Raw genomic sequence first — 55,997 nt, 5'->3', positions numbered from 1 at the left:
ATTATGCGGCGTTGTGCGACCATCGATGAATCTACCTCCATTTAAGTTTAGGAATTAGTGAACTTTAGTTTCCTGTAATTGGTTGCGCCTTCTTATCATAATATCTTGTTGAATTTTTCATGAGGCGAGCGCCCGCCTCAAGCATACGCGATGAAAATTTCTCGTTGCTTGATCGCTTTTTTTCAAGAGAGGAGAGATAGTGTAACGAATCTTCTGTAAAAATTGATCAGGCCCTGCCTCCAACCTAGATTTGCAGAAAGGTGGAACAGGGCATGAATCTTTTATCGTTTATCGAAGATTATCTTTCCGATAATGAGAGTGGTATGAAAAACGGCTCTGTTGAAAACCTCCTAAGAAGATCAATCACTGCCGCTTTCACCTCCTTCATGAGGTTATGAAGAATGAGTTTGATCCTGATTTCCTTGATTTGATACCTATATTTTCGTGCTTTTAGATCGCCTCCTAATCTTCTTTTCATGACTGAATATGTTGTTTCGGCTCTGTTGAAACCCTATGAGAAGAACGATCCCTGGCGCTTTCGCCTCCTTCATGAGGTTGTATAGAATGAGTTTGATCTTGATCTCCTTGTTTTGATACCAATATTTTCGTGCCTTCAGTTCTTCCCCTAATCTTCTTTTAATGACTGAAAACGTTGTTTCGACTTTGTTTCTTTCATGATATCGATCATAATCAAAGTTCGTATACATTTTGTGTCTATATTTCCCCGAATAGATCTTCCCTTTCCATGTTCTCACTGGTATCAGTGAATCCGCGCCGATATTTTCTCTGATCTGGCAATGAAGGTTCTCAGAGTCATAGCCTTTATCCATAACATAGCACTCCGCCCTTCTGGTTCTATGAGCCTGTCTGAGCAATGTTTCAGCGTGTTTAATGTCATGTACTGGTTTCAATGAGATTTTACCAAACAGGATCACCTGTTTGTGCGTATCAACTGCGATCGAAGGTTTCAGGAAGTTCTTTCGCATCTTTCCTGTCCGCCAGGAGTAATAGTGGCTGGCATATGAACTGGTGAACCCCGAGGAGTCAACAGCAGTTGTTGGAATGATGTCTCCCCAGGAATAAAACCGTTTCAGCGTTTTGTTTAGGATTCTCGTGAAGAAAAGAGAGGGAATTCGAGCCATAAACTTATGAATTGTTGAGTAATGAGGAACCTGACTCAGATGGAGGATTTCTTTGATTTTATCCATCAAATCGATGAGAGCAACGTTATCACGATAATCGGTATGAAGAGCTTCACGGAAGAGAAGAATAGCCATCAGTTGGTGCTGAGTATACGTTTTTCGGGAATATTTGCAGGAATAAAGAGGTAAATGAGAGGAGCGGAGTACAGAACAAATGATATTGACAAGGTTGATATACCGGTTCGTAGACATGATCGCTGTTCCTTGGTGTTCGTTTGGTCACTTACACAAGGAGCAGCGATTTTTATAGATCTTTAGGTGAGAGAAGAATCACTCTATGAAAGGGTTTACCATGAAAAACATTTCATGCGCTATGCCTGAGGCGTGCTCTCGACTCATGCCCGATTCAACAGAGCCAAAAAACCAGAAGGCCGAACTACAGAGGCTTGCAGAGGCATGAGATCTGGAGGGGACTATTTTTCATAGGTTCTAAGCCACACATCGGCTGACCCCAGTGTGGCCCCTAGTGTCGAGTCAATGACGAAAGGTCGCAACTATGATATAGAATAAACAATAGAATTCTTCCTCAGTGACACGATATATCGTGACCCTTACGTTGGATGAACGTGCTTATCTCTCCTCGATTGCCTCCAAAGGTAAGCATTCATCTCAAACCGTTTTAAACGCTCTGATTCTCCTTGGTTGCGATGAAGGTGACTATCAGCCCTATCGTTGTACAAACGAATCCCTTTCTCGTGTTCTCAACATCAGCATGCGGAAGATCGATCGAGTAAAGAAGCGTTTTGTCTTCGACGGCCTTGATGATGCGTTGACAAAGAGAAAACCCGATCGAATTTATTCCAAAAAGATCGACGGTGATCTCGAGGCAAAGTTGATTGCATTAAGTTGCAATGAACCCCCCGAAGGCCATGTTCGTTGGACTCTGCGGTTATTGGCTGACAAAGCAGTTGAACTTGAGTACATTGATGCCATTTCACACAAATCTGTTCGTCAGGTTTTAAAAAAACGAACTGAAACCCTGGAGAAATGAGAGTTGGATCATACCTCCAGGACAAAATAGTACCTTTATTGCCCACATGGAACAGGTTCTGGATGTGTATAAACGTCCCTGGGATCCACGACATCCTATCATCTGCATGGACGAATCCCCAAAGCAACTCATCGGGGAAACAAGAGAACCTATTCCCTGTTCGCCCGGGAAAACGGCCAAATATGATTTTGAATACCGTCGTTGTGGTACGTGTAATATCTTTCTTGCATGTGAACCCCTTGCCGGGAAACGGATGGTAAAGATCACCGAACGGAGGACAAAACAGGATTGGGCGCGATTTCTCCAGGAAATTGCTGAAGAATATAGTGATGCGGATAAAATCACGCTGGTGATGGATAATCTGAACACCCATGCACCGGGATCATTTTATGAGACATATCCCCCTGAAGAGGCAAAAGAACTCTGGGATCGGTTTGAATTTGTTTATACACCAAAACATGGAAGTTGGTTAAATATAGCAGAGATTGAATTGCGCGTACTTTATGGACAATGTCTGAACCGAAGAATCAAGGATATCAATCGTCTCCGAACTGAGGTAAAAGCATGGGAAGAATACAGGAATAACAAAATAGCGCGTGTGATGTGGAGGTTTACAAAAGATGATGCCCGAATTAAGTTGGTGAGACTGTATCCGACATTTGAGGAATGACTGGACACTAGCGTCTGTTCATCGGCATCCTGTATTCCTGGGACTGATTCACTTGGCATGTGCTGTCATGATCTGGAGAATATTGGGATGACCTCTGGTATAGATCCCCCTCAAAGGGTATTTGAGAGACGACCAAGTGGTCACCTGTCGCGTTCAAAACAATCTCTTTCGATGATTTCATCTTCCAGTATACTCCTTTTCGCTTCCCTTCCTATAATCTGCCCAATTTCATTGGGACTTAGACCAGTTCCGGGCCTCTTAAACGTGATCATATCTTCTGTTATCAGAGTTCCCTTGGGAATTTTTCTCTTTGCTACAATGCTCCGGCGCGCATACAGCCGGGCTGGCATTTCGCTCTCAAGAGGCCTCTTCTCCATCTCCCCGGTTATCTCCTGTATGAACACCAAATTCCGGATGAATCGTTTCAGGTCCTCTGGATCCATTGCATGATAATGGTCGTTTCCGGGAAGAGATTTGTCTAGCGTGAAATGTTTTTCAATTACCCGTGCTCCCAGGCTGACGGCGGTTGTGAGCACTGACATCTGAGGATCTGGGAGGGTGTGATCTGAGTACCCTACAGGGTACTCAGGGTATAATGCCTTCAGGTGCGAGATCATACCGAGGTTGGCATCCTTGTAGGCTGTGGGGTAATTCAGGATGCAGTGCATGACCACTATCCTATTATTCCCCTCTTGCTCGATTGTTTTTATCGCCTCATCGATCTCCGAGGTAGTCGACGCTCCGGTTGAGAGAAATGCAGGTTTTTGTTTTCGGGCGATATGCCGGATAAAGGGGGTGTTTGTGATATCAGAGGACGATACTTTGAAAAGAGGCATCAGCTCGTCCAGTATATCCGCCGCCTCAGAGTCAAATGGAGTCGATAGAAAGACCACCTTCTGTTCCCTGGAAAAACGTGCAAGTTCGCGGTATTCGTCTTCTCCAAATGAATCAAATTTTTTGAAGAGTTCATACTGCGATTGCGTCCTCTCTTTTGAGGTATCCCAGTACGCAGGAGAGTATCGAGAGGCCAGTTTCTCGGCCTTATAGGTCTGGAACTTTACTGCATCAGCTCCTGCACCTGCTGCCGCGGCTATCATCTCCTTTGCCGCATCCAGAGGATCGTTCTGCTCTTTTTGCGCGATGTCATAGTAATTGACACCGATCTCAGCGATCACAAACGGTCTTGATCTCTCGTTGATGACGTACCGGTCGAACTCAATCGGTTTCATGTCTCTCCCACTCCCAATAGTTATTCAGAATAAGGTTGAGGACTCTCTCAAGATTCCCTTTAAGATCAAATTGCAGAAGTTTTTGACTCATCTCTTTCCTCAGCGGATAGTCATCGATCAGCCTAAGTATCGCCGAAGCAATGTCATCGACAGAAACAGTGTAGGCGATCCCGAGGTAGAGGGGGCCATGAGAGTTATGAACAAAGAGATGACGTGCCTCGCGTTCGTTCTGAGATATTGAGATGCATGGCGTTCCCAAGCTCGCGACTTCGTAGATTGTCCTTCCGTTGGACGTAATCATGATGTCCGCTTTACTCATCTCTTTTGCCATGAGACGGACATTTTCCTTTACATCGATCTGGAATCCGTCTTTCCGGAGACCAGATACGTACTCAAACAATTGCTCCTTTGGCCTGTACCCTTTCCCCAAGATGACCCGGGTCATGATATTTTTAAGGCCTAATTGTTCGAGCGCTTGGAGGGTTCTCCTGGTCAGGTCGTTGGGGTCGGTTCCCCCAAACGTGACCAATAAGGTGTTCGCCTCAGGCTCAGGTTCCTTCTGAGGGAAAATATAGAATTCATCTCTTAGGCACTCGTATCTGTAACCATAATAGTGGTTCTTCGCGGGGTAACTGTTCTCGTACAGGGCGTTAATCACAATGTGAGCATCTTCAGCTCCTTCTCCCAGATCCTCAAAATTTACAACGAAGTACCCATTTGAGCGTAACTTCTGCACATACTCCGGGTCGGTGTCGAGGATGTCATTGATTACAATGTCTGGGTTGATTTCATTCAAGGTCTCAAACATCTCGATATCATCGGAGAACAGTTTTATAGGATAGTAATATTCGCGCACTTTCTGGATTCCTAGCTCCCTCGACCTGTCCATGACGAAGTAGATGTTATGGTGGAAGACTAACCTGGTTGCCAACGTAAGTGCCCGGTAGATGTGACCTAGCCCGATATCATGATCACCGTCAACTCTGAAGACGATTTTCCTCCGCCGGAGTAGACTTTCAGCAGTCTCCCAATCCTGATAATCATCGATATCAACGGTTTCCTCGTCGGGGAGTTCAAATAATGAAATGTTTTTCCCGATCCTGTTGTTCTCTGTCAGGACAGCCCTTATCGAGATCGTAACCGCCCCGGTTTCTCGGTAGATCGGGTCTAGATACTGTCGATTTTTCCTTTCTTTGTAGAGGGGAGAGAATTGAGCGTCTTTTTTTATCCAGAAGAGATGGTTCTCTGCTTTGACGCTCATGATGGTGTCATAATCGCCCTCAACCATCTTTTCAATCATCTTATCGAGAGTAATTGTTTGTAGCAATGGTGAGGTCGGCTGTATTGTCAAAACGTAGTCGTACTGTATATTTTCCTTCCTTTCAACAGCGGTAACCGCGTGGTATATCACAGGATCTAGTGGGATGTGGTCTTCGGCCAATGCTGGAGGCCTCATGATTATCTTAGCCCTATATATTCTGGCTATCTCAGCGATCGCCTCGTCATCGGTGGAGACGACTACGTTGTCGATATATCGGGAGGTCATGGCCGCTTCGATGACGTATGCGATCAGGGGTTTGCCTGAGAGAAGTTTGATATTCTTTCTTGGGATTCCTTTACTGCCACATCTTGCTGGAATAATGGCAATCATCTTCATTTTTTTCGCTGAAAGCATGTGTTCTCTCTCCCACAAATATCCTAATCTTCATTAGTCATAGTCGATATATGAGGATTTCGAATAACTCCCCATTCCAAAGTACTTTATCGCCTCCGATCGATCTTTTCTCAGGATTACGTTCGCCAATTCCGCTATTAGGCACGAATGTACTTCTTTTGCCGCTCAGGGAGACCGGTTAGGCGAGATCCAGGGTTTGATCGAGTGAGGGTTTGATCGAGTGGGATGCCTTCCGTCCTCTTCTAGCGGACCTGTACTCGAACGATGCCGGGAACGGTGGTCGCCCATATTATGACGTTATCCTCATGCTCCGGCTGCTGGTGCTACAGCAGTGGTATGGGTTGTCCGATCCGTCGAATAGGGAGAAGGTGTTACCATCTTCCCCCCTTCTCAGAACGGAGCGTGCGACTTTCACCGCACTCCGCTCAAGCACCTCACAACCCGAGATTCGAGCGGCAATATGGAATAAATGAAAGTCATGTTTGATTCCATGGCGTCTGCCTTCGCAACTTCTCCCTCCTGGCACGGAAGTAATCCCTGTCCAGATAGGGGTTTGCATCAAGCTTCACCATCGAGTGTCTGCGAATTTGTGTGTCTACAAAACTGACCAGTTTTGTCGACTCTGTCTTGAAGACCCATTTCCTAGTGGCAAGTCAATGACAAAAGGTCGCAATTATCATATAGATAGCCCCCTCCAAAATCTCCCCTCTCTTTGTATCGATTAAAATCGTAAAATTGATCGTACTCAAAGGGGGCATCATATCTAGCGATAAAAATGAAATCCCCACTCATTGTCGATCGTGAAGATACAAAATGGCTTCTCCTTGATCAAGTTCATTCGATGACAACTTCGCGTCGTTCAAAACAGGAGATGGCAAAACAAGGTCCTATTTCCGTTCAGAACACTGGTTCGATTCTGCGAATCCTTCTGATTGCTTTCTTCTTCTCTTCTGAGATCACGTATGTCATTGATGAACTCAACAAACGCAAAGAACTCCGAGCCTTTGCCCATCTCGAACAGGTTCTTTTAGCTGATGATGTGTACCGTTTCATCAGCAGGATCGATGAAAGACGATTTGTCGGGTTGATCAATGCTCTTCTCCGTACACACTGCAGACCACAGAGAAGAACACACCGAACAATTATCGTCGAGATAGTGTAACGAATCTTCTGTAAAAATTGATCAGGCTCTGCCTCCAACCTAGATTTGCAGAAAGGTGAAACAGGGCATGAATTCTTTATTTTTTATCGAAAATTATCTTTCCGATAATGAGAATGGTATGAAGAACCTCCTCACGTCGTTCCTCAACGAAGTGATGCTACTGGAGGCGCTCCAGCAGGCTGGAGCCGAGCCGTATGAACGAACTGCTGTGCGGCAGGCGCACCGAAACGGATACAAGAGTTGCTCTCTGAAAACTCGCTATGGCGATCTCGTTCTCCAGAAACCTCAGTTCCGTGAATTCCCCTTCGAAACCCAGGTATTTGGACGTTATTCTCGGGTTGAGAAAGCTCTTGTGAATGCGATCTCTGAATCCTATCTTCAGGGTGTTTCAACTCGCCGGATCCAAGAAATCGTTGCTCATCTGGGGATCGATCAACTCTCTCCTTCTTCTGTTTCTCGGATGGCACACAACCTCAACGAACAGGTCCATGCATTTCTCCAGAGACCAATTGAAGAGGAAATTCCCTATCTCTTTGTCGATGCCTCCTATTTCAAAATCCGAGATGGACCCCGGTACATCACCAAAGCTCTTCTGGTGATCGCCGGCGTGCGAGTGGACGGTTATCGGGAAATCCTGGGAGCCAGAATCACCGACTGTGAGAATGAGGAGTTCTGGTTCGGTCTGTTCGAGGAACTCAAAGAACGAGGATTAACTGGTGTCAAACTGATCGTCTCAGATGGTCATGCAGGGATCCAGAGAGCAGCAGAAACTGCTTTCCTCGGTGCATCATGGCAGATGTGTTCAGTCCACTGTACTCGCGCGGTTTTGAGAAATACTCCCAGGAAACATCAGAAAGAAGTTGCCGAGAGTTTGAAGGAGGCATATGGGAACGAAGGGAGACTTCAGGAGGTCGCAGATGATCTGAACGAACGAGGATATCGGAAAGCAGCGAATACCATCGAGAGGTTTCTGCCGGGACTCATGAGTTACACAGTATTCCTGAAACAACATGCAAAACGGATTCGAACAACGAACATGATGGAAAGAATCAACAAGGAACTGAAACGCAGAACGAAAGTCGTAGGAGCATTTCCCAATGAAGGTTCACTCCTCAGACTGGCAGGATCCATCTTGATGACATCAACGAGGAGTGGGTGACCGGCAGAAGGTATTTGACGATGGAGAAGGAATGATCAAGCAAGGAGACAGGGATCAGACAAATTACAGAAGATCTGAAACACTACCATTGCCGTGCTCCCAAACGTGACATACCAGCGGTTTTCGCCCTTCGGGATTTTCATCGGTTGCGCCTGTGGCCGAACGCGGCCTCATCGGCGTTTTCATCAGGGCGTGCAGCCTCTCACTATGCTTCAGGATGAATGGGGTTATGCTCAAGTTATTATTGCGTGGCTCCTAAGACAACATAGGTCTAAGATCATAGGATTATCCATCAGCATGAATTTTCTTCTCTATCATGCTCATAGCACACCGAATAACCCTTTCTGTCGCCTGCCCATCCACAGAGTACAAATTTCTTTTAATAAACTTTTTTCTATTCTGTGCGAGCATGGAATCATCGTTCAACAACTGTGTTATTGCGCGTTTTAGGTCACTAGCATCGTAAACACCTATGGCAACTCCCTGATCGACATAATCGACAGTATCTGGATCTTCACTTAAATTAAGTATAATTAATGGTTTATTAAGAGCAATACCTTCCAATCCTGTCGTCGAAGACTTTGTAATAACTAAATCACAAGCACATAGGAGTTCGAATGTATTCGAATCTCTAGGACAGATCTTGACTTTAATAGAATAATCTTTTAAATATTCTTTTATTAAATCGGTATATTCGTCACCTTCTCCAGGATGTTGCTTGATAACAAGATTCACGTTTTCCAATCCTTCAATTGCAGAAAAAACAGTATTGAAATTACAGATATTCTCTTCCATAGATAAGCCATGACACTGAGTTGTCCATAATATGTATATAGAATTACTATCCAGACAGTACTTCGATGCTATTGCTTCTAATGGCATATCCTTCATTAAAACAGGTAATATATCATATCTTGGTTGACCTGTAACCACAACATGATCTGGTGGATAGGAACTACTCTTTGTGAGAAGATCCTTATGATATTCACCATATAATGTTGTCATATCAGGTATGGGGCAATATGGCGAACATGCCTGACCTTCAGCCGATATTTCGTATTTATTGTAAATATATCCTCTATGGAATGGATGAATCACCCCATGCTGTATTGCTAGGGTCGGAATTCGCTCAACGTTAGCAGCAACGATTAGAGGTCTTTCTCTCCAACCGTATTCATTAATTACAAGGAATAGATCAGGACACTCATGTTTGATCATTCTCCTGATAAGCGCAATATATTTTGCTTCTAGAGGAAATAATACGTGAAAATAGAAATCTAACTCATCTAGCACGTAGTTTGCGGGAAGGTCGTATTTATTACACATATCAGAGATAGTATCAAATTTGATGCTATCCCAGATATCGCTGAAGTGCTTATATGCCAAATACTCTTCTTTCCAAACGTCAATGGACCAGTACATGTTGTACGGGCAATAGTTCACATCCCAAAAGAAAATTTTCTCTAAAAATATTTTAAAACTTGAAAAAATATTAGTGGTATTAATTGGATATGTGCCAACGATCTTTACTTGCCCCTTCAATTTGCCAATAATCGAATTAAAAAAAACATCCGATTTTCTCGAGATAACACAACTGTTACCATCTAAATATCCCCATTTATTATCCTGAGTTGTCATCACAATTGTAATATTATTTTTTGGATCACTTTTGGATTTATTAATATTGTGCGCAATAAAGTTGAATATTAGTATAATTACTGTAAGCACGGAATCAAAAATCGCATCGGCATAAATACCAACTGATCTATAGAACATTGCGATGACTTTTTTATAATAACTCGATTTGAAGGAGTTTCCTTTTGACAATTTTACAACAGTGTTATAGAATAATTTATCTGCAAACCACCAGAATGCTACCCCATTGTAACTTGTCAGTTCACACATATTCTTACCAGGTACCAATTCGTGCCTTAATATGTCATGAAAGAATTCAGTAGCCTTGATCACAGTCCCACCCTTCGTAAGATCGGTCATTTTTACTAGATTCAGGATTTCCCAATCCCCAGATACACAATCCCCTCTTCGCCAGCGAACAGATTTTTCCCGTCCACGACCACCGGCGAGGCCATGAGCCCCTTCACGCTCTCCACGGAGATCCCCCTGAACACGTCATGGTCTATCATAAACACCGCACACTCCGCCCCTGAGAGTGCCTCTTCGACACTCCCAAACGAGGCAAACTCCCCCGCCTTCGTCCTGATTGAGGGGACAAACGGATCGTACACCCGCACCTCAGCCCCAAGGTTCACAAGTTCCTCGATGACCGTGATCGAGGGCGACTCCCTGGGGTCGTTGATGTTCTTCTTGTAGGCAAGGCCCATCACTACAATCTTTGCCCCATAGAGACACTTTCCTACTTTCTGGAGGCCCTTTTCGGCAAGGTTGACCATATGCATCTTCATGAACTCATTGATCTCACCGGAGGTCTCGATGAAGCGGGGGATGAAACCGTACTTTTTCGCCTTGTACGACATGTAATAGGGGTCGAGAGGGATGCAGTGGCCGCCGATGCCGGGACCGGGATAGAAGGGCATGAAGCCGTAGGGCTTGGTGGCGGCGGCGTCGATCACCTCCCAGGTGTCGATGCCCATCCGCTCGAAGATAAGGGAGAGTTCGTTCACCAGAGCGATGTTCACATTCCTGTAAATATTCTCGACCATCTTCACCGACTCTGCGGTGCGGGCATCACGGACAGGGACAATTTTTTCCACAACACTCCCATAGAGGGCAGCGGCCACCTCGGTGCACTCAGGATTGATGCCGCCGACAACGGTCGGCACCTTGTCGATGGGGTACTGCTTGTTCCCCGGATCCACCCGTTCGGGAGAGTAAGCGACGCCGAAGTCAGTGCCGGCGATGAGCCCCGTTTCTTCAAGGATCGGGACCACCACCTCGTCGGTCGTCCCCGGGTAGGTGGTGCTCTCGAGGATCACAAACTGTCCTTTGTGGAGGACGGCCTTGACGGTCGTGCAGGCACTCTTGATATAGATCAGGTCAGGGATCTTGTCCTCTGAGAGGGGAGTAGGGACACAGATGATGAGGATATCACACTGGCGGAGATCTTCAGTGTCTGCGGTTGGGAAGTAGGTCTTCCCGAGGTACTGGGAGAGATGCTCGTCGGTGACGTCCTGAATGTGGGATTTTCCCGCCTTGAGACTCTCAACGGTACCTGAAGAAATGTCAAATCCAAAGACGGCGAATTTCTTCGCGAAGGTCATCGCGAGTGGGAGGCCGACGTAGCCCTGGCCGATGATGCCGATTTTTGCACTCTGATCAGTGATTTTTGTCATTAAAATGTGGTACATAGTTCCTCCAAAATTGATGTCCCCATCATGATACCAGTTTCAGATCTCCAACACGGTGACAATCACTGCCCCTGACATAATTTACCCGGCATCGTCTAGTTATATTGAGCCATGCCTCTGGAGGGGCATTATACTTCATGTTCTGTTCAATTAAGGTATCATTATCGTTTAAATTCTTAAATAAATTGTATAATCTCTTTTCAGACAAATAGAGGCCGGATCTCTTAAGAAATACACCCGGATGTGCCCAGGTATTGACATAAGGATTTCTCAAGACATCATAAAGTGCATCAAGATAGATGTCTATGTCTCTTGGAAAAGAATGAAAGGCAAATATCGGATAATCAACCTGTTTCAGGATGTCATCATCGACATCCAGCGTCCCATCTGGGAGAACCTTCGCTTCACACCCTGAAAGAATGATCAAATCATATTTTTCCCGGGCATTATCGATATCATCCATATATGCATTAAAGTCATAACTCAAATTATGCCGGACATGCTCGGTGAACACAATCAGAGGTATACCCAGTTCTACTGCTCTCTTGCAATAATCATCTACCGAACTCTCTCCATCGGTATAACTCGTGTGGATATGCCACTCGCCAGACAACAGATATTGTGAATATTTCTTCCAGATCTTCATAAGAACGCCACAGCATTTTTATTCTGGATCCCCATGCCTCCCCAATATCGGAGGATCTTTGTTCCCCATTTAACCTGGAAATCAGGAATATCCTCATTCAAAGCGCGTTTAACAGCAGCATAAATAATATTAGCACCTGCAAATGTCGAAAGCACCATCGTGCCCTGAACTCTCGGGTTGGATTCTAACAATTTGGGGACACTTTGTTCGTCCATTTTGAACTGGAAGCCAAATGCATAATTCAATCCAGTAGCTTCACTGAGTTTCTGTGCGTATGTGATGAGTTCCTCGTGACACTCAACTGTACCTTGGAAAGTAATACCCGAACGAATGAGATCTCGCTTCCTTGGAATGATCGTATACTTCTGAGCCTCCAAGACGTCGATGGTATATTCTGCATTAGGCAGGTATTCCATCACCAATAGAGGGGGGAAATGAGATCCCAATATCTCACGGAGGATATTCATCTTCACAAACAAAGATGTCGGTTTCTCAGAATAGAACATCTTTTTAAGATCAAGGGATTCGTCAATGATACGTACTCCCCTCATCCCATTGGAAAGCGGAGGTTTGACAACAACCGGTTTATGCGGCCAGCCTAACTCACTTGCAGACTTGATCAGGGCATCAAAATTGTCTACAAGAATAGATTTCGGCGTTGGAACACCAATTTGTTCAGCCAACTTCATCAGTTTGTATTTATCGTTGGCGATAGAAATTGCTGGAGCATCGGAGACGGCAATAGATGTCCCAATATTAAGGAATGGAGATTTATTTTCAGCTAAAACAGATAACTCAAGGGTGTTCTGGGGCAATATGACATCCACATCTTCTTGTTCACAGATCAAAAGTAATTGATCCAGATAGTCCTTTTCAGAAGGTCTCGAAATGTGATAGAATTTATCGCACAGATATGTTCCAACGACCTCTTGTTTGATATCGGTTCCAATTGTCCGTATGCATCTATTGTCAAAGTTTTCATTCAGAGAGTAGAGCGTACCTTTTATTCCAGGAGCTCCTGCACCGGTAACAAGAACCGTTAAATCATCCATCGTACAACCTCAAAAGCCTCAGCATACTCTGAATTACACTGGATCCCGCGTGTTTTAGCCAGACCATAAATAAACTCCTTTGAAAAATAGGATTTACCCTTGACGAACTGAGATTGATAGTTTTTCAGGATCTTACACTTTCTCTCAATATGATCGTTATTCAGTTTGCTAAAACACTGTGTATTGAATGTTACATGATTCCAGGGCAGTTCATAACAGATGATGCTTGATGTAGTCTTGAAGGCTCTGACCATTTCATGTGCAACCACCTGATGATCCTGATGGAGGTCATTGAGAGAAGGCCCGATTACGATCTCGGGATTATAATGATTCCGAGTTCTGACCAGATCTTCCAATATCTCCTGGCGATATCGATGAAGATTTCGTACTTTGAAATCAAAGACTTTGCAGTTCTCCTCTTTGAGAGCAAGATCTCTTATTACGTTGAAATATTCTGTTTTCAAGGTATTTTTTGGAAGACCTTCTGGTAAAGAATCTTCAGCAGTCGAAAATACAACCCAGAAGATCTCATGCCCATCTTCCAAGAGTTTAATAATCGTCCCGCCACACCCCAATTCAGCATCATCGGTGTGAGGAGACAAAACTAATACTTTCATAACTTCCTCCCAGACGGATAAGTATTCTGAAAATCAGAATTCTCTTTCATTATCCTAACACTCTCTGGATAGTTTTCAATGAACCAGACCATGAATGCAGTTACATCAATTTTTTCACGATTTAACTGATGTCGTTTATATTGGCCCATACTTTTGAGATCAGGATCCTGAAGAAGTTCAATCGCTTTTTTGATCGTTTCTTCATCGGTCTCAGATGTCCAGAGTAATCCATGCTGGTTTAAGTCACAGAATATACCACAGTACTTCGCTGTAGTAGATATGTGAATAACATGCGTACCCAATGTTGCAGCCTCCGACGCCGTCGTCCCCCCCTCCCCCACATACAGCGTTGCGTAGTACAACAGATCATGCAACTTCTCCGGCGAAACCCGGATCTGGTAAGGCTCCAATTCCTCAGGCAACGCCCCCTCAGAGGTGATCAGGACGCGGCCGTACTGCTCCAGCGCCTTCACCAACCCGACCTTGTCACAGATACCGTGCTGACCGACGTCGTGGTTTGCGTTCCACGAGACGAAGCGAACGATAATGAAGGGATCGTCCTCAGTGAGGCCAATTTCGTCAAGGACGGCGGGGTTCGGAGTGAAGTGGTTGGGGTGGAGATAGGCAAGTTCGTGGTAGCCGTTGTAGCGGATCTGCTTCGGGCCGAGATCGCCGCGATAGCATGAAGGGGTACAGATGGCAGATACAAAGGGATCTGTAAGAGAATGCTGGATCTTTGCGTGTTCGGTATCATCAAAAATGATCGAGGGCTTCCGAATTAACTTTCCAACATGGGCAACATAGGCATTCCCAACCCCACCTACAAGAATATCCGGACGAAAAGATCGTGCAATTTGATACAATTTTGCATCGATCTGGAGTAATTCCAGGGCTTTACCAGAAAGTGTGGGTTTCGCACTGCCGACTACATCATAGTCAAAACCAAAAGAATCCAGCAATTTGAGAGAGACTTCCTTATTTATTGCCGTGATCCTGCACTCATGACCATGATCCATGAGAATCTGCAGTGCGTTCCTGAAAAGATGGACTTGAGCAGGGTGGGCAACATTAAATAGTATTTTCATCCTGACTGCCTCAATACCACGTGCTGTTTTGTCTTTCCTGAGTCATATCAAAGAGCATTGCAAAGGAAAGGAACATAACACCCATCATAAATACCAGCATCGAGAGAGTGCCATGAACAAAAAGAACAGGATATCCCCAGACCATTTTTTCCCAGAGTGTGATACCACCACCCAACAATCCGATCATTGACAATACAGATCCAAACGAGTAGAAAAAAACGAGAGGATGGAAGCTGAAGACCACATACTTCATCTTGAGTCTCCAGAGAAAGTCCCGGAGCAGGAGATTTGAGACCCGAACAATATAACGGCCATATTTGATTGTAGATTTTTCATTGCCATATTTTGCAGGATGAGGGATATTCTTGATCCTGAAGCCATAGAGATTTAGTCGGACCAGGCGGTCGTTAAGATAACCATATCGAGGGTACATATCTTCAAAATCAATCCTCTCAAGAGCACGATGAGAGATTGCAGTATATCCATTCTGGGGATCCATCATCGACCAGTAGCCAGATGCAATCTTGGTAAGCAGAGTGAGCATGGCATTCCCAAAAAACCGCCATTTACTCATAGTGCCTCGATATTCTGGAGAGATCAGACGATTTCCAAGGGTGAAGTCACACTTCCCATCGACGATAGGATCTAAAAATTTGTGGAGATACCGGGGATCCATCTGGCCGTCGCCATCCATCGTTGCGACAATGTCCATGTCATCATCTAATGCTCGAGAATAACCCGAAACAATAGCAGCTCCAGGTCCGCGGTTCGGGTCGTGGTGGATGGGGACAATGCGGGGGTCGTGGTGGGCGTAGGCGTCGATGATCGCCCCGGTCCGGTCGGCCGACCCGTCGTTGATGGCATATACCTTCTCGACGTAGTCGGGGATCCCGTCCAGGGTCTCCTTGATCAGGTTCTCCTCATTATACGCCGGCACGACGACCGCAACCCGCCGCCCCCGGTACCGCGGTCCCTCATCGGCCGCGGCCGAAGGCCGACCCTCGACCGCACCCCCCCCGCCGAGGGCCACGCTCTCTGTTCCGATTGGCATCCACCCAGACTCCACAGACTCATCCTCACATTAGCCCCCGTCCGACCGCACGGCCGCCATTCAAAGGCGCAAAGATCCCCCTCATGAGACGAAACGGCGCACGGAGGGGGGAACGTGGCGGCGGACAGGGCACCACAAAGATTGGAGATAATTCACTTCACATGATAATATAGGTTGCGATATTGCGATAGGAATAAAGAAGGCAAATTCAAAAAATATATATAATTCAGGATCGGGGGTGCGCAGACGGCGGGGCGAGGGGGTGCAGATCGTACCTCCCCGCGCCGGCCGGGGACCGCGGGAGGAGCACGGTCCTGGCCGGGGACCGGGATTTCGGGCGGTGCGCGGCGGAGAACCAGGCGGGGTTGGACATCGCCGGGGACGGGAGCGAACCCCACTGTCCCACGACCCTTCCCGACGACAGGATGGGATGAGATCTATGTTTCCGGATCGAAAACAAAATGTACTCCAGCCATAAACATACCTCCCAGATCATGCTTCCCGAGATCTTCAAGACCAAAGAGCGTATCCGCATCCTCCGCCATATCAACCTCAGGCGGTCGGCCACGGTCGGGGCGGTCGCCCTCGCCACCGGGGTCTCCAGGGGATTCTGCGGAAGAAACGCGAGGAAAGCCAGTATTCGTTCAGCCCCGCGCCTCTCCCCGACGAGAACAACACCGTTCTCGACCTGACCGAACAGTTCATCGACCTGATGGAGAACCTTGTATCAGAAGGATAGCAGTTCATCTGCAGGAGGTCGGTCGTCTTTCACAGAGGGACGGCCTCCCGGCGGAGGCGGTCCCTGACAGACCGGTGCAGACCGCCCCCAGTCACCTCATCGACCCTGCGGCCGGGCAGGCCCTCCAGGTCCCGGACACGAGTGACATGGTCGAGGAGATTTCGCCCGGGTTCACATCCAACGAGCAGATCGATGTCGCTCTCCTCCCCCCTCACCGACGGGCCGGACGTGCGGGCGCCCCCAGCACCCCACCTCAGAGGTCGATGCCCTCGGAAAGAGCCGAGAGAATGAAGGTGTTCTGCTCGTCGAGGAGATGCCGGAACTCCTCCGGGGTATAGCAGAGTGGCTCGACCGGGAGGTCGGTGAGGTCGAGGAGGGCGGCGATACGTTGGTGAAAACGCCCAGAAAAATCACCCACCACGATGAGGTCGATATCGCTCCCTTCGTGGAGCGTCCCGCTTGCCACCGAACCGAAGAGGATGATCCGATCGATCCTGAACCGGGCGCGGACAACGCTCGCAAACGCCCGGATTTCGTCCATCAGATCGGGACAAGGGACCGTGCTGCCCGGACGATATGGTCTGCAGCGTTGATACATTCCTCTGCATCCTCCTTTGTCATACTATTCACAGGGGGCAAGGCCGCCGGCGATGCTGTCGGGGGATTGGGCTGTCCAGATATTGTGCACCCTTTCGGAAGGGAAGAAGCGCCGGGTCGTCGATCTCCCTGAGCAACTCGAAGACCGAGGGGGTGATGATCCGTCGCGCACCTCTCCCGTAGAGCACTGCCTTCAGCGCTCTGTTGTGCCTGAAAACAGGCCCATTCAAAGTCCTCGGTGGCAAGGCTGTTGCGTGCACTCCAGAGATCTTTTTCTGCCTGCATCATCCAGCGCTGGGCTTCTCCGACATTTTTGTCCATCTATCTTGCGGGGTAAAGTGGTGGAGGGGGAGGACCCCGGCCTTCAGGCCGGGGGTGAAAGCGGAACCCCTTTTGATATGATCTCATCTACCAGGAACTATTTGATATTATAAGACTTACATCTGCATGTATGCTTCAGGCCTACAAGTATCGGATGTATCCATCTCAGGAGCAGGTTGCGCTCCTCATGAAGCACATCCATGCCTGTCGGTTTGTGTACAACAATTCCCTGGAGCAGAAGATCCGGGCATACGAGCAGGAAGGTCGAAAACTCTCCTGTTTCGACCTGAACAACCGTCTCCCGGCTCTCAAGGACGAGCATCCGTGGCTCAAGGACGTCAACTCACAGTCTCTCCAGAGTGCAAACAAAAATCTCGACAACGCCTTCACCCGGTTTTTCCGGGAGAAGAAAGGTTTCCCCCGGTTCAAGTCAAAGAAGAATCCATTACAGTCCTTTCAGGTGCCTCAGAGTTACTCCGTGGACTTCGACCAGAGATGGATCAAACTTCCAAAGATCAGCAAGATTAGAACGATCTTCCACCGTGTCTTCACCGGGAAGATGAAGTATGCAACGGTTTCCGTGACTTCGACGGGAAAGTGGTTCGTCAGCATTCTTGTCGATGATGGGAAAAACGAACCTGAACCTGCACCTTTCTCTCTGGACACCACCCTCGGGATTGATGTCGGGCTGAAGGACTTTGCAACCTTCTCTATCGGAGAGAAGATTGAAAATCCTCGACACCTCAAAAATTCCCTTCAACGCCTGAAAGTGTTGCAACGGCGAATGTCACGGAAGAAAAAAGGGTCGAAGAACCGGGAGAAAGCGATCCAGAAACTTGCCCGGTGCTATGAAAAGGTCGCCAACCAGCGCAACGATTTCCTGCACAAAATCTCTTTTCGAGTTGTGAGCGAGAACCAAGCTATTGCAGTGGAATCGTTGAATGTTGGTGGGATGATGAAGAACCATCATCTGGCACAGGGGATCGAGGATGTTTCGTGGAGCACATTCTTCACGATGCTGGAGTACAAGTGTCGGAAGTATGGGAAAACTCTCCTGAAGATCGGGAGATTCGATCCCTCCTCGAAGATATGCAATACGTGTGGGTATCTTAAGCGGGATCTTACCCTCTCTGACAGGGAGTGGGTCTGTCCTGAGTGTGGTACTCATCACGACCGCGACATCAACGCGGCGATCAATATCAAGAAGTTCGCCCTGCAAGAGCAGAATCTTGTAGGGGTATCAGGTGCGGGACGCAACCGTTGAGCCTGTGGACTTGCCTCAGTAGAGGGAGGATGAAGCAGGAAGCCACGCCCAACAGGCGCGAGGTAGTTCACAGGTCTGTGGTATGGTCTGTGTGACCACATGAATATACTCTATCCGTCTACCTGGTGGAATCGTGTACAATCCGACATGAGACGAGAGCACGCCTCAAGCATACCAGATGAAAATTTTTCGTTGCTCGATCACTCTTTTTCAAGACAGGAGAATCGGTGAGGATCGTGTTCCATCGCCGCCCCCACCTATCTTCATCGTGGGGGGGGGTCCGGGGGGTGCAACCCCCCCGGCGCGAGATGACGGTGAAAGTTCTGCGATGGGGGCGGCCATTCTGATCAGCGTACCTTCCCGCAACACGGCGCCGGGGGCGCCGCCACTGGATCCCCGGGATGAAGATAGGCCCGGGAAGGCTGAAGAAAAGATCCTGAAAGACAGGATGCCGTCCCCCGCCCATCTTCACGGAAGGCCCCCCTGCAGAGAGGACCAGACGCCGGATACAGGGGGATGGAACCGGCGAACTTCGACCGCGTCCGCGGGGGGAGAGAGGATCGGACCGAGACCCCTGTCGTGAGAGGGGAAGAGCGCTGCAAAGCCAATATATAATACTGAGAAATGATAGCAAGAGACGGGAGGGGGGAGACAGCCCGGAGCGGCATTAAGTACAGACCCACCATAAAAAATATTCCGTAAAGAAGAAAGGCATATGTACCATGCTTTTTAGAATAGGGAGGGCGATTTCGCAACATTAATCCGGGGTAATGAGAACCTATGAACGCAATGAGCAATGCCAGGTACCTCGCCGCCTGCATCTTTGCCCTCTGGTTTGGGATCGTCGCCTTCTTCATGCTCCTCAACCGGGCGCTCGACCTTGAGGTCTACTTCGTGCTCGGGCTGATCGGGCTGCTGGTCCTGGTGGTGCTCGTCGATTCTCCCTTCGTCCAGCCTCGTTCCATGCGCCGGATCAAGGTGCTCATCGCCATGGGCGTGGCGGTCTTTGGATATATCGTGGTGATGAAGGTCATGGAGATCATCGGTTCATGAAACGCATCATCCTCGGTGTGCTGGTCCTGGCCTGCCTGGCCCTCATCGTCTTCCATGCGCAGGAGCCGATGCTGTACACTGCGGAGAACACCAGTTCGATCGGCGAGGTCGACCTCTCGGTGGCAGAGAAGATGGACTCGAAGAAGGCGGAGGCGGTGATGCCCCTCCTCCAGGACCTCCTCGGGCAGGGGGGGACGGTGGTCCTCTCGGTGAAGGTGAAGGACTGGGAGAGCGCGCAGGAAGAACTGGAGGAGTATGCCGAGATGACCCGCTCCATGGACAACCTGGTCCTCTCCCTCGACCTTTCCGAGACCGACCTCGACGAGTTCAGGAAGAAAAGCCAGGAGAACCGGGACGCCCTGACGAGCCTGGTGAACGGCACCGCCCGCCTCGACCACCTCAAGCAACTCGAGATCACCTACCGGGACAGCGACGATCCCTCGAAATATTACTCGGTCGTCTACGAGGAGGAGGCACTCAGGGAAGAACTCCAGAGTTCTTACAAGACCTATGCCGGAAACAGCCCGGCCCTCACCACGATCGGGGATCATTACGAGGCAGACACCGCCGACCTGAAACAGAGCGTCGAGGACTACGGCGAGATCGTGGAGAAGGAGACCGGCGGCAAGGCGCCGGCGCCCGGGCCGGGCATCCCACCGCCGCAGATCGGGATCGCCCTCGCCCCGGCCGAGGCGGTGTACGGCGACGTGGTGCGATGGCACGGGAGGCTCGGGAGCGGCGAGGTAGATGTGGCGGTCGAGAGTTATCTGGACAGCAGGCTCTTTGCAACCACCGCCACCGGCGCCGACGGGAAATACGCCGTCTCGTGCCGGATCGAGAAGGTGCGGGCAGGGCCGCACCTGGTGTACGTCCAGGCGGGCCGGGCGGTCTCGGACCTCGTCCCCTTCACGGTGCTCACCTCGCCCTCCAACCTCAGCCTTGGCGTCACTGTCGAGGACGAGGTCGCCACCTGCACCGGGAACCTCACGGCGAACGAACGCGGAGTTCGGGGCGCCGGGGTGCGGATCATCGTCGACGACGCCGTCGCCGCCCGGCCGGTCACCGGCGAGAACGGGACCTACGAGGCCGCAGTGCCGCTCGAAGCAGGCGAGCACCGGATCAGGGCCGAGTTCACCGCTGAAGGGTACCCGCTCGACCCATCGTCGAGCGAGGAGATCAGGGTCCAGATCGGTTTCGCCCCCTTCTCGCCCGCAAACCTCATCCCCATCGCCGGCGGCGTGGTCGTCGGTCTGCTCGCCGGCGCCGTCTTCCTCCGGTGGTCGAGACGGCAACCGGAGGCCGCACAGGACCGAGAGATTGCACACAGCCAAGGAGAACCCATCATGACAGCAGAGGAGACAGCGATCAGAGACGTGCAGATCCCAATCGAACCCCAGACCCCGGCAGAAGCGGCGTTCAGGCTCTGGAACGACCTCGCCGACGCCGCCGGGATCGAGTACGGCGTGAAGAACGCGCGGGCGCACACCCCGCGCGAGCTCGTGCAGGCCCTCAAAGAGACGCCGGGCGCCGAGAGTGCGGGGGCGTTCGTGAAGATCTACGAACGCATCCGTTATGCCGGCGGGGAGTGCACCTGGGACGAGGTCGAGGAACTCGAACGGCTGCTCGGGGCGTTCAGAGGCTCTCGAGCTCCCTGAACCGGAAGACCACCCGCCACTCCTGCTGCTCGCGCAGCATCGCCTCGTCGGCCTGGCCGAGGAGAGCGCAGAGGGTGGGCATGTCCTCGGCCCGTCTGATCTCGAGGGCGATGGAGGAGAGACGGTTGAGCATCCGGGAGGCCCGCTCCGCGGTCTGCCGGTACTCGCGCTGGGTCCGCACCGCCCCGAGGGCCGCCGCGACCGCCGGGAGGATCAGCGTCGCCGCCGCAAGGACCGGGGCGTACTCATGCCCCGCGCCCGAGGCATGGGCGGCGGCGGCGATGAGGGTGGCGATGAAGACGACCTCGCCGGCATACAGAAGCCTCTCGAACCAGGCCCGGTTCGTCCGTGCGGTACCGGCATACCAGGCGATCTGCCGGTCGATCCAGGCCGCGAGCAGGAACTCCTTGAGCGGGCCGAGGGGCATGGAGAGCGAGCAGTACTCCAGAGGGCGCGTCTCGAGCAGTTCTTCGAAGGCCCGGGTCATCCAATCGTCGGGGGGATGGGAGAGGGTGAGGCCCGGATGGTCGCCAGGGAACTCGCATCTGATACAGACAAAACAGAGAAAGAGCGCTGAGCGCAGCCGTTCGGCAAGGATCCGGTAGTCGAGCCACTTGCGGTGCCACTCCAGGCTGCGGGCGGCGATGAGCAGGAAGAGGGCGGCGGCGATCTCGGCCACCTCCAGCCAGATCACCTCCGGGTGCTCAGGTACAAAAAGGACCTGGAGGGCGACGGTGGCGATCGCCGCGGCGGCCAGGACATAGACGGCGGTCCCGGCCCAGAGGTGGCAGCGGCGGTACCGGTCGGCGAGGAGCCGGGTGCGGATATAGGATGGAAGAAGCGAGCGGTTCAGGGGCTCGAAGAGGGCGGGAGCGAGCCCGGCCTTCCGCAGGGCGGCCCTGACGTCGGCCGACCATGCGGCGACCTTTGCATCGATCTCTTTCTGACGGACCTGTTCAGCATTGAAGGCGTCGTAGGCACCCAGGCTCTCGAGGGTCCGGTCACCGTGCACCTCGACGCGGACCCGGCCCGCAGGCAAGACGAGCAGGGCGGTCCGTCCCGCGGCCCTCGCGGCGGCGAGGGCGCCGTCCGCAGCACCGGCGACGACGAGCAGGTCGCACTCGCGGACCAGGTCGTCGAGGGAGGCGACCTGCCGGTGGGCGTCGGTGCCGGCCACCGGGCCGGGTGCGGTCGAGAGGGCGAGATAGGTGTGGGGGGTATGGGCCAGGATGCCGTCGAGGAGGGCCAGGGCCGGCGTCAGGTCGCCGGCACCCGCGACCCCGATCGTCACGACGAGGGGGACGGCGAACCGGTCCATCTCACGACCGGCCGAGGGCGTCCCGCACCGCCCGGCGGACCGCTCCCGAGGGCTCGTCGGCCAGGGCCGCCTCCAGGGCATCCTCGGCCCCGCCGATCGCACCCAGGGCCGTCGCCGCCGCCTTCCGCGCCGGGGGGTTGGGGTCGCGGAGGAGCGGGAGGAGCGCCGCCCTCGCCGCCGGGTCGGCGATCAGGCCCAGGGCCTTCGCGGCCATGTACCGCACATGCTCCCTCTCGTCGGTGAGCGCCCTGAGCAGCGGGGCGACGGCCCGCCGCTCGCCGAGCAGCCCGAGCCCCTCGGCGGCACGGTACCGCACCCGCCAGTCGGGATCGCGGAGGGCGGCGAGAAGCACCGGGAACCCCGTCGGCCCGCAGGCGACGAGCGAACGCACCGCCTCGGCCCGCACCGTCTTGTCGGGGTCGCGGAGCGCCGCGGCAAGCGCCTCTACCGAGGAGGTGGAACCGCCGCTCTGTCCCAGAAAGATGGAGGCCATCCTCCGGATCCTGGCTTCCTCGGCCCCGCCGAGGGCGAGGCGGAGGGCCTCCTCGGCGAGGTCGTCGGTCTGTTCATCATGCTCCATGCAACACCTATCGTTGCTCGGGGGTGAAGAAGGCGTCGGGGGATCGCAGGCAGCGTTTGTGGGTGAGACGGATCTCTGGTTCCCTCTCGACCGTCAATATCTCTTCAGACAAAGACAAAAAAGAGAAGAGGGAGGGGGCATCAGAAGTAGTTGTAGAAATACATCGGGATTGAGGTTTTCTTTTTGGTCTTGAGGGCCCTATGAAACCCTTTCTTGGCGTAGAATTCCTCGGCCTCTGGTTTTGAGTCGACGGTGATGACTTTGCACCCCGAATATCTTGACACCTTTCTTGCGATAGAGGCGACGGCGATGATCATCGCCGTTCCTATACCCCGATGTTCATAGTCCAGGCATGTGGCGAGGCGGGCGATCTTGATCGCGGGGTAGTGCGAATAGGGATAATCCTCTTCGCCAACCCCGGGATCGAGATCTTTTTTGATGATGCTATCGTTGAGGAGGGTAAAATATCCCGCACACTCGCCCTCGTAGAGGACAAGGTAGGTGGCGGCGACCTGTGCGTTCTGGTTCCTCAGTGCATCTTCGACAAGATATTCGGTCAGATCATGGTGAGCACATTGGAATGACGAGACATCGTGATCTGAGGTAAGATGTACAAAGGAGAGGGCAGAGAGAGGAATCTTAGAGGGCACCTTGAATCACGTTCAAAAATAAACTGGAGAAGGACGTTCAGCGGATGGAGTCGACAAGCTCATCCCCGTGGGCACGCACCCAGCGGACGATTTCTCTCCCCTCAGGGGTGTTGTACTTATCGGGGTCTGCCATGTACTCCTCGAAGCGGCGGGCGTCCTCACCCTCCAGGTACAGACCGAGTTCAATTTTCTGGGCCATCTCTATCATCTCCTTGCTCGGTGCGGTCAGGCAGTACTGTCTCGCACGCTCTTAATATAGGTTCCCGTACGCCAGAAAGATCACAAAAAGGGTAAACGCCCAGGACGGAATTCGAATCCGTGTCGGTGCCGTGACAGGGCACCATGATAGGCCGCTACACTACCTGGGCATACAGCAAGATCCCGCCTCCCGGATTCGAACCGGGGACATCGCGGTAGCCGCGCGGTCACCGTGCTGGTGAACCAAACTACAGCCGCGCACTCTACCAGTCTGAGTTAAGGCGGGTTTGTTGTGCTACATAGGTGGGTTGGTCTTGTTATTAAAGGTATCGGAGGCGTCCGATGCCGGGGGGCGCACCTATATATACCGACACGTCCCTTTCTGTCTATGTCTCGCAACAACGCAGACACACAGATGACAAGGGGGTATCGTTTTCTTTGCCCCTGGAAACGCGCGTAAATCAATCGCTCTTTTCGACACCACGCTGAGAGACGGCGAACAAACGCCGGGCGTGTCCTTCACCACCGATCAGAAGGTCGAGATCGCCGAGCAGCTCGCCGGCATCGGCGTGAAGATCCTCGAGGCCGGGTTCCCGGCATCCTCGGCAGAGGAACGCGAGGCCGTCAGGGCCGTCGTCGCCGCAAAGACCGGTGCGACGATCTGCGGACTTGCCCGGATGCGCAGAGACGACGTCGACGCCTGCCTCGAGTGCGGGGTCGATATGGTCCACGTCTTCATCCCGACCTCGGAGGTCCAGCGTGAGCACACCGTGCGGATGAGCATGGACGAGGTGCTCGCGGCCACCGCGGAGGTCGTCGGGTATGCCCGCGAGCACGTGGGCCAGGTCCTCTTCTCGCCGATGGACGCCACCAGGACCGACTGGGATGACCTGGTGAAGGTCTGCCAGACCGCGGTGGCGGCCGGGGCGACGGCGGTGAACATCCCCGACACCGTCGGGGTGATGACACCGTCGGCGACGAAGGAGCTGATCGCGAAGGTCGTGAAAGAGGTGAAGGCCCCGGTCGACGTCCACTGCCACAACGACTTCGGCCTCGCCGTCGCCAACACCCTCGCGGCAGTGGAGGCCGGGGCCTCCCAGGTCCAGGTGACCGTGAACGGGATGGGCGAACGGGCCGGGAACGCCGACCTCGCCCAGACGGTGATGGCGCTGGAGGCGGTGTACGGGATCGGGACCGGGGTCGAGACCGCACGTCTCGTCGAGACCTCGCGCCTCGTCTCGCGCCACGCCGGCCTCGCGGTCCCGCCCCTGCAGCCGGTCGTCGGCGAGAACGCCTTCGCCCACGAGAGCGGGATCCATGCCCACGGGGTGCTCGAGCACCCGGAGACCTTCGAGCCCGGGGTGATGACCCCGGAGATGGTCGGACACCGGCGCCGGATCAAGTTCGGCAAACATGCCGGCCGGCACGCCGTCGCCCAGATGCTCGCCGACGTCCACCTCACGCCGACCGAGGCCCAGCTCGACCAGGTTCTGGAGAAGGTCAAGGCCTTCTCAGGGCGCGGCCGCCGGGTCACCGACGCCGACCTCTATGCGATCGCCGAGGAGGTGGTCGGGATGGGCGCGGTGACCCCGTCGGTCCAGCTCTCCGACATCTCGGTGCTCACCGGCAACCACACCCTCCCGACGGCCTCGATCCGGATGGTCGTCGACGGGGCCGAGAAGGTGGCGTGCAGCACCGGCAACGGTCCGATCGACGCCGCGATGCGGGCGATCCTCGGGTGCCTGCCCGAGCCGGTGCATTTGAAGGAGTTCTCCATCGAGGCGATCACCGGCGGGACCGACGCCATCGGCCACGTCACCATCGCGGTGGAGGACCGGGCCGGCCATATCTTCGACGCCTCGGCCTCCTCAGACGACATCGTCACCGCCTCGGTCGACGCCATGATCAATGCCGTCAACCTGGTCAGACGGGCCGAGAAAGAGGAGTGAAGACGAGGGGAGGGAGACCCTTCCCTCATCGCTTTTTTGGGATAGAGAGTGCGGGAGAGGGCCTCTGGATCGATCTTTGTGTGGGGGGCCGCTCGAAGGTGTCCGGGACGGGCCAACGATATGCCTGAACGAGTTTGTAGAATTGTTCATGAAGCGAACGCACACCCCAAACATACGGGATGAAAATTTATCGTCGTTTGATCGCTTATTTTCAAGACAGAAGAACTGGTGGAGACCCCATTCCATCGCCGCCCCCACCTATCTTCGTTCGTGGGGGGTCCGGGGGAGTTTCCCCCAGGCGCAAGATATCAGGAAAGATTCTGCGATAGGGGCGGCACATCTGATCATCACACCTTCCCACATCCTTGCGCCGGGGGCGATTGCCGCCCGGACCCCTGGGATGAAGATAGGGCCGGGAAGGCAGAGGGCCGATCACTCTGAAGGTGTTTCTATCTCTGTGTATTGGACTCAATGAGATTTCGTGAGTTCAAATCGTCATGCAAATCTATAGAGACAATATTCGGGATTATTTTCATGGCAATCAGGGACGAGTTGAGAACACGCCTCAAGCGGCTCTGTTGAATCGGGCATGAGCCTGGGGCTCAAGCATACGGGATGAAAATGATCGTGGGTCTCCTAGGTGTTTGGATCCGTGCTCACCCTTCAGAACAGGAGACTATATGAGACTCCCGCCTCATTGCCGCCCCCGCCTATCTCTGTCCGTCGGGGGAACGAGCGTGAGCGAGTTCGAGAAGGCCGGAGGACTTCGAGTCCGGGGGTACAACCCCCGGCGCGAGACGACGGCGAAGGAAGGCGAACGATCGGATCTCACCACAGCGGACCCGCCCCCGGATACGCCCATATCGTCCCCCGTTTCAGGAACAAAACCCCCAATCCGGGGCCAGATCAAGCCCCATTTCGGATCTGCCCGGAGAGGCCGTATTTTCTCCAATCCAGAAAAGAAACCAGGCCTCACAACGCCCGCAGAAGCTCCATATGATCTCCAGTAATATCACCCGTCCATGGACCCCGGTACGTCCCTGAAAACCACGGAAGAGGAACCCGGATTGGGAGCGGATTTCGGGCGCGCAGGCTCCGGAGAAAACCAAAAAGAACAAAAAAAGAGACGGCTTTACGCCGCCTGCTGCGGCCCGCCGATCGCCTGCTTGATCTGGGCCTGGAGCTGCTCGAACTTCGTCTGGAGCGCCTTCTCCTGCTTCTCCAGCGACTTGATCCGCAGCTCAAGCGTCTCGGCCTTCTCGGTGAGCGAGGCGAGCACCGTCGCCTTCTCCTGCTGCATCATCACGGTGCCCACGTTCACGAAGACCGGGGCGTCGTCCGCGACCTCCTTGAGTTCCTCCACGGCGCGGTTCGTCTCCTTCACCGCCATCTCGTACTGGGTCTTCTGCCCGACCACCGTCTGGAGCTGCTGCTGGATCTGCTGGAGCATCGCCAGTTGCTGCTGCACCTTTGGGGGAATATTACTACTCATGCCTGATCATCTCCTGAATTTCATCTGCCACATTGATCAGCCGGAACCACATATTCAGCGCCGCCCGCAGGGCATGGACGTCCTCGGCCTGCACCGAGAGGACCAGGGTCTCCGGGTCAGGGAGGGCGACCGCCTCGCGGGACCGCGAGCCCGCCACCTCCCCGGCCTCAGGGGCGAGGGCCCGGTACAGGAGGGGTGCGGCAGGGGTTTCAAAGGAAAAGACCGCCTCATGCATCCGGCACCACCTCGAGGACGACCCGCTTCTTCTGCTGACCGTCGTAGACGACGGACGGCTCTGCGGCCTCGACCAGTTCTGCTTCACAATATCTGTTCAGGACATCATAAACCGATTGGTCTGAGATCCTGAGCGTCCGGACGATGGGCCCCTCCCGATCGGAGATGGTCACCTCCCTGACCAATGCGTCAAAAACGATCGTCCCTTCTTCAACGATCTGGAGCCGGACCTTGCCGTGCTCACGCGAAAAAACGATAACCGGCTCATCGCCAAGGGCCGCAAATCCCGTCTTCCCGCGGGGCATGTACCTGGCACCCGTCGCAAAGGCGAGGTGCCGGGCAAGTGCCCGCAGGTCGTGCGCCGCCTTTCTGGAGGTGGTGACGACGGTCATTGAGCCTTCAGCTCTTTGATCCCGGCCCCTCTTTCCTTAAAGAGGATACGGTGACCGCAGTAGGGGCAGCGGATCTGCTTGCGCCCCTCGGAGTCGATATCGATCTCCACCTTCTGCTTGCACCGCGCACACTTATATGAACCAGCCACGCCGTTTACTCCTGCGACTCAATGGCACGCTCGATCGTCCTGAGTGCCACGCGCAGCGACGGGGTCTGCGGCGCATAGGCGCCACCGGCGAACTTGAACCCGCACTTGCGGCACTCCCAGATGCCGGTGCCGACCCGCTTCACCGCGACATGGTCGCAGCGGGGACAGGTGTGCGTGGCCTTCTGGACCTTCTCCACCTGGAGCACTCTCTTGCGGATGAACCTGCCGTAACGCGGCCCGAATCTGCCGGCACTTCCGGTGACTTTACCTTTTGCCTTCTGTTTACGCCTCGCCATTCTGGATTACCCCTGATTATGTCTTACTAGGTTACACTTCTGAATTAATATACTTGTTCAAGCACCTTGACCTCGCCGTCGCCCTTGGAGAGACGGTTGACCAGGGTGTAAAAGTCGTTCTGGACCCCGGCCGGGATGCGGCAGACGCAGATCCAGGAACCATCGTTCTGCCACTCCTCGCGCTCGACCGTCACCGCGGCCTGCATCTCGCCGTAGGCCCTGGGCGCGTGGTCGGCCGGGATCCGCACCGCGACCCGCAACTCCTCGAACCGGATCGGGATGATCGGGCGCAGGGCCTTCATCGCCACCTTCACCTGCTCCTCCACCGACTTGAAGGGGTCGATGTTCACCCGCGCCTCCTCCATCGCCATCTCGATCCGCTGCGGCGGATGCGGGAGCTTGGTCTGCGGGTTGACGGCGTTGCGCGCGATATAGGTGACCACCTGCCGGCGCCGCTCCTCGATCATCCTCTTGCGCTGATCCGAGGTGAGATGGATCTCGCCCTTCGTGAGGATCCGCCGGGCGATCGGCTCGAACTCGGTCGTCTCGAAGACCTTCTGCAGGGTCTCTTCCGAGGCCCGGTCGCCGTGGGCAAAGTTCTCGAAGACCGTCTCGGCCGCGACGACGTCCTCGATCGGGATCTCCGCACCCTGCCGCACCTGCTGCGCCAGGTCGGGGTCGACCCCGATCTCGAACCGCTCGCCGTGGCTCTCCAGCCGTGCCACCACTGCCCGGTCAAGCGGGATCATCGGTTCGCTCACTCCTCGCCGGCCGGCGTCTCGAACTCGGTCGCGTCGACGAAGGCCTTCACTTCTTCGGGTTCCATCTTGCGGAAGACCGGGTTCTCGACCTCGATGACGCCGATCTCAACGGTCGTGACATCGAACTTCCCTTCGGTCGCCGCATGAAGGGCCTTGAGCCCGAGGTGCACGCCCTGCTTGACGTCCATCTCGGGGTCGTACTCCTCCTCGAAGACCTTCATCACCGCGGCACGGCCGATCCCGATCCCGGTGGCCTTGTACTCCAGGAGCGTCCCCGAGGGGTCGGTCTCGAAGAGGCGGCTCTCGCCCTCTGAGACCCCGGCGATGAGCAGGGCCGTCCCGTACGGGCGTGCCCCGCCGAACTGGGTGTAGACCTGCATGTGGTCGCAGATCTTCTTGGCCAGGGTATCGACATCGATCGACTCGTCGTAGGTGACCCGGTTGATCTGGGCCTCCACCCGCGCCCGGTCGACCAGAAGCCTGGCGTCCCCGACCAGTCCCGACGACGCGACGCCGATGTGCTCGTCGATCTTGTAGATCTTCTCGATCGACTCGGGCTCGAGCAGGCGCGAGGCCACCCGCTTGTCGACCAGGAGGATCACCCCGTCCTTGCACTTGATCCCCACCGCGGTGGTCCCGCGCTTGACCGCCTCACGGGCGTACTCTACCTGGTAGAGCCGGCCGTCCGGGCTGAACACCGTGATGGCCCGGTCATATCCCATCTGATATTGTGGCTGCATTAGATCTCCTCTCTCTCACTATCTGTCAAAAAGACTATGCTCTCTCCTTTAATATTTTCCTGTAACACATCAACCTTGTGCCGTCCGTATCTGAACGCCGGCACCCCATTTTCACCATAGCGCGCTTCTTCGGGTTCGTACCGTCCTTCGTCGCGTTCAAGCCGACGCTTGAGCGCAGCGATGGTCCCAGAAGTCGCAACCGTCCGCAAGGAGACCCGTTCGCCGTCGACGGCCGTGACGGTGGCGCAGGCGACGACCAGGTCGTCCTCGGCACCGCGCCGACACCGGACGACGGCGTACTCGCCTGACGAGTAGACCACCGCCGGTTCGATCTCGGCGGCCCCGACGTCCCCGAAGAGGGCGGTGACCGCCTCGTTGACCGCGAGGTACAGTGCCTTCTGCCCGACTTCTCGCCACGGCGGGAGGATCCTGACAAGGAGGTAGCGGCGTTTGGCCCGGAGGGCCTTGGGTCTCGCCCTCATGTCACCACCCGCACCGGCCCCTCGCGGTCGAGGAGTGCGTCCACCGTCGCGAGGGCGGCCCGCACCTCGGCCTCCTCCATCCCGAAGAGCCCGCAGAGCCCCACCGTCTCCCGCACGTTGCGGAGGTCGAGGACCGAATGGGCGTTGCTCGCGACGCAGAACGAGAAGCCGTACTTCCGCTGGAGACCGAGGAGGTCGGCGTACCGCCCGAGCACCTTCTGCCGCTCCCGGCCGCGCCAGGCGACGAGGGGGGCGAGGTCGATCTCGACGGCCACCGCGCGTTCGGCGGCGATCTTCGCGGCCACGAAGTCGAAGGCCCGTCGTGGGGCCCGGTGCATCCCGCGGAGCACGTCCACCCCGCCGGTCGAGAGCACCGCCCGGTTGAACCCGTCGTCCCCACCTTCGACGAGGACCAGGGCGCCCTCGGGGGCGCGGCGTACGCTCCGGGCGACGTCCCGGGGGTTTCGCCCCCTGACCAGGACGCCTTTCACCACCGTCACCCCGAAGAACTCCCCTGCACCGGCGGTGGAGACGAGGGTGTCAAACCCACAGGCACGGGCTTCGAGAGCAAGGCGGGCGGCGGTCGTGTCGCCTGAAGGATAAGGATGCACGCAGGCATCGGCATACGCCATCGGTGCACTCCGAAAAAATAAAGATGGGGTTACTTGCCGCGGTTCGCGTTGGACCTGATGCTCGGGCGGGTCTTCTCGGTACCCTTGCCCTTGCGGCGCATGCCACGGCCCTTGTGACCGGCCGACGTCTTCCCGCGCTCGGCACGTCCGCGCTGGTTGGCGTTGGCCACCCAGGCGAGCGAGGGGTCGTTCCTGACCGACGGGTGGCTCCCGTCGACGAGGATGACCTCGTACCACTTGTACCGGCCGTCCTGACCGACCCAGTACGAGTTGAGGACCTCCATGTTCGGGTACTTCCGGGCGGCGCGCTCCTCGGCGATCCGCTGGATGCTCTTCCCGCCGGTGATCCGGCGCATGCCCATCCTGGCGGTCCTGCGGCCGCGGATATATCTGGACTTCCTCCGGCCGCCGCGGCGGATCCGGGCACGGACGACGATGACGCCCTGCTTGGCCTTGTAGCCGAGGGTGCGTGCACGGTCGATACGGGTCGGGTGGTCGAGACGGACCACGGCCCCCTCGCGCCGCCAGGTCTGCATCCGCTCCCAGAGCAGGGCCTTGACCTCGGTGGCGTCAGGGTTCTTCCACGCCTCGCGGACGTAGGAATACATTGACTTTGCCATTCGTATTCACCTCAGGTTCGGCGCTTGCGCGCCACATACCTCAACGGGACGGATCCCGTGGTTCTGTATACTTAGACTTCGAGGGAATATTATTGTTCCGAACACCAGGATCGATCCGATCCCCTTTCCTCGGGCACATAGGAGATCCTGAATGTTCAAATCACTCTCAGATTGTAGATGAGAGAGCACCACCCCTTGCCGCCCCCATCTATCTTCTCTCCGTGGGGGATCCGGGGGGTGAAACCCCCCGGCGCGAGACGGCGGTGAAGATTCTGTAATAGGGGCGGCACATCCGATCACCCGCTGCACAGGGGGGAGCCACGTTGAAAAATCTGAAGGAAACAGTTCTGTTCCCGACCATGCCTCCCGAAAAAAAATTCTCAGACAGAACCCTCAGGCCGTGCCCTTCCTCTTCTCGATCACCCGGATCCCCTCGATCCTGGTGACCGGGTACTGCCCGTCCTCGTCCTTCTCCGCGGACTTGACCATGTCCCAGATGGTGAGCAGGGCGGCGGAGACGCCGGTGAGGGCCTCCATCTCCACGCCGGTCTTGCCGTACGAGCGGACGCTGACCTTCGCCTCGATGGCGTCTTCCCCGGTCTCCTCGAACTCGACCTCCACCCCGCCGAGGGCGAGGGGGTGGCACATCGGGATGATCCTGGGAGTGTCCTTGACCGCGAGGGTGGCGGCGACCCTGGCAGTGGCCAGGACATTGCCCTTGATGGTGGTGCCCGAGCGGATCGCCTCCAGGGTCTCGGGGCGCAGGTATATTCGGCCGGCGGCGACCGCCGTGCGCACCACGTCGGGCTTGGCCGAGACGTCGACCATATGGGCTCGGTCGTCGGCGATATGGGTAAACTCAACCATAGAGCACCTGTGGGATCTTTTCGAGCATCTCTGTTGCGGTCATCCCGGCGTCCCGCCCGGCGGCGGCGGCCTCACCAGCGAGACCGCTCGCGTACGCCGCGAGGCACGCCGCATCAAAGGGGGAAAGACGGCAGAAGAGCCCGGCGGTCAGCCCGGCGAGGACGTCCCCGGTCCCGCCGACGGTCATGGCCGGGCAACCGCTCCGGTTGAAGCGGACGCGCGCGCCGTCCGAGACGATGTCCACCGCACCCTTCAGGAGCACGGCCGCGCCCTCAGGCACCGCCGCCCGCACCGCCCGTGCGCGGCCGGCGAGGTCGGCCGGCAGGGCGCCGCCGCCGGTCATCCTGGCAAACTCGGCGGCGTGCGGAGTATAGATCGTCTCGTTCCCCGCAGGCAGGGGGAGGCGGAGGGCGTCGGCGTCCAGGACGAGCCGCCTCGCATGCGGAGCGAGGGCCGTCACCACCGCGTGGCTCTCGGTCCCGAGGCCGTTGCCGCAGAGGACGACGTCGGCCCGTTCGGCGAGCGGGACGAGCGTCTCCAGGTGTTCGGTACCGATCCGGTTCCCGGCGAGGGGAACATGGATGAGGTCGGGGGCCGGGAGCGCCACCGGCGAGGCGACCCGCACGATGTCGGCCCCGGCCCTGAGGGCGGCGAGGGCCGCGAGGTACGGGGCGCCCTGGTACGGCCCGCCGCCGACGACGAGCACCTCGCCGCCCACCCCCTTGTGGGCGGTCGCACCCTTCGGCCTGAGCATCATCAGGTCGCCGGGGCCGGTGCAGATCTCCGCGGCGAGCGGGATCCCGATCTCCGCCACCCGGCCGCCCGGCTCCTTGGGGCGGTGGAAGGTGACGATGAGGTCGGAACGCGTCCCCGGCGTCGGGACGTCGGTCGTCACCACGCGGGCTGGACTCGCGTTCATGAGCCCGACCATCGTCGCCAGGGGTTCCCGCGGCGTTCCCTCAACGCCGGTGCCGAGCATCGCGTCGACGATCACGTCGGCCTGTTCGAAGAGGGGGGCGAGGGCCTCCACCTCGGCCAGCAGGCGCACCGCATGGAGGGCGGCCGAGCAGGCGCGGAGCGAGTCGAGCTGGGCGAGGAAGCCGGGCGTGGCCGACCCATATGCCGGATAGATCACGTCCACCACGCACTCCTGGAGGTGACGGGCGACGACCAGCCCGTCGCCGCCGTTGTTCCCCCGCCCGCAGAGGACGAGCACCCGCGACGGAGCGGACTCCCGCACCGCCGCCGTGACCGCAAGCCCGGCCGCCTCCATCAACTGGGGGCCCGAAACCCCGAGGGCCATGGAATTTTTATCCACCGCACGCATCCGCCCGGGCGTGATCGTCCCGGTCTCGCAAAACTCCTGCAATTCCCTGAAGTCCATGGTATATCCTTCTCAAAACGTCCTTTTTCGCGGTTCCTCCATAGAAATTTTTGGCTCTGGAGAATCCATCACCTCCCTCAGGATTGAGGGGAGATGGGGGGGAGAGACGCGAAGAGAACAGCGATCGTGCCGGGTATAATGCCGCCCCTGCCTATCCTCGCGCGAGACGGCGGGAAAGATTTGATGATGAGGGGATGGCACGGTCTGATCACCACACCCCCCGCCGTCGCGACCCTGAAGATAGAACCAGGACAGGAAGGGGCCGATTTCGTTTCAGCGGGATCACGCCGCCCTGTGCCGTCCCCACCCTATCTTCTCGCGAGACGGCAGAACAGTTCTCCGATGAGGGGACGGCACATCGATCACCACACCCACCCTGTTGTCATGACCTCAAAGATAGACCTGGGACAGGGGAAGGACACACCAATCTTCGCCGTCCCCGTCCTATCTTCTCGCGAGACGGCGGGAAAGATTTGATGATGAGGGGACGGCATGGTTTGATCATGTTGCCGTCCCACTTTCATGACCCCGAAGATAGAACCGGAACAGGGGAAGGGCACGCAACTCTTCGCCGTCCCCACCCTATCCTCTCGCGAGACGGCAGAACAGTTCTCCGATGAGGGGACGGCATGGTTTGATCATGTTGCCGTCCCACTTTCATGACCCCGAAGATAGAATCAGGACGGGAGAGGGCCGATCATTCTTCAACAGGAACACGCCCCGTGCCGTCCCCACCCTATCCTCTCGCGAGACGGCAGAACAGATCGATGATGAGGGACGGCATGGTTTGATCATGTTGCCGTCCCACTTTCATGACCCCGAAGATAGAATCAGGACGGGAGAGGGCCGATCATTCTTCAACAGGAACACGCCCCGTGCCGTCCCCCGCCCCATCCTCTCGCGAGACGACAGAACATATTCGGCGATGGGGGACGGCACAGTTGATCAACGTGCCTTCCCCGTCGCCGCGACCCCGAAGAGAGAACCCGTAAGGGAGAGCACTGATCCGTTTTCAGTGGGAACGCGTGTGATGCCGTCCTCCGCCCTATCTTCTCGCGAAATAGCAGAGCAGATCCGGTGATGAGGGGGCGGTCGTTCTGATCACGATGCTGTGCTGCTTTCATGACCCTGGAGATAGAGCCGGATGGGAGATAGTACACCACCCTGTGCCGTCCCCCGCCCCATCCTCTCGCGAGACGGCAGAACAGATTCAGTGATAGGGGACGACACGCCCGATCATCACGCCTTCTCACACCCTCGCGCCGAGGACTTCACCGTCGCCACAATTCCCCGGCACCGACCATCACCCGATGCATTATATGACAGCGACAAGGTACATACAGCCATGACTCTTGAGGGCGAGGTGCGCGAGGCTGCAGACCGGATCCTGGACGCCGACGAGGTGACCGTCATCTCCCATATCGACGCCGACGGGATCACCAGCCTCTCGGTGCTGATGCAGGCCATCACCCGTGCCGGCGTGATGGCGACGCCGGTCTTTCTCCGGCAACTCGAACCGCTGATGATGCACCGCGTCCCGCAGGACAACAGCCTCAAAGTCTTCTCCGACCTCGGGGCAGGACAACAAAACCTCCTCGAAGAGCACGGCCTCACCGAGGACGAGGTGGTGATCGTCGACCACCACGTCTCGCAGGAGGTCGACACCCCCTACCTCCAGGTGAACGCCCTCCCGTACGGCCACACCAAGTTCTCGGCCGCCGGGGCGGCGTACCTCGTCGCCAGGGCGATCGACGCCGACAACCGGGACCTGGCCAAACTCGCCGTCATCGGGAACGTCGGCGACATGATGGCCAGAGAAGACTGCGGGCTCATCGGCCCGGCCAGGGAGATCGCCGCGGACGGGATCGAGTACGGCAACGTCGCCGCCAGGCGCGACCTCAACATCTTCGGGATCTCCACCCGGCCCCTCCACATCTCTCTCGCCTACAGCAGCGAGACCCCGGTGCAGGGCGTGACCGGCAACCCGCAGGGCGCCCGCCGGCTCCTGGAACGCCACGGGATCCGGACCAGGACCGGCGAAGGCCGGTGGCGGGTCTGGGAAGACCTCGACGACGGCGAACGGCAGAGCATCACCTCGGCCCTCGCCGAACAGGTCATCGCCGACGGCGGGGACGTCGAGAAACTCACCGCCGAACTCTACCTCTTCCCCGACGAGACCCCGCACACCGCACTCAGGAACGCCGCCGAGTTCTCCACCCTCCTCAACGCCTGCGGGCGGTGGGCCAGGCCGGAGGTCGGGGCCGCGGTCTGCGCCGACGACCGCGGCGTCGCCCTGCGGGAGGCCGAGCACATGCTCACCCACCACCGGGCGACGATCAAGGAGTTGATGAACTACATCCTCAAGACCGGCGTGGAAGAACGCGGCGCCGTCCAGTACATCCATGTGGGCGACCGCTTCCCCGACACCGTCGTCGGGATCGGCGCCGGCATGGCCCTCTCCAGGCTCAATCCCGACAAACCGATCCTGGTGATGTGCTCGCTCCCCGAAGACCCCTCGCTCACCAAGGTCTCGATGCGGGCGACCGACCGGATGGTCGAAGGCGGCGTCGACCTGCAGGCGGCGCTCGTCGAGGCGGCCGCACCCTTCGGCGGGGCCGGCGGCGGCCACGCGATCGCCGCGGGGGCGTATATCCCCAGGGAAGCGGAAGAGGAGTTTCTCGGTCTGGTGGACGGGTGCATCGGGCGGCAGCGCACCCGGCCACCGATGCCTTAAATCCACCTGAGACCCAAGTACTGACCGACCGGCCCCCATGGGGGCCCCACGGCAGGACCCGGAAAACAGGAGACTGGTGTTGTGACAGGAAGATCAGGAGCGCGCGCGCTGGAACAGGTTCGAGCCATCGCCGACTTCCAGTTCGGACGGGGGGCGGGCGAGGCCCTCTTCCCGGAAGAGTGTCGGTTCGTCAGGTCGAAGACCAAACGGGTCAGACAGGTGATGCTGAACAAGGAACGGCTCGTCACCGTCAGGGCCCAGGACGGACGGTTCACCCTCGGGATCGAAGGAGCCCGGCGGCTCAGGGCCGGCATCCCGGCCCCGGCCTACCGGGTCGTGGTGATGGAGGACGCCGCCGAGTTCGTGGCGCAGGGGAAGAACGCCTTTGCAAAGCACGTCCTCGCCGCCGACCCGGGCATCCGCCCGGGCGACGAGGTGCTGGTGGTGCGGGAGGGCGACGACCTCCTCGGCACCGGCGAGGCGGCCCTCTCAGGCGACGAAATGATGGCATTTGATTACGGAGTAGCGGTAAAGGTACGGAAAGGAGGGAAGTAAACGTGTTTCCAGGCGGAAAGATCAATCCAAAAAAGATGAAACAGATGATGAAGCAGCTCGGCATGCAGATGGAGACACTCGAGGACGTCCAGCGGGTCGTCATCGAGACCGGGAAGGGTAACTACGTCTTCGACGAGGCCGAGGTCGTTGCCACCATCATGCAGGGAACCACCACCTACCAGATCAACGGCGAGGCGCGGTTCGAACCGGCGGCCGTCGAGATCCCCGAAGAAGACGTCAAACTGGTGATGGTCCAGACGAACGCCTCTGCAGAAGCCGCAAAAGAGGCGCTCATCGCCACGAACGGCGACATCGCCGAGGCGATCCTGCGGCTGAGCGGCGCATGATCCAGGCAGGGGAGCGGCTGCTCCTCGTCTCGAGCAAGCGGGAGTACTATGTACGGGCCGGCGAGGGCACGCTCTCCACCGACCTCGGGATCCTCGACCTCGCCGCGCTGGTCGGAGCGGCGTACGGGAGCGTCGTCGCCACCCACCTGGGGCACGAGTTCACAGTGAGGCGCCCGCGGGCGACCGACTTCTTCGCCCACGCCGCCAGGACCGGGGCCCCGATGCTCCCCAAGGACATCGGGATGGTCATCGCCTACACCGGGATGAACAAAAACGACCTCGTCCTGGACGCGGGGACCGGGAGCGGGATCGCCGCGATCTATTTCGGCGGGATCGCCCGGACGGTCGTCACCTGCGAGGTGCGGCCCGAGTTCGCGACGCGGGCCGAGAAGAACATTCGAGACGCCGGGCTTGAGAACGTCGAAGTGCGGGCCTGCGACGTCCTCGAAGTGGAAGGCGAGGAACGGTTCGACATCGTCCACTTCGACCTCCCGGTCACGGCCGAGCACGTCGCCCGCGCCCGCGCCCTCCTGGTGCCTGGCGGGTATCTCGCCTGCTACACCCCCTTCATCGAGGGGATGAGTGCCGCCTATGACGCCGCCGCAACGCTCTTCTCAGAGGTGCACACCTATGAGTGCATGGAGCGGGAGATGACGCGGGGCAAGCGCGGCACCAGGCCGTCGACGCGGGTCGGACACTCGGGCTATATCACGATTGCAAGGCGGTAAGATGCGGCAGCATATCATCTCAATCAAGGAGTTTGAGAAGAAGGATATCGACGCCCTCCTCGACCGGGCGGAGGCGATCGATCAGGGCGACTACGACCCGAAGGCCCTCGAGGACAAGATCCTCGGGGTGCTCTTCTTCGAGCCCTCGACCAGGACGCGGATGTCGTTCGAGGCGGCGATGGCCCGGCTCGGCGGGGCATCCATCGACATGGGCGGGGTGGAGGCGAGTTCGGTCGTGAAGGGCGAGACCCTCGCCGACACCATCAGGGTGGTGAGCGGGTATGCCGACGCCATCGTGCTCCGTCACCCCAGGGAGGGGGCGGCACAACTGGCCAGCGAGTTTGCCTCGGTCCCGGTCCTCAACGCCGGCGACGGCGCCGGGCAGCACCCGTCCCAGACGCTCATCGACCTGTACACGATCAGGCAGGCGATGCCGCTCGAGGGGATCGACGTGGGCCTCCTCGGCGACCTGCGGTACGGGCGGACGGCCCACTCCCTCGCCTATGCCCTGACGCAGTACGACGTCACCATCCACACCCTCGCCCCCGAGGGCCTGGAGATGCCGCCCAACGTCGTCGAGGAACTGCGCGAGCGGGGCGTCGAGATCGTGGTCCACGACGAGATCGGGGAGTTCACGCGGGCGCTCGACGTGATGTACGTCACCAGGATCCAGCGGGAACGCTTCCCTGACTCGGCCTCGTACTATGCGGTGGCCTCGAGTTACCGGGTCACCCCCGAACTCCTCGCGGAGGCGCGGGAGCGGATGATCGTCCTCCACCCCCTTCCACGGGTCGACGAGATCGACCCCAGGGTCGACGCCCTCCCGCACGCAAAGTATTTCCAGCAGGCGAGGAACGGCGTTCCGATCAGGATGGCCCTCCTCCTGGAGGTGATGGGATGAAAGACGAACCGCGGGTGCTGCAGATCAGCCCGATCAGGAACGGGACGGTGATCGACCATATCACCGCGGGCGAGGCCCTCAACGTGCTCAAGATCCTCGGGATCACCGGGACGACCGACGAGTGCCTCTCCATCGCCACCAACGTGGCGAGCGAGAAGTCGGGCAGAAAGGACGTGGTCAAGATCTCAGACCGCGAACTCTGCACCGAGGAGGTCGACCGCATCGCCCTCATCGCCCCCCAGGCCACGATCAACATCATCAGGGACTACCTGGTCTGCGAGAAGATGGGGGTCGAGATCCCCAGGGTGCTCCTGGGCGTGGTCAGGTGCCCGAACCGGGGGTGCATCTCCAACACCAACGAACCGATCAAGAGCAGGTTTGAGGTGACAAAAAGGGGTCTGCACTGTCTATACTGTGACTGGTACCTGAAGGACGATATCCCCGGGCATATTATCTGAGGATTTTTTTTCTCTTTTTTTAGTGGTGAAGAGCGGCGAGAGAGGCCGCGGATGAGAGCGCAGGCGAGCATTCCTTCAGGAGGTGGCACCTCTGATCACCGACCGATCCATCTCGTGTTGATCGATCGCACGCCCCGCGATCAATAGGCCAACCAGGAAACACCTCTCACCACCGCTCCCCGCTTTCCTCGATCAACATACGATATCTCTCGCGCAGTGCCTGCACCTCCCGCTCGTTCAACCCATCGACGATGCCCCTGCACTTCACCAGAAATCGGGGGACCTGTTGTGCAAGCCTCTCAGCATATGCCCTGGAGACATCACCGGCGACATAATACTGCGTCTCCACGCGTGCTTGCCGCGCCCTCTCCACCATCTCGCACTCCTCGGGGGTGAAGAACCCGTCGAGGAGGTGTCGCATCAGCACGATCGTGCAGGTATGGTTCTCGGACCTGAACCCGATCCCTGTCAGCACGGAGTACAGGGAAAAATAGAGGGAATAGTACCCGGTCGAGATCTTCCAGTCATTCGAGGTGACGGAGTGCATGGCCTCCATCGCCTCCTCAGCTTTTTTCAGATACGCGGTTGCAAGATTGTCGTTTGGTTCGACAATTCTGATGCCGTTTTTGATCCCGGCACACCAGGAAAGTCGGTCTCTCATGTCATCACCTCACGGACAAACGACTCGGCGTTCTTCCAGACGATGTGATGCTTCTTCACCTCACAAACAAGCGGATCGGATCGATATTTCAGATCGAACGCCGTCTCAGGGTACGCCTTGACATTGATCTCGACATCGTACATTTTCCCGATCTTTGCGACTTCCCGTTCATCATACGCTCCCGCGACGAACACATCGAGATCAGACTCCTCCGTCTCCGTACCTTTTGCATAACTCCCGAAGAGCAGGGTGGTCCCTCGCGTGAACGAGGAGATCCTGTCCATCATTTCCGAGATATAGGGGTGCTCTTCCATAAACCGGATCTTTTTGTAAATCTCGGCGAGAACAAAATATTGAATCGAGATTTCACCGGTTTTAATCCGGAAGAGCCTGATCTTCCCGTGCTGCGAGGATGCAAGTACGCGTTTCTCCTCAAGACGGACAAGGACGGTCTGCGCCGTCCCGTGTGTGATGGGGAGATGGGTGCAGACTTCCCTGATATAGTATTCACGGTCATAACCGTCTGAGAAGAGGGCGAGCACCAGAAGATCGTTCTCAGTTATGTCTAATTTTTTAGACATATGTCTATTTTTTTAGACAATATATATAGAGATATCTGTCACGCCTCCGTCCTCCGCCGATCGCCATCATGAGGGAGACCGAGTGTGCCAGCGAGTTCGAGCGTATCGGTGAACCCGAACTCTGCAGTCCTGTACGGAGACCTCGGTGAAGGTCGTACGATCAGAGATCTTCGAGTTTTCCCCGGTGTCCTTCACGGAGAGGCCGATATACGGTGCAGCGAACTCCTCCTCCCGCTTCACAAGGAGCAGGAGGGCGGAGCCGCACGAAAGAGGTTTATCGCGCCGACAGGCCGCTGAGAGATCCAGAAAAATCGGCATGTACGTTTTCAGGCCAAATCGGTCCGTCAGGACAGGTGAGAGCCCGGCAACAGTAAGACGATCGTGCTAGAAACCATATATATTAATACAGAGATATCTGGCCTCGTGGAGATCGATCCGGTCTCGAGGCGGGGCCCGGTGCAAACGTCCAGGTGTTGACAGAGCCCCGCACTGCCCGGAGGCAGAGGGAATATGCAAGCATGGACTTCGTCTGCCGCGGGGGAAAGGAGAGAGAACACATGGAAAAAAGAACTCTCATCCGGACATTCTTCATCCTCCTGGCACTCCTGCTGGCGGGCGTCATAATGGTGCCGGTGATGAGTGCAAGCGACGAAGAATGCGAATCCTCCACCATCATCGGTATCGACGTGCCTGTACCGGAGCCGACGGTGGTACCATCGGATGAAACATTACAATCTCTCAGGGAAAAAGACGACGGCGTGATCATCGACGATACCATCGTCTACCTCACCTACTGGAATGAAAGGATGAAATGGAACCTATCTGAGGAGGAGATCAAGAGCTGTTCCCGGGACCTTGAAGAAGAGGTATTGGTCAGGTACTATGATGAGGACCATGACTACTATCACATAAACGATCTCGACATATTCGGCGAAGCGTTAGGTCCTGTCCTCGGGCTGAATAAAGAGCACGTTGTGGCTTTTGTCCAGACACACAGAGAACAACTTGTGATCGATCGTCAGAATCATCACCGTCCCCCGGAATTATAAGAGAATAACGGCCGGATCTGCTGCCGTCCACTCACGGCAGGCGAGGTCGAACTCACCGGATAAGATGGGATGGCGACAACGCCTTCATTCTCTCCTTCCACGAGAAAATTTGAAACAATGGCTCTGTAGAATCAGACATGAGTCGAGAGCACGACTCAAACAGACTGGATGAAAATTTCCCTTGCTTGATCGCTCTTTTTCAAGACAGGAGAAGCGGGGGGAACCTTGTTCCATCGCCGCCCCCACCTATCCTCGGTCCGTGGGGGTTCCGGGGGTGCAACCCCCTGGCGCGAGACGGCGGTGAAGATTCTACGATGGGGGGCGGCACACCCGATCATCACGCCTTCCCCACCACACGCGCCGGTGGACCTGAGGATGAGAGCGGGAAGGCGAAGCGATGACGATGAAGAGGGGGGTGCGGTCCTCCGCCCTTCTTCGCGCGAGGGGACCGGGGGGCGGGAAGGCCCCTCCGATCACCTCCCGGTTCCCCTCACTCCTCCCGCCGGATCACCCTGCCGACATCGTCGATCTCGCCCCTGATGATCCGGGTCGAGGAGATCCACCGTCCGTCCTCCGCAAGGACACAGGCGATCTGGTGGATCTCCACCATCTTCTTCCCCTTGGCCCGGCGGAGTTTGTTGATCTCGAGGCCGACGGGAAGCGTCTCTTCTGAGACGACCAGGATATCGAAGTCGGCCTCCAGCGCCGATCCGTACCGGTCGTTGAGCGCCTCCACCTCCCAGGTCGTCGCGGTGCCGAGGCTCTCGATATATCGTTCAAGCGCCGCCTTCCGCGCCTCGTAGGTCATGACCGGGTGGCTCTTCCTGCCGGCAAAATTGTCAGACGACAGCCCCACGACGACCAGACCCTCAGGGCCGGCGAGTTCAAAAGAGCGCGAGATCAGTTTCTTGTGCCCGGCATGAAGGGGGGAGAAGGTTCCCCCGACCATAATCTTCATTGATACTGATGGGGAACCCATACTATTAGTATGAACCACAATCTGCGCATCGGCGCCGGGGTCTTCATCGCGGAGAACGCCACCGTGCTCGGCGACGTCACGCTCGGCGAGAGAGCGGCGGTCTGGTTCGGCGCCGTGGTCAGGGGCGACCGGGACCGGATCGTCATCGGCGCCGACTCCAACATCCAGGACAACGCCGTCGTCCACGGCAGCACCGGTCACCCGACCATCATCGGCGAACGGGTCTCGGTCGGACACGGCGCCATCGTCCACGGATGCACGATCTCAGACGAGGTGCTCGTCGGGATGGGTGCGATCGTGATGAACGGAGCGGTCGTCGGTGAAGGCTCGATCATCGGCGCCGGCGCGGTGGTCACCGAAGGCAAGCTCGTCCCGCCGGGCTCGGTGGTCCTCGGCGTGCCCGGCAAGGTCGTCAAGGAGGTCGGCCCCGAACAGCGCGAACACATCAGGGAGAACGCGCGCATCTACGTCGACCTGGCCGCGAGGTACCGGCATGGCTGAGGTGGTCGTCGTCGGCGGCGGGATCACCGGGATCCAGGCGGCGCTCGACCTTGCCAACCACGGGGTCACGGTCCACCTCGTCGAGCGCGAACCGACGATCGGCGGGCACATGGCCATGCTCGACAAGACCTTCCCGACCAACGACTGCTCCATGTGCATCCTCTCGCCCAAGATGGTCGACGTGGAGCGCCACCCGCTCGTCACCCTCCACACCTGCACCGAGGTCGTCGGGGTCGAGGGCGAGGTCGGGGCCTTCACGGTCCGCCTCCTCCGCCACCCCCGCTACATCGACGAGAAGGAATGCAACGGCTGCGGCGACTGCACCGAGGTCTGCCCGGTCGAGGTCTACAACCACTTCGACGCCGGGATCGGGGTGCGCAAGGCGGTGTACAAACCGATGCCCCAGGCCGTCCCCAACATCACGGTCAGGGACGCCGAGCACTGCATCGACTGCGGGCTCTGCTACGAGGCCTGCGGCAAAGACGCCGTGCTCAGGGACGACGAGGACCACGAAGAAGAGACCGAGGTCAGTGCCGCCGCCGTGGTGGTCACCACCGGCTACGCCACCTTCGACCCCTCGCGCAAGGCCAACCTCCGCTATCTCCAGCTCCCCGACGTCGTGACCAACCTCGAGTTCGAGCGGATGATCAACGCGAGCGGCCCGACGGGCGGCGAACTGCGCCGGCTCTCGAACGGCGCCGTGCCGGAGAGCATCGTCTTCCTCCAGTGCGTGGGGTCGCGGGACATGCAGATCGACCGCCCGTACTGCTCCTGCGTCTGCTGCATGGCGGCGGTCAAGAACGCCATCCTGATCAGAGAGCACCATCCGGAGACCGAGGTGACGGTGCTGTACATGGACCTCAGGGCCTATGGGAAGGGCTACGAGGAATATTTCGAACGGGCCAAGGCGATGGGCGTTCGGTTCCTCAGAGGGATGCCCGGCGAGATCGCCGCAAAGGACGGCGGGATTGAGTTGATGGTCGAGGACACCGAGACGGCGGAGGTCGAGTTCCTCCACCCCGACCTCGTCGTCCTCTCGGTCGGGATGCAGCCCCCGGCCGGGGCCGATGAACTTGCCGAGCGGCTCGGGATCACCCAGGAGACGACCGGGTTCGTGCAGATCAGGGACGAGAAGACCGACACCGTCTCGACGCTCAGGCCGGGCATCTACGTAGCCGGGACGGCCGTCGCCCCGAAAGACATCCCCGACTCGGTGGCGATGGCCGGGGCCGCGGCGATGCGGGCCTACCGGGACGCACTGAAGGTGGACCGGTGATCCCGCGGACCATCGCCCGCGAGGGCGAGGTCATCGTCTTCATCGACCAGACGCTCCTCCCCGGACGCCTGGAGACGGTGCGGTGCACCGACGTCGAGCGCCTTGCCACGGCGATCCGGCGGCTCGAGGTGCGGGGGGCGCCGGCCCTCGGGATCGCCGGGGCATACGGCGTCGCCCTGGCCGCGATGCAGAGCGAGGCCGGGGAGATGGAGGGCTTCCTTGCCGGGATCGCCGACGCCGCCGAATACCTCAGGGCGACGCGGCCGACCGCGGTGAACCTCGGATGGGGGATCGACCGGGTGCTCGCCGCCGCCGGGGCGGCCGAAACCGTCGAGAACGCGAAGGAGGCGGCGGTCGCGGAGGCCGACCGGATCGCCGCCGAAGACGAGGCGACCTGCCGGGCGATCGGCAGACACGGCGCGGCGCTCATCCCCGACGGCGCGAGGGTGCTCACGCACTGCAATGCCGGGGCCCTTGCCTGCTCGACCTGGGGTACGGCGCTCGGTGTCGTCCGCTCGGCGGTCGAGGCCGGCAAGAAGGTCTCGGTCACGGCGTGCGAGACCAGACCACTCCTGCAGGGAGCACGTCTCACCGCCTTCGAACTCGCCGAGGACAAAATCCCGGTGCGGGTGATCACCGACTCGACCGCCGCCTTCCTGATGCGCAAAGGAGAGATCGACTGCGTGGTCGTCGGGGCCGACCGGATCACCCGCGACGCCGTCTTCAACAAGATCGGCACCTACATGCACGCGGTCTGTGCGAAGCACCACGGGATCCCCTTCTATGTCGCCGCGCCCCTCTCGACCTTCGACCCGGTGCTGAGCGAGGCCGAGGTGGAGATCGAGGAGCGGGGCGAGGAGGAGATCGCCATCTTCAACGGGAAGCGGACCGTGCGGGAAGGCGTGCGGTGCACCACCTATGCCTTCGACGCCACGCCACTCGACCTGGTCACCGGGATCATCACCGAGCAGGGCGTCCTCAGGCCGCCCTTCGATCCGATGCCCGGACCCCGGAATATATAAATTCCCTCCCCATATCTTATGGCAACTATGTTCTTCTCAAGCCCGCTCTGGACTCCGTTGATGACCCTTATCGGCGAGGTCACGATCCTGCTCTTCATCGGGATGTTCGTCGGTGCGGTCGTCGTCATGACCATCGCCACGGTTTCTGTCAGAAACGGGCAGTTCTACTTCCCACGCTTCATGAAGAGCGGGATGGTCCTCCTCGAAGGGATGATCAAAGGGATCTGCAAGTTCTTCGGTTTCGACGACAAGGACCTGGTCACCTTCTTCATCAGGCTCCACAATACCATGAACATGAAGACCTTCGGGGAGACGCCGGTGGATAAGCGGGCGATCTTCCTGCCCCAGTGCATGAGGGCAAGCGACTGCCCCGCCTCCCTCACCCCGGAGGGGTTGGTCTGCCGCCGGTGCAAGCGGTGCGCCATCGGCTCTGAGATCGACGCCTATGAAGCGATGGGCTATCAGGTCTTCATTGTCCCGGGCTCGACCTTTATCAAGCGGATGGTGAAGCGCTATCATCCGGAGGCACTCATCGGGGTCGGGTGCCTGATGGAGATCAAGGAGGGGCTCGAACTCTGCGACAAGATCGGGCTCATCGGGATGGGCGTGGTCACCCTCAAGGACGGGTGCGTCGAGACCATCCTCGACTGGAACGACCTCATGGAGATCGCAGAGATCGGGCTTGTCCCCGGAAGTACCCAGGGACAGAACTGAGAGCCCCCGGTCGCACTCTCCTTTTTGATAGTTCTCTACGATAGGGAACGGTGTGATCTCGCTGAGAGGGGGATCGGCCCTCCCCAGTCCCAATTCTATCTTCGGGGTCGCGAAGACGAGAAAGGTGTGGTGATCAGGATGTGCCGTCCCGATCATTGAATCTTTTCTGTTATTTCACGAGAAGATAGGACGGGGGACGGCATGAGATGGTGTGCTCCTCGGAATCATGATCAGCCCATCCCGTCCAGGTTCAATCTTCGGGGTCGCAACGACGAGAAAGGTGTGGTGATCAGAATGTGCCGTCCCCGATCATTGAATCTTTTCTGTTATTTCGCGAGAAGATAGGACGGGGGACGGCAAGGGTTGGTGTGCTCCCGCTGAAAAAAAGATCAAATACCTCCCGTCCGGGTTCTATCTTCGGGGTCACGACGACAGGGCGGCGTGATGATCAGGAGTGCCGTCCCCGATCATTGCTTTAATTTCGCGAGAAGATAGGGCGGGGGCGGCGATGGCCTGAGTTCATCTCTATTGTTTTGCCGTGCATTGAAACGCGAGGATCACCGGCGTGGCCGTCCCGCCCCTATCTTCAGGGTTCAGGATCGGGAGCGGCGTCCCCACTGCCGGGTTTCATGACGGCGCGACGATCAAAACATCCGTCCCCCCTTTCACCGGATCTTTCCTGCCATCTCGCGAGAGGATAGGGTTGGGACGGCATGAGATGGTGTACTCCCCGGAATCATGATCAGCCCATCCCGTCCGGGATCTATCTTCGGGGCCGGGACGACAGGACGGCGTGATGATCAGAACATGCCGCGCTCATCCCCGGAAAAGTGAAGGTTTTCTACAGAGCCAATAATTCGAGCAACGCCCCGCCCCTAGTTCCCCGAGACCTTCACGTTCTTCCCGGTCAGTTTGGTCGAGACGATCTTGCCGTAGACATAGATGGTGGCCTCGCTCCTCACCTCGCCGACGTCCACGCCTGGCCTGAGGATGATGTCCCCCTTTGCGCTGACACCGTTGATCACGGCCTGGTCGGAGACGGTGACGTCGCCTGCCGAGGAGAGCGCCCCTTTGATCCGCACCCCGCGGCCGATGACCCCGGAACCGCAGGTGACGTCCTCGCCGACGGTCGAGTGCGGCCCGAGTTCGAGACAGCCTTCGACATCAAGCCTGCCCCAGATATGCGTCTCAGCCGGGACGATGAAGTTTCCCGGGATGTGGACATTCCCGTCAAAATAAGAGCCCTTCGGTGCGATATAGGTGTCCCCGCGCTGATAGACCTTCATGCTCTCACACAACCATGCGGTGGAGGGATAGAAAAGGTTTCGGTTTGTTTATATTTTTAATGAAGAAATCAACCCTCGGCATAAAACATTTTTCATTAACCCGACGCCGCTCCATTCCCAAAAACCCCGTTAAAAAGAGAAGAGGCCATTGCCCCGAACCTGTCCCCTCAGCAGAGTATAGCGGCCGCAGTGAAGACCAGCAGCGAGAGGAACATTCCCTTCTTCAGGGTCGAGGTGACCCGGGAGTCGCGGACACAGGCAGGCGTGGTGCACCCGCGCACCCCCGCCGACCCGAGAAGGACGGCGAGGTTGAGGAGACCGATGGCGAGGAGATACGGGAGGCCCCACCACCGGAAGACCGGGAGCATCGAGAGGACGGCGGCCGCAAGGGCGAAGCCGAGGGCAAGGGCGACCGACCGGGGCACGCCGATGATCATCGGAAGCGTCCTGGCCCCGCCGGCGCGGTCGCCCTCCACGTCCTCGGCGTCCTTGAGCACCTCGCGGGCGAGCATGGCCAGGAGGGTGACCCCGGCCACCGGCAGGTTGGCGGCGAGGCCGTCGGGCCCGGCGAGCGCCCCGCCGAAGAGGAAGATGGAGGACGAAAGGTACGCGACGGCGAGGTTGCCGAGGAAGGGGGTGCCCTTGAGGCGCACGGCGTAGAGCACCAGGAGCACCGAGTTGAAGACGGCGATCGCAAGGCAGAGGGGGTTGGTGACGAGGGCGATGACAACGCCGCCGGTGAAGAGGAGGGCGGCATAGACGAGCGCCCCGCGCCTGGAGACCGCACCCGAGGGGATGGGACGGTCGGGACGGTTGACGGCATCGATCTCGGCGTCGCAGTAGTCGTTGATGGTGTTGCCGGCGGCAGTGACCAGGGCGACGATCCCGATGAGGAACGCGGCCTCGGGCCTGACCGTGCCGGTGGCGATGAGGTAGCCGAGCACCCCGGCAAGGCCGGCGACGACCGAGTTGACGGGGCGGGTGATCGCAAGATAGCCGTGCATGCTGAGAAAGAGGTGAGCGGGAGAGGTATTTCAATCCCACTTACCTGACGGTGACCTCGATGGAGGGGTAGGCATAGGCCCGATCCCTCCACCCGAAGGCGAAGGTGATGGGGTAGGTGCCGGGCGGGGTCTCTTCGGCGGCGGTGACGGTGACGATGAGATGATACACCCCGTGGTTCCTGACCAGGAGGCTGGAGGGATCGACGGTGACGGTGAGGCCCTCGGGCATCGGGAAGAAGTCCTGCGCCGAGCGTCTGGTCGAGCGGAAGGGTCTCACCCAGATGGTGTCGAGCCTGCCCCCCTCACCGGCTCTGACCGTGCAGTTCGTCGTCACGCGCTCCCCCGGACTGAGGACGAGGCTCTCGTTCTCAAAGGTTTCTCTGATATGATACACCCCTGAGATCCCAGGCTTCGGAGACTCCGAGGCGAGCACCCTGAGCCAGTCATCGGCGACCACCGGCGCGCCGCCGGCGTCGGCGGCAATCCTCAGGACCCCGCCCCGCCCACCTTCGGGCGCATTTTTCACGGTGACGACCGCCTGCACCCGCTCGCCGGGCGCGGCCCTGAGCGTCGCTGGGGTGACCGAGGCGGAGAGTCCGGCAGGCATCGGGAGGGAGGTCGTCGACCCGACACCGTCCACCCGTTCAAGGGAGAGGTTGAGGACGACGGGCGCCTCCCCTCTAGCCAGGAAGGTGTAGTTGACCGCAATCTCCTCCCCTGGCCTCACCCAGATGAAGCCCTGCTCCAGGCTCCCGATCGGGAGGGTGGTGAGCGCCTCGTGGTCTTCGAGGGCGGCGGTCTGGTTGAACGGTGCCGGCGGAGTCTGGTTTTCTGGCGGCGGCAGTGGCGGCGGTGCCGCCACCCGGGGCGCGGGGAGGAGCAGAAAAAGAAAAATCAGGAGGATGAGAAGCCCCGCCCCCGCCAGGAGCCGGCGCATCTCACGCCACCACCGCGTACTCGCCGGTCCACCAGGGCCTGGCCGGGGGTGCTTCCCTGAGCATCTCCCGCCAGGCCTCGTCGGTGAGGCGGTCGTCGAGCGGGTGCTTGAACTCGTAGTACGAGAGGACCGGGCCGGCGCAGAGGGTGACCGCACCGTCGGGTTCGGGGCAGGCGACGACGATGAGGTCGACGTACCCCACGCCCTCCTCGAGGACGATGTCGTCGTACGGGTCGGAGTGCACGTCCGCGACCAGGGTCGTCCGTGCCTCAAGGTTGATCACAAGGTCGTCGAGGCTCTCGGCGGCGTCCCTGATGAAGGCGTGATCCTCGGCGGTGAGGGGGACGCCTTCGAGTTCTTTCACCGAGAGGTCGGTGAACCGGTCGACGACGTCGCCGAGATCCCTGAGCCGCCGCTGCGCGGCGGGGTCAAGGACGTCGAGGTCGAAGAGCCCGTCGGCGGTCATGGCGTTGAGAGCCCCGAGGCGGTGGTAGGCCTCGGGTACCGGTTCGACGTAGCCGGGGATCTCGGGTTTCTCGGGCGAGGTGGCAGGCCCTTTGCCGAGCGTATAACTCTGCTTGACATAGAGGATGGTGTCGTGGCGGAGTTCGGTCCAGGAGGCGAGCGAAGTGGTGAGTTCTTTCTCCTGCCAGGCCGGTGTCTGCATGAAGGTCGGGTAGCCTTCCCCGAACTCGACGAGGAGGGGGCGGAGCGAGTACAGCCAGCCCCAGTAGAGGTTCTGGCGCCACGCGCTCTCGTTGAGCGCGGCGAGTTCGCCCTCGAGCCTGCCATAGACCGGATCATACTTTGCATAGGCGCTGTCTTCTCCCTCGTCCAGGAGGGTGCGGGCCTGTTCCGAGCCGAGGAGGGCCATCACATCCAGGCCGGTCGGAATGCTCCGATACCCCCCGACGAGCGTGAAGGGCTCACCGGTCCCGGTGAACTCGCCGGTGTACGGGAAGACCAGTTCAGAGAAGAAGTAGGAGTCGGGGACAAAACGCTGGCCCATGAACCTGAATCCCTGGGTGGCGTTGAGCACCCGTCTCGCCTCTTCCGGTGATTCGACGATCTGGTAGCCGGTCCCGCTGTAGATCGCCGGCGGGTCCAGGGCCAGGAGTTCCCGCCTGAGTGCATCGACCTCGGCCGGGGCGAGACTCTGCTTCACCCCGCCGAAGAGGCGTTCCATCGCGGCGATATACTCCTCCGGTCCGAGGTCGTCTGCGTAGCCGACATAGAAGGCGGTGACCTCGTAGATCCGGTCCCAGCGCTCCATCAGGTCGGGATCGTCGGCGAGGAGCGCCGCGGTCCGAGCGGCGGCCGCGGTCTGGACGCGCGCCTCCTCCTCGGGAACCTGCCTGGTGGCGTTGAGGAGGAAAGGCATCCGTCCGTGCCACATCATCGCCTGGAAATAATTTTTGAGTCTCTCCGATTGGGTGTAGTGACCGCGCGGTCGGTACTGCGAGTAGTCCTCGGTGTACGAGAAGAGGGGTGAAGGCGTAAGCCCGGCCTTCCGGTCGATGAGGGCGAGTTCGGCCTCGACCTCGGCGCGGACCGGTGCCGGGACGTCGACATGATAGCGCCTGACGTCCCCGGGGCCGAAACTGTCCCCGACCTGTCCGGCGTCGGGAGCGAGGAGGGTGAGGGCCACGGCATAGTAGCCCATGTTCAGCCTGGCCGCCTCCTTCGCCTCGCCCGAACTCTGCCGATAGGCCTCTTCGGAGGCGTTGAGGAGGGCGGTGTCGAGGGCCCGGAGGTCGTCGAAGAACTCGCGCTCCTCGACCCGTCGGAGGGTGTCGTCGAACTGGGCATGGTAGAGATGGAGAAGGGTGTCGGAGGAGAGGAAGAGGGGGACGTCCTGGTCGCCGAGGGCTTTGTACGGCCCGACGATCTCGTCCTGGTCACCGAAGGGATAGACGGCGACGACAAAACCGTGCTCCTTGAGGAGGGCCTGCTCCTCCTCGCCGAGGTCGAGGGCGGCGACGACCTCCTCCCAATTCGTGACGGTGTCGGGATCGAGGGGGAGGGCGTACTGCGGTGCCGACGGCGTGAACTCAAGGGGTTTGAAGGTATAAGAATGGGCAAAGCCGGTATCATTCTCCGCCGCCGCATCCTGGAGCGGAGGCGACGGTTCGTCTACGGTGGCGCACCCCGCGATGAGGAGGGCCGCGCCAAGGACAAGGGCCGGGAGTATTCGGTGCATGATCTCACGACTGGAGATCAGGCCGACGGCCCCATAAAGATATCCAAGACTACGAATACATTCGCAGTGATAAAATCGAGCGGGCTTGAGGGGATTCGAACCCCTGGTATTCAGCTTAGGAGGCTGACGCCCTATCCTGGCCAGGCCACAAGCCCTCAGTGCCTATACGGCCGCCTGCACTGCTCGCCTGGCACGGCCCTGAGCGTCGAGGGCGTGACCGAGGCATTGTAAGCCCAGGAGAGATCGGGAGGGTGGTGAGCGCCTCATGGTCTTCAAGGGTGGCGGTCTGGTCCTCAGGCGGTGGAGGGGGTGGCGCACCTCACTCCACCATCGCGTAGCGGGCAGTCCACCAGGGCCTGAGCGGGGGATCTTTCCTGAGCATCCGCATCCACGCCTCGTCGGTGAGACGGTCGTCGAGTGGGTGCGTGAACTCGTAGTACGAGAGGACCGGGCCGGCGCAGAGGGTGGCCTCGCCGTCCGAGGTGGGACAGGCGACGACGATGAGGTCGATGTCTCCCACACCCTCTTCCAGGACGATGCCATGGTAGGGGTTGGAGTGCACGTCCGCGACCAGGGCCGCCCAGGACTCCGGGGCGATGATGAGGTCGTCGAGGCTCTCGGCGGCGTCCCTGATGAAGGCGCGGTCGTCGGCGGTGAGGGGGTCGCCTTCGAGTTCTTTCACCGAGAGGGCGGTGAACCGGTCGATCACCTCGCCAAGGCCACTGAGCCGCTGCTCCGCGGCGGGGTCAAGGACGTCGAGGTCAGAGAGTCCGTCGGCGGTCATGGTGTTGAGGGCGGCGAGGCGGTGGTAGGCCTCGGGTACCGGCTCGACGTAACCCGGGATCTCTGGTTTCTCAGGGTACATGAAGGCACACTCGAGGGTATAACTCTGCTTGGCATAGAGGAGGGTGTCGTGGCGGAGTTCGGTCCAGGAGGCAAGCGAAGTGGTGAGCTCTTTCTCCTGCCAGGCCGGGGTCTGCATGAAGGTCGGGTAGCCTTCCCCGCACCCGTCAAGGAGCGGGCGGAGTGAGTCCAGCCAGGCCCAGTAGAGGTTCTGGTGCCACCCGGTCTCGGTGCGCGCGGCAAGGTCGGCTTCGAGCCTGCCATAGACCGTATCGTAGTCTCTATAGGCGCTGTCCCCGCCCTCGTCCAGGAGGGCGCGGGCCCGGTCTGAACCGAGGAGGGCCATCAGGTCCAGGCCGGTCGGGACGCTTCTGGCCCCGCCGATCATGGTGAAGGGGGCGCCGGTCCCGGTGAACTCGCCGACGTACGGGGTGACGAGTTCAGAGAAGACGTACGAGTCGGGGACAAAACGCTGGCCCATGAACCTGAAGCCCATGGTGGCGTTGAGCACCGCCCGCGCCTCTTCAGGCGACTCGACGCCCTGGTAGCCGGTCCCGCTGTAGATCGACGGCGGCGGCAGGGTCAGAAGCTCCTGCCTGAGGGCCTCGACCTCGTCGGGGGTGAGGGTCTGCTTCGCCCCGCCAAAGAGCCGTTCCATCGCGGTGATATATTCCGCTGGCCCGAGGTCGTCGGAATAGCCGACATAGAAGGCGGTGACCTCATAGACCCGTTCCCAGCGTTCCATCAGGTCGGGGTCGGCGGCGAGGAGCGCCGCGGTCCTGGCGGCGGCTGCGGTCTGGATGCGCGCCTCCTTCTCGCTGACCTCCGCGGTGGCGTTGAGGAGGAAGGGCATCCGCCCGTGCCACATCGTCACCTGGAAATAGCGTTCCAATTCTTCTGTCCAGGTGTAGTGGCCGCGCGGGCGGTACTGGGTGTAGTCCTCGGTGTATGAGAAGAGGGGCGAGGGCGCAAGCCCGGCCTGCCCCCCGATGAGGGCGAGTTCGGCCTCGACCTCGTCGCGGACCTCGGCCGGGACCGTGACGCCTGATGGGTCAAGGAGAGCAACGGCCACAGCATAATATCCCATGTTCAGCCTGGCCGCCTCCTTCGCCTCGCCCGAACTCTGCCGATAGGTCTCCTCGGAGGCGTTGAGGAGAGCGATGTCGAGAGCCAGGAGGTCGGCTGCGAGGGTGTCTTTCTCGATCTGGCAGAGGGTTTCGTCGAACTGGAGATGGTAGAGGTGGTAGAGAGTGTCTGAGGAGAGGAAGAGCGGGACGTCATGCTCGCCAAGCGTCCTGTACGGCCTGACGATGTCGCTTTCAAGGCCGAAGGGATAAGCGGCGACGACAAAACCGTGCTCCTTGAGGAGGGCCTGCTCCTCCTCGCCGAGGTCGAGGACGGCGACGACCTCCTCCCAGTTCGTGACGGTGTCGGGATCGAGGGGAAGGGCGTACTGCGGTGCCGACGGCGTGAACTCAAGGGGTTTGAAGGTATAAGAATGGGCAAAGCCGGTATCATTCTCCGCCGCCACACTCTGGAGCGGAGGCGACGGTTCGTCTACGGTAGCGCACCCCGCGATCAGGAGGGCGACGCCAAGGACAAGGGCCGGGAGTATTCGGTGCATGATCTCACGACTGGAGATCAGGCCGACGGCCCGATAAAGATATCCAAAACTGCGAATAATTTCGCAGTGATAAAATCGAGCGGGCTTGAGGGGATTCGAACCCCTGGTATTCAGCTTAGGAGGCTGACGCCCTATCCTGGCTAGGCCACAAGCCCTCAGTGTCTATAGATATTGGTGCCGGGAAGGTATTAAGGTTTTGAGAGGGCCACCTCTCTGCCGCAATGGAAAGAGTACGGGTCACCGAGGGGAAGACGTCATTTTTTGCACCGGTCCAGGATAAGAACACCCAGTTCCCCCCCGGTTCGGCCCCCATATTTTATAATCCCAGGATGGAGGCGAACCGGGACGCCACCGTCCTCTTCCTCTCGGCGGTCCGCCCTTCCGAATACCTCGATGCGATGGGGGCGACCGGCGTGCGCGGGCTGCGGGTCGCGAACGAGACCGGGACCCACACCACCATCAACGACATCGACCCCGCGGCCGCGGCCGAGATCAGGGCCAATGTCAAGGATCTGGGCCTCGACGCCGAGGTGACCTGCCAGGACGCCAACGCCCTGATGAGCAGTCGCCGTTTCGACTGCGTGGACCTCGACCCCTTCGGGACGCCGGCGCCCTTCACCGACTCGGGGTGCCGGAGCGCCAGACGGTTTCTCTGCATCACCGCCACCGACACCGCCCCGCTCTGCGGCGCCCATCTCAAGGCCGGGATGCGCCGCTACTGGGCGCGGCCGATGAACACCGAGTACCACGGCGAGGTGGGGCTGCGGGTGCTCCTCGGGTTTGCGGCACGCCAGATGATCAAGTACGACCGGGGCATCAAACCACTCTTCTGCTTTGCCCACGAGCACTTCATCCGCCTCCACCTGCGGGTGGTGCCGAGAGTCAGCGCCGCCGAAGAGGCCCGCAGCCGGATCGGGTATATCCTCCAGTGCCCGCACTGCTTCTACCGCGCCGAACAGGCCGGGATGTTCCCGGAACGCCGGACCTGCCCGCGCTGCGGGGAAGTGCTCAGTCCGGTCGGCCCCCTCTGGCTCGGGGCGATCAACGACCCCGACCTCCTCGAAGAGATGGAGGCCCGCCTCCCGACGATGGGTCTTGGCACGGCCGCCTACCTCGGCCGCCTCCTCCCCCTCCTCAGGGCCGAACTCCCCACCTCGTCCTTCTACGACTATCACCGGGTGGCCAAACGGATGCGGACCTCGCCGCCGGCGATGGACGTGATGCTCCAGCGGGTGCAGGAGGCCGGGTATGCGGCGACGCGGACCCACTATGTCGGCACCGGGGTGAAGACCGGGGCGCCGCTCGAAGTGGTCGAGGCGGCGGTGAGGGGAGACGTGCCTGACAAACGGTCGTGAGAGG

The 55,997-nt window shown here is 58.2% G+C and carries 57 protein-coding genes, 4 tRNA genes and 2 pseudogenes (1 of these 63 running past the window's edge); 21 read left to right on the top strand and 42 right to left on the bottom strand.

Features of this window, described 5'->3' with window-relative positions; translation table 11 throughout:
* The 3 genes and pseudogenes from E2N92_RS10620 to E2N92_RS10610 all read right to left on the bottom strand — a co-directional run.
* Positions 1–23 carry the 5' end (the start) of a glycosyltransferase family 4 protein gene (locus tag E2N92_RS10620; RefSeq protein ID WP_220681139.1) on the bottom strand. The gene continues 1,048 nt to the left of window position 1, outside the view, so 23 of the gene's 1,071 nt are visible here — the first part of the coding sequence; its start codon is at positions 21–23; its stop codon lies off the left edge, out of view.
* Between the two features lie 265 nt (positions 24–288).
* A pseudogene (locus E2N92_RS13810) lies at positions 289–505 on the bottom strand (IS5/IS1182 family transposase); the annotation flags it as partial.
* Positions 435–1,394 carry an IS5 family transposase gene (locus E2N92_RS10610; RefSeq protein ID WP_220681137.1) on the bottom strand — a complete coding sequence of 320 codons (960 nt, stop codon included), beginning with the start codon at positions 1,392–1,394 and terminating at the stop codon, positions 435–437. The pseudogene E2N92_RS13810 and the gene E2N92_RS10610, both read right to left, overlap by 71 nt.
* 337 nt (positions 1,395–1,731) lie before the next feature.
* On the opposite strand from E2N92_RS10610, the gene E2N92_RS10605 reads away from it, so the two are divergent.
* A protein-coding gene (locus E2N92_RS10605; protein ID WP_220681136.1) for an IS630 family transposase occupies positions 1,732–2,863 on the top strand; the annotation gives its coding sequence in 2 pieces (ribosomal slippage) (positions 1,732–2,165 and positions 2,164–2,863; 1,134 coding nt in all).
* A gap of 140 nt (positions 2,864–3,003) precedes the next feature.
* Here the strand turns inward: E2N92_RS10605 and E2N92_RS10600 are convergent.
* Together E2N92_RS10600 and E2N92_RS10595 are read right to left on the bottom strand one after the other, a co-directional pair.
* On the bottom strand, positions 3,004–4,092 hold the full coding sequence (locus E2N92_RS10600) for an N-acetylneuraminate synthase family protein (RefSeq protein ID WP_220681135.1): 1,089 nt from the start codon (positions 4,090–4,092) through the stop codon (positions 3,004–3,006).
* Positions 4,079–5,749 (bottom strand): cytidylyltransferase domain-containing protein, encoded by a 1,671-nt coding sequence (locus E2N92_RS10595; RefSeq protein ID WP_220681134.1) that lies wholly within the window; start codon positions 5,747–5,749, stop codon positions 4,079–4,081. Before E2N92_RS10595 ends, E2N92_RS10600 begins: the two co-directional genes overlap by 14 nt.
* A 230-nt stretch (positions 5,750–5,979) precedes the next feature.
* Here E2N92_RS10595 and E2N92_RS13805 point away from each other — a divergent pair, with 230 nt between their 5' ends.
* The 3 genes and pseudogenes from E2N92_RS13805 to E2N92_RS10580 all read left to right on the top strand — a co-directional run bounded on the left by E2N92_RS13805 (position 5,980) and on the right by E2N92_RS10580 (position 8,123).
* Positions 5,980–6,240, top strand: a complete 261-nt coding sequence (locus E2N92_RS13805; RefSeq protein WP_220681133.1) for a transposase — start codon at positions 5,980–5,982, stop codon at positions 6,238–6,240.
* A gap of 302 nt (positions 6,241–6,542) precedes the next feature.
* Positions 6,543–6,929, top strand: a complete 387-nt coding sequence (locus E2N92_RS10585; RefSeq protein WP_220681132.1) for a hypothetical protein — start codon at positions 6,543–6,545, stop codon at positions 6,927–6,929.
* Positions 6,930–6,996: 67 nt separating this feature from the next.
* Positions 6,997–8,123: pseudogene (locus E2N92_RS10580) on the top strand (IS256 family transposase).
* A gap of 250 nt (positions 8,124–8,373) precedes the next feature.
* Here the strand turns inward: E2N92_RS10580 and E2N92_RS10575 are convergent.
* Genes E2N92_RS10575 through E2N92_RS10545 form a run of 7 tightly spaced genes read right to left on the bottom strand, consistent with a single transcriptional unit; the run spans position 8,374 to position 15,865 of the window.
* Positions 8,374–10,083 carry a UDP-N-acetylglucosamine 2-epimerase gene (locus E2N92_RS10575; RefSeq protein WP_220681131.1) on the bottom strand — a complete coding sequence of 570 codons (1,710 nt, stop codon included), beginning with the start codon at positions 10,081–10,083 and terminating at the stop codon, positions 8,374–8,376.
* 11 nt (positions 10,084–10,094) lie between these two features.
* Complete coding sequence (locus E2N92_RS10570; RefSeq protein WP_220681130.1) at positions 10,095–11,399, bottom strand: nucleotide sugar dehydrogenase; 1,305 nt, start codon at positions 11,397–11,399, stop codon at positions 10,095–10,097.
* A 40-nt stretch (positions 11,400–11,439) separates the two neighbouring features.
* Positions 11,440–12,060 (bottom strand): PHP domain-containing protein, encoded by a 621-nt coding sequence (locus E2N92_RS10565; protein ID WP_220681129.1) that lies wholly within the window; start codon positions 12,058–12,060, stop codon positions 11,440–11,442.
* Positions 12,057–13,112, bottom strand: coding sequence for an ATP-grasp domain-containing protein (locus E2N92_RS10560; protein ID WP_220681128.1), 1,056 nt, complete (start codon positions 13,110–13,112; stop codon positions 12,057–12,059). The genes E2N92_RS10565 and E2N92_RS10560 overlap by 4 nt, the downstream gene beginning before the upstream one ends.
* Positions 13,100–13,729, bottom strand: coding sequence for a PIG-L deacetylase family protein (locus E2N92_RS10555; protein ID WP_220681127.1), 630 nt, complete (start codon positions 13,727–13,729; stop codon positions 13,100–13,102). The genes E2N92_RS10560 and E2N92_RS10555 overlap by 13 nt, the downstream gene beginning before the upstream one ends.
* Complete coding sequence (locus E2N92_RS10550) at positions 13,726–14,814, bottom strand: DUF354 domain-containing protein (RefSeq protein ID WP_220681126.1); 1,089 nt, start codon at positions 14,812–14,814, stop codon at positions 13,726–13,728. Before E2N92_RS10550 ends, E2N92_RS10555 begins: the two co-directional genes overlap by 4 nt.
* A gap of 10 nt (positions 14,815–14,824) precedes the next feature.
* Positions 14,825–15,865, bottom strand: a complete 1,041-nt coding sequence (locus E2N92_RS10545; RefSeq protein ID WP_220681125.1) for a glycosyltransferase family 2 protein — start codon at positions 15,863–15,865, stop codon at positions 14,825–14,827.
* Positions 15,866–16,326: 461 nt separating this feature from the next.
* On the opposite strand from E2N92_RS10545, the gene E2N92_RS10540 reads away from it, so the two are divergent.
* Entirely contained in the window at positions 16,327–16,557 is a 231-nt protein-coding gene (locus E2N92_RS10540; protein WP_220681124.1) for a hypothetical protein, read from the top strand.
* A gap of 300 nt (positions 16,558–16,857) precedes the next feature.
* Here the strand turns inward: E2N92_RS10540 and E2N92_RS10535 are convergent, their stop codons facing one another.
* Positions 16,858–17,145 (bottom strand): nucleotidyltransferase domain-containing protein, encoded by a 288-nt coding sequence (locus E2N92_RS10535; RefSeq protein WP_220681123.1) that lies wholly within the window; start codon positions 17,143–17,145, stop codon positions 16,858–16,860.
* The gene (locus E2N92_RS10530; RefSeq protein ID WP_281425807.1) at positions 17,145–17,489 is read right to left on the bottom strand and encodes a HEPN domain-containing protein; all 345 of its coding nucleotides are present in this window, start codon (positions 17,487–17,489) and stop codon (positions 17,145–17,147) included. Before E2N92_RS10530 ends, E2N92_RS10535 begins: the two co-directional genes overlap by 1 nt.
* A 163-nt stretch (positions 17,490–17,652) precedes the next feature.
* On the opposite strand from E2N92_RS10530, the gene tnpB reads away from it, so the two are divergent.
* The 3 genes from tnpB to E2N92_RS10515 all read left to right on the top strand — a co-directional run bounded on the left by tnpB (position 17,653) and on the right by E2N92_RS10515 (position 21,494).
* On the top strand, positions 17,653–18,786 hold the full coding sequence (gene tnpB, locus E2N92_RS10525) for an IS200/IS605 family element RNA-guided endonuclease TnpB (RefSeq protein ID WP_220681122.1): 1,134 nt from the start codon (positions 17,653–17,655) through the stop codon (positions 18,784–18,786).
* Between the two features lie 780 nt (positions 18,787–19,566).
* Entirely contained in the window at positions 19,567–19,839 is a 273-nt protein-coding gene (locus tag E2N92_RS10520) for a DUF8044 family membrane protein (RefSeq protein WP_246589184.1), read from the top strand.
* Positions 19,836–21,494: a DUF4129 domain-containing protein gene (locus E2N92_RS10515; protein WP_220681121.1), complete on the top strand. Its 1,659-nt coding sequence runs from the start codon at positions 19,836–19,838 to the stop codon at positions 21,492–21,494. The genes E2N92_RS10520 and E2N92_RS10515 overlap by 4 nt, the downstream gene beginning before the upstream one ends.
* On the opposite strand, the gene E2N92_RS10510 is transcribed toward E2N92_RS10515, so the two are convergent.
* From E2N92_RS10510 to E2N92_RS10485, 6 genes are all read right to left on the bottom strand, one after another.
* Positions 21,472–22,893 (bottom strand): hypothetical protein, encoded by a 1,422-nt coding sequence (locus E2N92_RS10510; RefSeq protein ID WP_220681120.1) that lies wholly within the window; start codon positions 22,891–22,893, stop codon positions 21,472–21,474. The two genes, E2N92_RS10515 and E2N92_RS10510, sit on opposite strands and share 23 nt — an antisense overlap.
* On the bottom strand, positions 22,814–23,392 hold the full coding sequence (locus E2N92_RS10505; protein WP_246589182.1) for a HEAT repeat domain-containing protein: 579 nt from the start codon (positions 23,390–23,392) through the stop codon (positions 22,814–22,816). The genes E2N92_RS10510 and E2N92_RS10505 overlap by 80 nt, the downstream gene beginning before the upstream one ends.
* Before the next feature lie 140 nt (positions 23,393–23,532).
* Complete coding sequence (locus tag E2N92_RS10500) at positions 23,533–24,042, bottom strand: GNAT family N-acetyltransferase (protein ID WP_220681119.1); 510 nt, start codon at positions 24,040–24,042, stop codon at positions 23,533–23,535.
* Between the two features lie 37 nt (positions 24,043–24,079).
* Positions 24,080–24,250: a hypothetical protein gene (locus E2N92_RS10495; RefSeq protein ID WP_220683039.1), complete on the bottom strand. Its 171-nt coding sequence runs from the start codon at positions 24,248–24,250 to the stop codon at positions 24,080–24,082.
* A gap of 87 nt (positions 24,251–24,337) precedes the next feature.
* Positions 24,338–24,410, bottom strand: a tRNA-Asp gene (locus E2N92_RS10490).
* Between the two features lie 11 nt (positions 24,411–24,421).
* Positions 24,422–24,526, bottom strand: a tRNA-Tyr gene (locus tag E2N92_RS10485).
* Between the two features lie 142 nt (positions 24,527–24,668).
* Here E2N92_RS10485 and E2N92_RS10480 point away from each other — a divergent pair.
* A complete protein-coding gene (locus E2N92_RS10480; protein ID WP_425515768.1) occupies positions 24,669–26,189 on the top strand; it encodes a 2-isopropylmalate synthase in 1,521 nt (506 codons plus the stop codon).
* Positions 26,190–27,321: 1,132 nt separating this feature from the next.
* Here E2N92_RS10480 and E2N92_RS10475 read toward each other — a convergent pair.
* The 12 genes from E2N92_RS10475 to E2N92_RS10420 form a co-directional block, all read right to left on the bottom strand.
* Positions 27,322–27,681, bottom strand: coding sequence for a prefoldin subunit beta (locus E2N92_RS10475; protein ID WP_220681118.1), 360 nt, complete (start codon positions 27,679–27,681; stop codon positions 27,322–27,324).
* Entirely contained in the window at positions 27,674–27,916 is a 243-nt protein-coding gene (locus E2N92_RS10470; RefSeq protein WP_220681117.1) for a KEOPS complex subunit Pcc1, read from the bottom strand. Before E2N92_RS10470 ends, E2N92_RS10475 begins: the two co-directional genes overlap by 8 nt.
* Complete coding sequence (locus E2N92_RS10465) at positions 27,909–28,307, bottom strand: Brix domain-containing protein (RefSeq protein WP_220681116.1); 399 nt, start codon at positions 28,305–28,307, stop codon at positions 27,909–27,911. The genes E2N92_RS10470 and E2N92_RS10465 overlap by 8 nt, the downstream gene beginning before the upstream one ends.
* Positions 28,304–28,456 carry a DNA-directed RNA polymerase subunit P gene (locus tag E2N92_RS10460; RefSeq protein WP_220681115.1) on the bottom strand — a complete coding sequence of 51 codons (153 nt, stop codon included), beginning with the start codon at positions 28,454–28,456 and terminating at the stop codon, positions 28,304–28,306. The genes E2N92_RS10465 and E2N92_RS10460 overlap by 4 nt, the downstream gene beginning before the upstream one ends.
* A 5-nt stretch (positions 28,457–28,461) precedes the next feature.
* Positions 28,462–28,752, bottom strand: a complete 291-nt coding sequence (locus tag E2N92_RS10455; protein WP_220681114.1) for a 50S ribosomal protein L37ae — start codon at positions 28,750–28,752, stop codon at positions 28,462–28,464.
* Positions 28,753–28,796: 44 nt separating this feature from the next.
* Entirely contained in the window at positions 28,797–29,501 is a 705-nt protein-coding gene (locus tag E2N92_RS10450; RefSeq protein WP_220681113.1) for a ribosome assembly factor SBDS, read from the bottom strand.
* An 8-nt stretch (positions 29,502–29,509) separates the two neighbouring features.
* Positions 29,510–30,253, bottom strand: a complete 744-nt coding sequence (gene psmA, locus E2N92_RS10445; protein ID WP_220681112.1) for an archaeal proteasome endopeptidase complex subunit alpha — start codon at positions 30,251–30,253, stop codon at positions 29,510–29,512.
* Positions 30,253–30,735: an Rpp14/Pop5 family protein gene (locus tag E2N92_RS10440; RefSeq protein ID WP_220681111.1), complete on the bottom strand. Its 483-nt coding sequence runs from the start codon at positions 30,733–30,735 to the stop codon at positions 30,253–30,255. The genes psmA and E2N92_RS10440 overlap by 1 nt, the downstream gene beginning before the upstream one ends.
* Positions 30,732–31,367: an RNase P subunit p30 family protein gene (locus E2N92_RS10435; protein ID WP_220681110.1), complete on the bottom strand. Its 636-nt coding sequence runs from the start codon at positions 31,365–31,367 to the stop codon at positions 30,732–30,734. Before E2N92_RS10435 ends, E2N92_RS10440 begins: the two co-directional genes overlap by 4 nt.
* 29 nt (positions 31,368–31,396) lie before the next feature.
* Positions 31,397–31,987, bottom strand: coding sequence for a 50S ribosomal protein L15e (locus E2N92_RS10430; protein WP_220681109.1), 591 nt, complete (start codon positions 31,985–31,987; stop codon positions 31,397–31,399).
* 393 nt (positions 31,988–32,380) lie between these two features.
* Positions 32,381–32,854: a cyclic pyranopterin monophosphate synthase MoaC gene (moaC, locus tag E2N92_RS10425; RefSeq protein WP_220681108.1), complete on the bottom strand. Its 474-nt coding sequence runs from the start codon at positions 32,852–32,854 to the stop codon at positions 32,381–32,383.
* Positions 32,847–34,238: an NAD(P)H-hydrate dehydratase gene (locus E2N92_RS10420; protein ID WP_220681107.1), complete on the bottom strand. Its 1,392-nt coding sequence runs from the start codon at positions 34,236–34,238 to the stop codon at positions 32,847–32,849. Before E2N92_RS10420 ends, moaC begins: the two co-directional genes overlap by 8 nt.
* Positions 34,239–35,583: 1,345 nt before the next feature.
* Between E2N92_RS10420 and recJ the strand changes: the two genes are divergently transcribed.
* The 6 genes from recJ (at position 35,584) to pyrI (ending at position 39,961) form a co-directional block, all read left to right on the top strand.
* On the top strand, positions 35,584–36,972 hold the full coding sequence (gene recJ / locus E2N92_RS10415; RefSeq protein WP_220681106.1) for a RecJ family nuclease: 1,389 nt from the start codon (positions 35,584–35,586) through the stop codon (positions 36,970–36,972).
* A gap of 81 nt (positions 36,973–37,053) precedes the next feature.
* Positions 37,054–37,527 carry a PUA domain-containing protein gene (locus E2N92_RS10410; protein WP_220681105.1) on the top strand — a complete coding sequence of 158 codons (474 nt, stop codon included), beginning with the start codon at positions 37,054–37,056 and terminating at the stop codon, positions 37,525–37,527.
* Between the two features lie 35 nt (positions 37,528–37,562).
* The gene (locus E2N92_RS10405; RefSeq protein WP_425515752.1) at positions 37,563–37,874 is read left to right on the top strand and encodes a nascent polypeptide-associated complex protein; all 312 of its coding nucleotides are present in this window, start codon (positions 37,563–37,565) and stop codon (positions 37,872–37,874) included.
* Complete coding sequence (locus tag E2N92_RS10400; RefSeq protein WP_220681103.1) at positions 37,871–38,602, top strand: methyltransferase domain-containing protein; 732 nt, start codon at positions 37,871–37,873, stop codon at positions 38,600–38,602. Before E2N92_RS10405 ends, E2N92_RS10400 begins: the two co-directional genes overlap by 4 nt.
* A gap of 1 nt (position 38,603) precedes the next feature.
* Positions 38,604–39,503 carry an aspartate carbamoyltransferase gene (gene pyrB / locus E2N92_RS10395; protein ID WP_220681102.1) on the top strand — a complete coding sequence of 300 codons (900 nt, stop codon included), beginning with the start codon at positions 38,604–38,606 and terminating at the stop codon, positions 39,501–39,503.
* Positions 39,500–39,961, top strand: a complete 462-nt coding sequence (gene pyrI, locus E2N92_RS10390; protein WP_220681101.1) for an aspartate carbamoyltransferase regulatory subunit — start codon at positions 39,500–39,502, stop codon at positions 39,959–39,961. The genes pyrB and pyrI overlap by 4 nt, the downstream gene beginning before the upstream one ends.
* Positions 39,962–40,127: 166 nt before the next feature.
* Here the strand turns inward: pyrI and E2N92_RS10385 are convergent, their stop codons facing one another.
* Together E2N92_RS10385 and E2N92_RS10380 are read right to left on the bottom strand one after the other, a co-directional pair.
* Positions 40,128–40,622: a HEPN domain-containing protein gene (locus E2N92_RS10385; protein ID WP_220681100.1), complete on the bottom strand. Its 495-nt coding sequence runs from the start codon at positions 40,620–40,622 to the stop codon at positions 40,128–40,130.
* On the bottom strand, positions 40,619–41,203 hold the full coding sequence (locus tag E2N92_RS10380) for a nucleotidyltransferase domain-containing protein (RefSeq protein WP_220681099.1): 585 nt from the start codon (positions 41,201–41,203) through the stop codon (positions 40,619–40,621). Before E2N92_RS10380 ends, E2N92_RS10385 begins: the two co-directional genes overlap by 4 nt.
* A 518-nt stretch (positions 41,204–41,721) precedes the next feature.
* Between E2N92_RS10380 and E2N92_RS10375 the strand changes: the two genes are divergently transcribed.
* Positions 41,722–42,252 carry a hypothetical protein gene (locus tag E2N92_RS10375; RefSeq protein WP_220681098.1) on the top strand — a complete coding sequence of 177 codons (531 nt, stop codon included), beginning with the start codon at positions 41,722–41,724 and terminating at the stop codon, positions 42,250–42,252.
* 490 nt (positions 42,253–42,742) lie between these two features.
* On the opposite strand, the gene E2N92_RS10370 is transcribed toward E2N92_RS10375, so the two are convergent.
* A complete protein-coding gene (locus tag E2N92_RS10370; protein ID WP_220681097.1) occupies positions 42,743–43,210 on the bottom strand; it encodes a phosphopantetheine adenylyltransferase in 468 nt (155 codons plus the stop codon).
* Positions 43,211–43,240: 30 nt separating this feature from the next.
* Between E2N92_RS10370 and E2N92_RS10365 the strand changes: the two genes are divergently transcribed.
* The 4 genes from E2N92_RS10365 to E2N92_RS10350 are packed head-to-tail and all read left to right on the top strand — an operon-like array spanning position 43,241 to position 46,744.
* Complete coding sequence (locus tag E2N92_RS10365; RefSeq protein ID WP_220681096.1) at positions 43,241–43,732, top strand: gamma carbonic anhydrase family protein; 492 nt, start codon at positions 43,241–43,243, stop codon at positions 43,730–43,732.
* Positions 43,725–45,008, top strand: a complete 1,284-nt coding sequence (locus E2N92_RS10360; protein WP_220681095.1) for a CoB--CoM heterodisulfide reductase iron-sulfur subunit A family protein — start codon at positions 43,725–43,727, stop codon at positions 45,006–45,008. The genes E2N92_RS10365 and E2N92_RS10360 overlap by 8 nt, the downstream gene beginning before the upstream one ends.
* A complete protein-coding gene (mtnA, locus tag E2N92_RS10355) occupies positions 45,005–46,030 on the top strand; it encodes an S-methyl-5-thioribose-1-phosphate isomerase (protein ID WP_220681094.1) in 1,026 nt (341 codons plus the stop codon). Before E2N92_RS10360 ends, mtnA begins: the two co-directional genes overlap by 4 nt.
* A 27-nt stretch (positions 46,031–46,057) precedes the next feature.
* Positions 46,058–46,744: a DUF116 domain-containing protein gene (locus E2N92_RS10350; RefSeq protein ID WP_220681093.1), complete on the top strand. Its 687-nt coding sequence runs from the start codon at positions 46,058–46,060 to the stop codon at positions 46,742–46,744.
* An 875-nt stretch (positions 46,745–47,619) separates the two neighbouring features.
* Here the strand turns inward: E2N92_RS10350 and E2N92_RS10345 are convergent.
* From E2N92_RS10345 to E2N92_RS10315, 7 genes are all read right to left on the bottom strand, one after another.
* Positions 47,620–48,030: a bactofilin family protein gene (locus tag E2N92_RS10345; protein ID WP_220681092.1), complete on the bottom strand. Its 411-nt coding sequence runs from the start codon at positions 48,028–48,030 to the stop codon at positions 47,620–47,622.
* 167 nt (positions 48,031–48,197) lie between these two features.
* Positions 48,198–49,034, bottom strand: coding sequence for a geranylgeranylglycerol-phosphate geranylgeranyltransferase (locus tag E2N92_RS10340; protein WP_220681091.1), 837 nt, complete (start codon positions 49,032–49,034; stop codon positions 48,198–48,200).
* 40 nt (positions 49,035–49,074) lie between these two features.
* A complete protein-coding gene (locus E2N92_RS10335) occupies positions 49,075–49,971 on the bottom strand; it encodes a COG1470 family protein (protein WP_220681090.1) in 897 nt (298 codons plus the stop codon).
* A 1-nt stretch (position 49,972) separates the two neighbouring features.
* A complete protein-coding gene (locus E2N92_RS10330) occupies positions 49,973–52,171 on the bottom strand; it encodes a DUF3160 domain-containing protein (protein ID WP_220681089.1) in 2,199 nt (732 codons plus the stop codon).
* 80 nt (positions 52,172–52,251) lie between these two features.
* Positions 52,252–52,326, bottom strand: a tRNA-Arg gene (locus E2N92_RS10325).
* Positions 52,327–52,490: 164 nt separating this feature from the next.
* The gene (locus tag E2N92_RS10320) at positions 52,491–54,638 is read right to left on the bottom strand and encodes a DUF3160 domain-containing protein (RefSeq protein WP_220681088.1); all 2,148 of its coding nucleotides are present in this window, start codon (positions 54,636–54,638) and stop codon (positions 52,491–52,493) included.
* An 80-nt stretch (positions 54,639–54,718) separates the two neighbouring features.
* A tRNA-Arg gene (locus E2N92_RS10315) sits at positions 54,719–54,793 on the bottom strand.
* Between the two features lie 66 nt (positions 54,794–54,859).
* On the opposite strand from E2N92_RS10315, the gene E2N92_RS10310 reads away from it, so the two are divergent.
* Positions 54,860–55,993 (top strand): tRNA (guanine(10)-N(2))-dimethyltransferase, encoded by a 1,134-nt coding sequence (locus E2N92_RS10310; protein WP_220681087.1) that lies wholly within the window; start codon positions 54,860–54,862, stop codon positions 55,991–55,993.
* Positions 55,994–55,997 lie beyond the last annotated feature (4 nt).

Source organism: Methanofollis formosanus (assembly GCF_019633745.1).
Lineage (GTDB): Archaea > Halobacteriota > Methanomicrobia > Methanomicrobiales > Methanofollaceae > Methanofollis > Methanofollis formosanus.
The sequence above is the reverse complement of the archived record's forward strand: the minus strand, read 5'-3'. Positions and strand labels throughout refer to the sequence as shown.

Coding starts and splice junctions, on each gene's coding strand:
- E2N92_RS10545 (WP_220681125.1), bottom strand. CDS start 15,865: ATGCCAATCGGAACAGAGAGCGTGGCCCTCGGCGGGGGGGGTGCGGTC.
- E2N92_RS10360 (WP_220681095.1), top strand. CDS start 43,725: ATGGCTGAGGTGGTCGTCGTCGGCGGCGGGATCACCGGGATCCAGGCG.
- E2N92_RS10365 (WP_220681096.1), top strand. CDS start 43,241: ATGAACCACAATCTGCGCATCGGCGCCGGGGTCTTCATCGCGGAGAAC.
- E2N92_RS10335 (WP_220681090.1), bottom strand. CDS start 49,971: ATGCGCCGGCTCCTGGCGGGGGCGGGGCTTCTCATCCTCCTGATTTTT.
- E2N92_RS10340 (WP_220681091.1), bottom strand. CDS start 49,034: ATGCACGGCTATCTTGCGATCACCCGCCCCGTCAACTCGGTCGTCGCC.
- E2N92_RS10585 (WP_220681132.1), top strand. CDS start 6,543: ATGAAATCCCCACTCATTGTCGATCGTGAAGATACAAAATGGCTTCTC.
- E2N92_RS10470 (WP_220681117.1), bottom strand. CDS start 27,916: ATGCATGAGGCGGTCTTTTCCTTTGAAACCCCTGCCGCACCCCTCCTG.
- E2N92_RS10450 (WP_220681113.1), bottom strand. CDS start 29,501: ATGATCCCGCTTGACCGGGCAGTGGTGGCACGGCTGGAGAGCCACGGC.
- E2N92_RS10565 (WP_220681129.1), bottom strand. CDS start 12,060: ATGAAGATCTGGAAGAAATATTCACAATATCTGTTGTCTGGCGAGTGG.
- E2N92_RS10475 (WP_220681118.1), bottom strand. CDS start 27,681: ATGAGTAGTAATATTCCCCCAAAGGTGCAGCAGCAACTGGCGATGCTC.
- E2N92_RS10370 (WP_220681097.1), bottom strand. CDS start 43,210: ATGAAGATTATGGTCGGGGGAACCTTCTCCCCCCTTCATGCCGGGCAC.
- E2N92_RS10560 (WP_220681128.1), bottom strand. CDS start 13,112: ATGGATGATTTAACGGTTCTTGTTACCGGTGCAGGAGCTCCTGGAATA.
- E2N92_RS10380 (WP_220681099.1), bottom strand. CDS start 41,203: ATGTCTAAAAAATTAGACATAACTGAGAACGATCTTCTGGTGCTCGCC.
- E2N92_RS10465 (WP_220681116.1), bottom strand. CDS start 28,307: ATGACCGTCGTCACCACCTCCAGAAAGGCGGCGCACGACCTGCGGGCA.
- E2N92_RS10400 (WP_220681103.1), top strand. CDS start 37,871: ATGATCCAGGCAGGGGAGCGGCTGCTCCTCGTCTCGAGCAAGCGGGAG.
- E2N92_RS10540 (WP_220681124.1), top strand. CDS start 16,327: ATGTACTCCAGCCATAAACATACCTCCCAGATCATGCTTCCCGAGATC.
- E2N92_RS10570 (WP_220681130.1), bottom strand. CDS start 11,399: ATGACAAAAATCACTGATCAGAGTGCAAAAATCGGCATCATCGGCCAG.
- E2N92_RS10600 (WP_220681135.1), bottom strand. CDS start 4,092: ATGAAACCGATTGAGTTCGACCGGTACGTCATCAACGAGAGATCAAGA.
- E2N92_RS10330 (WP_220681089.1), bottom strand. CDS start 52,171: ATGCACCGAATACTCCCGGCCCTTGTCCTTGGCGCGGCCCTCCTCATC.
- E2N92_RS10520 (WP_246589184.1), top strand. CDS start 19,567: ATGAACGCAATGAGCAATGCCAGGTACCTCGCCGCCTGCATCTTTGCC.
- E2N92_RS10375 (WP_220681098.1), top strand. CDS start 41,722: ATGGACTTCGTCTGCCGCGGGGGAAAGGAGAGAGAACACATGGAAAAA.
- E2N92_RS10515 (WP_220681121.1), top strand. CDS start 19,836: ATGAAACGCATCATCCTCGGTGTGCTGGTCCTGGCCTGCCTGGCCCTC.
- E2N92_RS10345 (WP_220681092.1), bottom strand. CDS start 48,030: ATGAAGGTCTATCAGCGCGGGGACACCTATATCGCACCGAAGGGCTCT.
- E2N92_RS10495 (WP_220683039.1), bottom strand. CDS start 24,250: ATGATAGAGATGGCCCAGAAAATTGAACTCGGTCTGTACCTGGAGGGT.
- tnpB (WP_220681122.1), top strand. CDS start 17,653: ATGCTTCAGGCCTACAAGTATCGGATGTATCCATCTCAGGAGCAGGTT.
- E2N92_RS10595 (WP_220681134.1), bottom strand. CDS start 5,749: ATGAAGATGATTGCCATTATTCCAGCAAGATGTGGCAGTAAAGGAATC.
- E2N92_RS10550 (WP_220681126.1), bottom strand. CDS start 14,814: ATGAAAATACTATTTAATGTTGCCCACCCTGCTCAAGTCCATCTTTTC.
- E2N92_RS10575 (WP_220681131.1), bottom strand. CDS start 10,083: ATGACCGATCTTACGAAGGGTGGGACTGTGATCAAGGCTACTGAATTC.
- E2N92_RS10385 (WP_220681100.1), bottom strand. CDS start 40,622: ATGAGAGACCGACTTTCCTGGTGTGCCGGGATCAAAAACGGCATCAGA.
- pyrI (WP_220681101.1), top strand. CDS start 39,500: ATGAAAGACGAACCGCGGGTGCTGCAGATCAGCCCGATCAGGAACGGG.
- E2N92_RS10430 (WP_220681109.1), bottom strand. CDS start 31,987: ATGGCAAAGTCAATGTATTCCTACGTCCGCGAGGCGTGGAAGAACCCT.
- E2N92_RS10435 (WP_220681110.1), bottom strand. CDS start 31,367: ATGGCGTATGCCGATGCCTGCGTGCATCCTTATCCTTCAGGCGACACG.
- E2N92_RS10505 (WP_246589182.1), bottom strand. CDS start 23,392: ATGGAGCATGATGAACAGACCGACGACCTCGCCGAGGAGGCCCTCCGC.
- E2N92_RS10530 (WP_281425807.1), bottom strand. CDS start 17,489: ATGATGCAGGCAGAAAAAGATCTCTGGAGTGCACGCAACAGCCTTGCC.
- E2N92_RS10455 (WP_220681114.1), bottom strand. CDS start 28,752: ATGGCGAGGCGTAAACAGAAGGCAAAAGGTAAAGTCACCGGAAGTGCC.
- E2N92_RS10320 (WP_220681088.1), bottom strand. CDS start 54,638: ATGCACCGAATACTCCCGGCCCTTGTCCTTGGCGTCGCCCTCCTGATC.
- recJ (WP_220681106.1), top strand. CDS start 35,584: ATGACTCTTGAGGGCGAGGTGCGCGAGGCTGCAGACCGGATCCTGGAC.
- E2N92_RS10310 (WP_220681087.1), top strand. CDS start 54,860: ATGGAAAGAGTACGGGTCACCGAGGGGAAGACGTCATTTTTTGCACCG.
- E2N92_RS10535 (WP_220681123.1), bottom strand. CDS start 17,145: ATGGACGAAATCCGGGCGTTTGCGAGCGTTGTCCGCGCCCGGTTCAGG.
- E2N92_RS10350 (WP_220681093.1), top strand. CDS start 46,058: ATGTTCTTCTCAAGCCCGCTCTGGACTCCGTTGATGACCCTTATCGGC.
- E2N92_RS10440 (WP_220681111.1), bottom strand. CDS start 30,735: ATGAGGGCGAGACCCAAGGCCCTCCGGGCCAAACGCCGCTACCTCCTT.
- pyrB (WP_220681102.1), top strand. CDS start 38,604: ATGCGGCAGCATATCATCTCAATCAAGGAGTTTGAGAAGAAGGATATC.
- E2N92_RS10610 (WP_220681137.1), bottom strand. CDS start 1,394: ATGTCTACGAACCGGTATATCAACCTTGTCAATATCATTTGTTCTGTA.
- E2N92_RS10405 (WP_425515752.1), top strand. CDS start 37,563: ATGAAACAGATGATGAAGCAGCTCGGCATGCAGATGGAGACACTCGAG.
- moaC (WP_220681108.1), bottom strand. CDS start 32,854: ATGGTTGAGTTTACCCATATCGCCGACGACCGAGCCCATATGGTCGAC.
- E2N92_RS10510 (WP_220681120.1), bottom strand. CDS start 22,893: ATGCCCTGGAGGCGGCCCTGGCCGACGAGCCCTCGGGAGCGGTCCGCC.
- E2N92_RS10555 (WP_220681127.1), bottom strand. CDS start 13,729: ATGAAAGTATTAGTTTTGTCTCCTCACACCGATGATGCTGAATTGGGG.
- E2N92_RS10420 (WP_220681107.1), bottom strand. CDS start 34,238: ATGGACTTCAGGGAATTGCAGGAGTTTTGCGAGACCGGGACGATCACG.
- psmA (WP_220681112.1), bottom strand. CDS start 30,253: ATGCAGCCACAATATCAGATGGGATATGACCGGGCCATCACGGTGTTC.